At 39.0% G+C, this 57,671-nt stretch carries 52 protein-coding genes and 1 tRNA gene (2 of these 53 cut by a window edge); 29 read left to right on the top strand and 24 right to left on the bottom strand.

Annotation, left to right across the window (positions count from 1 at the left end; all coding sequences use genetic code 11):
- Window positions 1-370: the final stretch of an alanine racemase gene (gene alr / locus GQR38_RS05910; protein ID WP_165722078.1), read on the top strand. The gene continues 710 nt to the left of window position 1, outside the view; 370 of the gene's 1,080 nt are visible here — the last part of the coding sequence; the start codon falls outside the window, past its left edge; it ends in the stop codon at window positions 368-370.
- A 31-nt stretch (window positions 371-401) separates the two neighbouring features.
- Here alr and GQR38_RS05905 read toward each other — a convergent pair whose 3' ends face one another.
- Window positions 402-641, bottom strand: coding sequence for a DUF2960 domain-containing protein (locus GQR38_RS05905; RefSeq protein ID WP_024600730.1), 240 nt, complete (start codon window positions 639-641; stop codon window positions 402-404).
- Window positions 642-748: 107 nt separating this feature from the next.
- On the opposite strand from GQR38_RS05905, the gene GQR38_RS05900 reads away from it, so the two are divergent.
- From GQR38_RS05900 to GQR38_RS05890, 3 genes are all read left to right on the top strand, one after another.
- Window positions 749-1,000 carry a hypothetical protein gene (locus tag GQR38_RS05900; protein WP_007587304.1) on the top strand — a complete coding sequence of 84 codons (252 nt, stop codon included), beginning with the start codon at window positions 749-751 and terminating at the stop codon, window positions 998-1,000.
- Between the two features lie 201 nt (window positions 1,001-1,201).
- The gene (gene pnuC, locus GQR38_RS05895) at window positions 1,202-1,819 is read left to right on the top strand and encodes a nicotinamide riboside transporter PnuC (RefSeq protein ID WP_007587303.1); all 618 of its coding nucleotides are present in this window, start codon (window positions 1,202-1,204) and stop codon (window positions 1,817-1,819) included.
- 3 nt (window positions 1,820-1,822) lie between these two features.
- Window positions 1,823-2,635 carry a phosphotransferase gene (locus GQR38_RS05890; RefSeq protein WP_165722077.1) on the top strand — a complete coding sequence of 271 codons (813 nt, stop codon included), beginning with the start codon at window positions 1,823-1,825 and terminating at the stop codon, window positions 2,633-2,635.
- Here GQR38_RS05890 and GQR38_RS05885 read toward each other — a convergent pair.
- On the bottom strand, window positions 2,632-2,814 hold the full coding sequence (locus GQR38_RS05885; protein WP_007587299.1) for a hypothetical protein: 183 nt from the start codon (window positions 2,812-2,814) through the stop codon (window positions 2,632-2,634). The genes GQR38_RS05890 and GQR38_RS05885 overlap by 4 nt on opposite strands.
- Window positions 2,815-3,060: 246 nt before the next feature.
- Here GQR38_RS05885 and GQR38_RS05880 point away from each other — a divergent pair.
- The 3 genes from GQR38_RS05880 to GQR38_RS05870 all read left to right on the top strand — a co-directional run bounded on the left by GQR38_RS05880 (window position 3,061) and on the right by GQR38_RS05870 (window position 4,589).
- A tRNA-Arg gene (locus GQR38_RS05880) sits at window positions 3,061-3,135 on the top strand.
- Window positions 3,136-3,349: 214 nt separating this feature from the next.
- Window positions 3,350-3,883: a hypothetical protein gene (locus GQR38_RS05875; protein ID WP_165722076.1), complete on the top strand. Its 534-nt coding sequence runs from the start codon at window positions 3,350-3,352 to the stop codon at window positions 3,881-3,883.
- 1 nt (window position 3,884) lies between these two features.
- Window positions 3,885-4,589, top strand: a complete 705-nt coding sequence (locus tag GQR38_RS05870) for an NRDE family protein (protein ID WP_024607937.1) — start codon at window positions 3,885-3,887, stop codon at window positions 4,587-4,589.
- 108 nt (window positions 4,590-4,697) lie between these two features.
- Here GQR38_RS05870 and GQR38_RS05865 read toward each other — a convergent pair whose 3' ends face one another.
- Window positions 4,698-6,461: a GNAT family N-acyltransferase gene (locus GQR38_RS05865; RefSeq protein ID WP_165722075.1), complete on the bottom strand. Its 1,764-nt coding sequence runs from the start codon at window positions 6,459-6,461 to the stop codon at window positions 4,698-4,700.
- A 353-nt stretch (window positions 6,462-6,814) separates the two neighbouring features.
- Here GQR38_RS05865 and GQR38_RS05860 point away from each other — a divergent pair, with 353 nt between their 5' ends.
- Entirely contained in the window at window positions 6,815-8,029 is a 1,215-nt protein-coding gene (locus GQR38_RS05860; RefSeq protein ID WP_165722074.1) for an HD domain-containing phosphohydrolase, read from the top strand.
- On the opposite strand, the gene GQR38_RS20480 is transcribed toward GQR38_RS05860, so the two are convergent.
- The gene (locus GQR38_RS20480; RefSeq protein WP_024592106.1) at window positions 7,989-8,312 is read right to left on the bottom strand and encodes a hypothetical protein; all 324 of its coding nucleotides are present in this window, start codon (window positions 8,310-8,312) and stop codon (window positions 7,989-7,991) included. The two genes, GQR38_RS05860 and GQR38_RS20480, sit on opposite strands and share 41 nt — an antisense overlap.
- Before the next feature lie 283 nt (window positions 8,313-8,595).
- Here GQR38_RS20480 and GQR38_RS05850 point away from each other — a divergent pair, with 283 nt between their 5' ends.
- Window positions 8,596-9,858: an outer membrane protein transport protein gene (locus GQR38_RS05850; protein WP_121954265.1), complete on the top strand. Its 1,263-nt coding sequence runs from the start codon at window positions 8,596-8,598 to the stop codon at window positions 9,856-9,858.
- Window positions 9,859-9,971: 113 nt separating this feature from the next.
- Here the strand turns inward: GQR38_RS05850 and GQR38_RS05845 are convergent, their stop codons facing one another.
- The 3 genes from GQR38_RS05845 to pepA form a co-directional block, all read right to left on the bottom strand.
- Entirely contained in the window at window positions 9,972-12,827 is a 2,856-nt protein-coding gene (locus GQR38_RS05845) for a valine--tRNA ligase (RefSeq protein ID WP_165722073.1), read from the bottom strand.
- 53 nt (window positions 12,828-12,880) lie between these two features.
- On the bottom strand, window positions 12,881-13,327 hold the full coding sequence (locus GQR38_RS05840; protein WP_007587285.1) for a DNA polymerase III subunit chi: 447 nt from the start codon (window positions 13,325-13,327) through the stop codon (window positions 12,881-12,883).
- Window positions 13,328-13,477: 150 nt separating this feature from the next.
- The gene (pepA, locus tag GQR38_RS05835) at window positions 13,478-14,989 is read right to left on the bottom strand and encodes a leucyl aminopeptidase (RefSeq protein ID WP_007587283.1); all 1,512 of its coding nucleotides are present in this window, start codon (window positions 14,987-14,989) and stop codon (window positions 13,478-13,480) included.
- Between the two features lie 309 nt (window positions 14,990-15,298).
- On the opposite strand from pepA, the gene lptF reads away from it, so the two are divergent.
- Together lptF and lptG are read left to right on the top strand one after the other, a co-directional pair.
- Window positions 15,299-16,411 (top strand): LPS export ABC transporter permease LptF, encoded by a 1,113-nt coding sequence (lptF, locus tag GQR38_RS05830; protein ID WP_007587281.1) that lies wholly within the window; start codon window positions 15,299-15,301, stop codon window positions 16,409-16,411.
- A complete protein-coding gene (lptG, locus tag GQR38_RS05825) occupies window positions 16,408-17,475 on the top strand; it encodes an LPS export ABC transporter permease LptG (RefSeq protein WP_007587278.1) in 1,068 nt (355 codons plus the stop codon). Before lptF ends, lptG begins: the two co-directional genes overlap by 4 nt.
- A gap of 100 nt (window positions 17,476-17,575) precedes the next feature.
- Here lptG and GQR38_RS05820 read toward each other — a convergent pair whose 3' ends face one another.
- The 4 genes from GQR38_RS05820 to GQR38_RS05805 all read right to left on the bottom strand — a co-directional run bounded on the left by GQR38_RS05820 (window position 17,576) and on the right by GQR38_RS05805 (window position 21,185).
- Complete coding sequence (locus tag GQR38_RS05820; protein WP_007587274.1) at window positions 17,576-18,076, bottom strand: RDD family protein; 501 nt, start codon at window positions 18,074-18,076, stop codon at window positions 17,576-17,578.
- Window positions 18,077-18,247: 171 nt separating this feature from the next.
- Complete coding sequence (locus GQR38_RS05815; RefSeq protein WP_165722072.1) at window positions 18,248-19,012, bottom strand: DUF6515 family protein; 765 nt, start codon at window positions 19,010-19,012, stop codon at window positions 18,248-18,250.
- 379 nt (window positions 19,013-19,391) lie between these two features.
- Window positions 19,392-19,649 carry a hypothetical protein gene (locus GQR38_RS05810; protein ID WP_165722071.1) on the bottom strand — a complete coding sequence of 86 codons (258 nt, stop codon included), beginning with the start codon at window positions 19,647-19,649 and terminating at the stop codon, window positions 19,392-19,394.
- A gap of 396 nt (window positions 19,650-20,045) precedes the next feature.
- Window positions 20,046-21,185 carry an alkene reductase gene (locus tag GQR38_RS05805; protein ID WP_165722070.1) on the bottom strand — a complete coding sequence of 380 codons (1,140 nt, stop codon included), beginning with the start codon at window positions 21,183-21,185 and terminating at the stop codon, window positions 20,046-20,048.
- 80 nt (window positions 21,186-21,265) lie between these two features.
- Here GQR38_RS05805 and GQR38_RS05800 point away from each other — a divergent pair, with 80 nt between their 5' ends.
- Together GQR38_RS05800 and GQR38_RS05795 are read left to right on the top strand one after the other, a co-directional pair.
- A complete protein-coding gene (locus GQR38_RS05800; RefSeq protein WP_206006074.1) occupies window positions 21,266-22,183 on the top strand; it encodes a LysR family transcriptional regulator in 918 nt (305 codons plus the stop codon).
- Window positions 22,184-22,327: 144 nt separating this feature from the next.
- Window positions 22,328-24,160 (top strand): tetratricopeptide repeat-containing diguanylate cyclase, encoded by a 1,833-nt coding sequence (locus tag GQR38_RS05795; RefSeq protein ID WP_165722069.1) that lies wholly within the window; start codon window positions 22,328-22,330, stop codon window positions 24,158-24,160.
- A 541-nt stretch (window positions 24,161-24,701) separates the two neighbouring features.
- Here the strand turns inward: GQR38_RS05795 and GQR38_RS05790 are convergent.
- The 3 genes from GQR38_RS05790 to GQR38_RS05780 all read right to left on the bottom strand — a co-directional run bounded on the left by GQR38_RS05790 (window position 24,702) and on the right by GQR38_RS05780 (window position 28,086).
- On the bottom strand, window positions 24,702-24,935 hold the full coding sequence (locus tag GQR38_RS05790; RefSeq protein ID WP_121955078.1) for a hypothetical protein: 234 nt from the start codon (window positions 24,933-24,935) through the stop codon (window positions 24,702-24,704).
- A 181-nt stretch (window positions 24,936-25,116) separates the two neighbouring features.
- Window positions 25,117-25,974, bottom strand: coding sequence for an MBL fold metallo-hydrolase (locus tag GQR38_RS05785; protein ID WP_165722068.1), 858 nt, complete (start codon window positions 25,972-25,974; stop codon window positions 25,117-25,119).
- 228 nt (window positions 25,975-26,202) lie between these two features.
- Window positions 26,203-28,086: a propionyl-CoA synthetase gene (locus GQR38_RS05780; RefSeq protein ID WP_165722067.1), complete on the bottom strand. Its 1,884-nt coding sequence runs from the start codon at window positions 28,084-28,086 to the stop codon at window positions 26,203-26,205.
- 186 nt (window positions 28,087-28,272) lie between these two features.
- Between GQR38_RS05780 and GQR38_RS05775 the strand changes: the two genes are divergently transcribed.
- Window positions 28,273-28,674, top strand: coding sequence for an NUDIX hydrolase (locus tag GQR38_RS05775; protein WP_024589726.1), 402 nt, complete (start codon window positions 28,273-28,275; stop codon window positions 28,672-28,674).
- Here GQR38_RS05775 and GQR38_RS05770 read toward each other — a convergent pair whose 3' ends face one another.
- The 3 genes from GQR38_RS05770 to GQR38_RS05760 form a co-directional block, all read right to left on the bottom strand.
- Window positions 28,675-29,772 carry a polysaccharide lyase family 7 protein gene (locus tag GQR38_RS05770; RefSeq protein ID WP_121955074.1) on the bottom strand — a complete coding sequence of 366 codons (1,098 nt, stop codon included), beginning with the start codon at window positions 29,770-29,772 and terminating at the stop codon, window positions 28,675-28,677.
- A 358-nt stretch (window positions 29,773-30,130) separates the two neighbouring features.
- Window positions 30,131-30,904, bottom strand: a complete 774-nt coding sequence (locus GQR38_RS05765) for a transporter substrate-binding domain-containing protein (protein ID WP_024589728.1) — start codon at window positions 30,902-30,904, stop codon at window positions 30,131-30,133.
- Window positions 30,905-30,996: 92 nt separating this feature from the next.
- Window positions 30,997-32,010 (bottom strand): AraC family transcriptional regulator, encoded by a 1,014-nt coding sequence (locus GQR38_RS05760; protein ID WP_165722066.1) that lies wholly within the window; start codon window positions 32,008-32,010, stop codon window positions 30,997-30,999.
- A gap of 97 nt (window positions 32,011-32,107) precedes the next feature.
- On the opposite strand from GQR38_RS05760, the gene GQR38_RS05755 reads away from it, so the two are divergent.
- Window positions 32,108-32,554, top strand: a complete 447-nt coding sequence (locus tag GQR38_RS05755; RefSeq protein ID WP_165722065.1) for an SRPBCC family protein — start codon at window positions 32,108-32,110, stop codon at window positions 32,552-32,554.
- Window positions 32,551-33,378, top strand: a complete 828-nt coding sequence (locus GQR38_RS05750; RefSeq protein WP_165722064.1) for a sterol desaturase family protein — start codon at window positions 32,551-32,553, stop codon at window positions 33,376-33,378. Before GQR38_RS05755 ends, GQR38_RS05750 begins: the two co-directional genes overlap by 4 nt.
- A 5-nt stretch (window positions 33,379-33,383) precedes the next feature.
- On the opposite strand, the gene GQR38_RS05745 is transcribed toward GQR38_RS05750, so the two are convergent.
- From GQR38_RS05745 to GQR38_RS05730, 4 genes are all read right to left on the bottom strand, one after another.
- A complete protein-coding gene (locus GQR38_RS05745; protein WP_165722063.1) occupies window positions 33,384-35,222 on the bottom strand; it encodes a DUF4105 domain-containing protein in 1,839 nt (612 codons plus the stop codon).
- A gap of 79 nt (window positions 35,223-35,301) precedes the next feature.
- Window positions 35,302-35,784 (bottom strand): DUF3015 domain-containing protein, encoded by a 483-nt coding sequence (locus tag GQR38_RS05740; RefSeq protein WP_024589733.1) that lies wholly within the window; start codon window positions 35,782-35,784, stop codon window positions 35,302-35,304.
- 169 nt (window positions 35,785-35,953) lie between these two features.
- Complete coding sequence (locus GQR38_RS05735; protein WP_165722062.1) at window positions 35,954-36,343, bottom strand: hypothetical protein; 390 nt, start codon at window positions 36,341-36,343, stop codon at window positions 35,954-35,956.
- Window positions 36,340-36,645: a hypothetical protein gene (locus GQR38_RS05730; RefSeq protein WP_007587218.1), complete on the bottom strand. Its 306-nt coding sequence runs from the start codon at window positions 36,643-36,645 to the stop codon at window positions 36,340-36,342. Before GQR38_RS05730 ends, GQR38_RS05735 begins: the two co-directional genes overlap by 4 nt.
- Window positions 36,646-36,918: 273 nt before the next feature.
- On the opposite strand from GQR38_RS05730, the gene GQR38_RS05725 reads away from it, so the two are divergent.
- Both GQR38_RS05725 and GQR38_RS05720 read left to right on the top strand, forming a co-directional pair.
- The gene (locus GQR38_RS05725) at window positions 36,919-37,338 is read left to right on the top strand and encodes a VOC family protein (RefSeq protein WP_010554617.1); all 420 of its coding nucleotides are present in this window, start codon (window positions 36,919-36,921) and stop codon (window positions 37,336-37,338) included.
- 193 nt (window positions 37,339-37,531) lie between these two features.
- Entirely contained in the window at window positions 37,532-38,350 is an 819-nt protein-coding gene (locus GQR38_RS05720) for a hypothetical protein (RefSeq protein ID WP_165722061.1), read from the top strand.
- 22 nt (window positions 38,351-38,372) lie between these two features.
- Here the strand turns inward: GQR38_RS05720 and GQR38_RS05715 are convergent, their stop codons facing one another.
- Entirely contained in the window at window positions 38,373-39,257 is an 885-nt protein-coding gene (locus GQR38_RS05715) for an AraC family transcriptional regulator (RefSeq protein ID WP_024594102.1), read from the bottom strand.
- Between the two features lie 184 nt (window positions 39,258-39,441).
- Here GQR38_RS05715 and GQR38_RS05710 point away from each other — a divergent pair, with 184 nt between their 5' ends.
- Both GQR38_RS05710 and GQR38_RS05705 read left to right on the top strand, forming a co-directional pair.
- Window positions 39,442-40,587 carry an iron-containing alcohol dehydrogenase gene (locus tag GQR38_RS05710; RefSeq protein WP_007587207.1) on the top strand — a complete coding sequence of 382 codons (1,146 nt, stop codon included), beginning with the start codon at window positions 39,442-39,444 and terminating at the stop codon, window positions 40,585-40,587.
- A gap of 217 nt (window positions 40,588-40,804) precedes the next feature.
- Window positions 40,805-41,251, top strand: coding sequence for a DoxX family protein (locus GQR38_RS05705; RefSeq protein WP_101216754.1), 447 nt, complete (start codon window positions 40,805-40,807; stop codon window positions 41,249-41,251).
- Window positions 41,252-41,313: 62 nt separating this feature from the next.
- Here the strand turns inward: GQR38_RS05705 and GQR38_RS05700 are convergent, their stop codons facing one another.
- The gene (locus tag GQR38_RS05700) at window positions 41,314-44,400 is read right to left on the bottom strand and encodes a beta-galactosidase (RefSeq protein ID WP_165722060.1); all 3,087 of its coding nucleotides are present in this window, start codon (window positions 44,398-44,400) and stop codon (window positions 41,314-41,316) included.
- Between the two features lie 112 nt (window positions 44,401-44,512).
- Between GQR38_RS05700 and GQR38_RS05695 the strand changes: the two genes are divergently transcribed.
- The 5 genes from GQR38_RS05695 (at window position 44,513) to GQR38_RS05675 (ending at window position 51,528) form a co-directional block, all read left to right on the top strand.
- Window positions 44,513-45,331: an AraC family transcriptional regulator gene (locus GQR38_RS05695; RefSeq protein ID WP_165722059.1), complete on the top strand. Its 819-nt coding sequence runs from the start codon at window positions 44,513-44,515 to the stop codon at window positions 45,329-45,331.
- A gap of 80 nt (window positions 45,332-45,411) precedes the next feature.
- Window positions 45,412-45,732: a hypothetical protein gene (locus tag GQR38_RS05690; RefSeq protein ID WP_008135125.1), complete on the top strand. Its 321-nt coding sequence runs from the start codon at window positions 45,412-45,414 to the stop codon at window positions 45,730-45,732.
- A 149-nt stretch (window positions 45,733-45,881) separates the two neighbouring features.
- The gene (locus tag GQR38_RS05685; RefSeq protein WP_165722058.1) at window positions 45,882-47,135 is read left to right on the top strand and encodes a TolC family protein; all 1,254 of its coding nucleotides are present in this window, start codon (window positions 45,882-45,884) and stop codon (window positions 47,133-47,135) included.
- A complete protein-coding gene (locus tag GQR38_RS05680; protein ID WP_165722057.1) occupies window positions 47,132-48,379 on the top strand; it encodes an efflux RND transporter periplasmic adaptor subunit in 1,248 nt (415 codons plus the stop codon). Before GQR38_RS05685 ends, GQR38_RS05680 begins: the two co-directional genes overlap by 4 nt.
- Before the next feature lie 8 nt (window positions 48,380-48,387).
- The gene (locus tag GQR38_RS05675) at window positions 48,388-51,528 is read left to right on the top strand and encodes a CusA/CzcA family heavy metal efflux RND transporter (protein ID WP_165722056.1); all 3,141 of its coding nucleotides are present in this window, start codon (window positions 48,388-48,390) and stop codon (window positions 51,526-51,528) included.
- A 91-nt stretch (window positions 51,529-51,619) separates the two neighbouring features.
- Here GQR38_RS05675 and GQR38_RS05670 read toward each other — a convergent pair whose 3' ends face one another.
- A complete protein-coding gene (locus GQR38_RS05670; protein WP_007587190.1) occupies window positions 51,620-52,855 on the bottom strand; it encodes a TMEM143 family protein in 1,236 nt (411 codons plus the stop codon).
- Between the two features lie 195 nt (window positions 52,856-53,050).
- On the opposite strand from GQR38_RS05670, the gene GQR38_RS05665 reads away from it, so the two are divergent.
- From GQR38_RS05665 to GQR38_RS05650, 4 genes are all read left to right on the top strand, one after another.
- Window positions 53,051-53,635: a VTT domain-containing protein gene (locus GQR38_RS05665; RefSeq protein ID WP_010554604.1), complete on the top strand. Its 585-nt coding sequence runs from the start codon at window positions 53,051-53,053 to the stop codon at window positions 53,633-53,635.
- Between the two features lie 97 nt (window positions 53,636-53,732).
- A complete protein-coding gene (locus GQR38_RS05660) occupies window positions 53,733-54,638 on the top strand; it encodes a GGDEF domain-containing protein (protein ID WP_206006072.1) in 906 nt (301 codons plus the stop codon).
- Window positions 54,639-54,802: 164 nt separating this feature from the next.
- The gene (locus GQR38_RS05655; protein ID WP_165722055.1) at window positions 54,803-56,164 is read left to right on the top strand and encodes a hypothetical protein; all 1,362 of its coding nucleotides are present in this window, start codon (window positions 54,803-54,805) and stop codon (window positions 56,162-56,164) included.
- A 126-nt stretch (window positions 56,165-56,290) separates the two neighbouring features.
- Window positions 56,291-57,671 carry the 5' portion of a DUF2339 domain-containing protein gene (locus tag GQR38_RS05650; protein ID WP_165722054.1) on the top strand. Its footprint extends 1,265 nt past the window's final position, so the window shows 1,381 of its 2,646 coding nt (coding positions 1-1,381); it begins with the start codon at window positions 56,291-56,293; its stop codon lies off the right edge, out of view.

Here is a 57,671-nt window from a genome sequence, read left to right as displayed (position 1 = left end):
TACGCGCGTAATTGCGGTGCGTAATGTACCAGCGAATGAGGCGGTAGGGTATGGTGGTCGTTGGAAAAGCGATAAACCAACCAAATTAGCTGTTGTGGCTATGGGTTATGGCGATGGTTATCCTCGGCACGCTAAAGAGGGCACACCAGTAATAATTGGTAAGCAGCGTTATGGTATTGTAGGTAGCGTAGCTATGGACATGATCAGCGTTGATATAGGCGCTAATGAGCATAATATTAAAGTAGGCGACAGAGTCACTATGTGGGGCCCTGAGCTACCAGTTGAAGAAATAGCACTGTGCGCTGATACTATCCCTTACGAGCTATTATGCAATATTACACCACGCGTAAGTTATGAGTATCAGCCATAGTTAGTTTTTAGCGTATACCAATTGGGTATAATTACTCTTTTATAAAGTAAATGTCGCTAAAGCCCATACGGGCAAATTCTTGGTCGCGAAAGTTACGAACAGAAGCAGACCCTTTTGAGGTCATTTCTATTTGCTGTACCATGCTTAAGTAATTAGTTAGATCAATACCTTCGGCGGCAGCAATTGCTTGATACATGTCGTGGTATTTATCTTTAGCGAAATTAATCTCGCGCGGTTCGTTTTTATATTTGTAGGTTATTCTACGTGCCATATTAAGCTCATTTCAATTGAGTGTTGCAGCGATTTTACACTGTATTTAATAACGGCTCTAGCATTGAATGACTTGTTGTAATCGGTAATTAAAATAAAGAGTCAAAAATGAAATTATCAGTAGAGATCAGTAAATACCCACTTCACCAAGATTATATCCCGTTTATTCAGGGCTTTATTGACAGATTAAACGAATACGATGATTTAAAAGTGATTACTAACACGTTATCAACGCAAATTTTTGGTGATTACGATTTAGTAATGCAGGTGTTAAATACCGAAATTAAACGTTCATATGAAGAATTTGGTAAAGCTATTTTTGTATGTAAGTTTCTCTCTGGCGATTTATCGCCTGAATAACCTATAATACCAACCTGCATAAATCTTTGATCAATTTAACGAATTAAATTGCACTATAACGTCGTTAAAAATTTTTTATTTAGAACAACTAGATACAAAAATTTTTGCCTAGTTCTAGCGTAATTTTCTTAACGTTAAATAGACCCCGTATATAAGCAGATTGGTATAACAATCGGCACAACTAAACGGTAACTGCATAATATGGACTTTTTAACACAAACCTTAAGTGGTTTTACAGCAATGTCGCATTGGGAATATATTGCGGTAGGGTTGTCGATGGCTTATTTATTATTAGCAATAAAAGAAAGCTTATGGTGTTGGCCAGCGGCATTTTTTAGCACGCTCATTTATACAATAATGTACTGGAATGGCGCATTACTTATGGAGTCGTTACTTAATTTTTATTATATGTATATGGCTGTATTTGGCTGGGTTGTATGGCGTAAAGGCAAAGCTGCAAATTTAAATATTACATCGTGGTCGATAAACCGTCATGCTGTTTTAATTAGTTTAACAACCGTAGCTGCAATAGTTATTGGTTACGTTATGCAAAACTATACTCATGCCGATTTTGCTTATCTTGATAGTTTTACAACGTGTTTTGCCGTAGTAACTACTTACTTAGTGGCTAAAAAAGTCCTCGAAAACTGGCTGTACTGGATTGTAATAGATGCCGCTTCTATGTATTTATATTATGAAAAAGGCTATTACCCAACGCTAGCACTCTTTATATTTTATACGATTATGGCAGCGTGGGGCTTTAAAACTTGGTACGAAGAGTACGAACAAAGCCAAGCTAAGCCTCTAGCACAGCTTTAATCAATGATTGCACATACTCAGTTAGTAAAAATGTGTAGTGCGTTTATAGAGCCTACAAGCATTGTTTCAAGCGAGCGATTACTTAATGGCTTTAGTAATGATAATTTTTTAATACGTACCGAGCAACAAGGGTATTTGTTAAAGTGTTATAAAAGCCATTGGCCAAGTGACGGCCTTGAAGCGCAGCGCTTTTTAAGTAACTTTAATATATGTCCTGCGCCTATTTGGCTTGATAAAGAAAACGGTCGTGCGGTGTTTAATTATATTGAAGGCAAGAGCGCGCAATCGGATATAACGCTTAGCTTTATTAATAAACTTGCTCAAGTGCACAATTACAAAGTGTCTACCGCGCCAATGGATATAGCTAAAGAGCTTCATTTTTATCAAAGCACCGATGTATATACGCAATATAAACCTCAAATAGAGAAGGCACTCAAAGCCGTTGCAGCTATGTCATTTAATGCAGGCTTTTGTCATAACGACTTAGTAAAAGACAACATTATTGTAAATGCTTCAGGCATGTATTTAATTGACTTTGAATATGCACAAACTAATGATGTGTATTTTGATTTGGCAGCCCTTGCAGTGAGCTTTAATTTTAATGAGAGCAGTGAAAGTGCATTGTTAAATAACTATAAAAATAGCATCGATAAAACAAAAACGTTTGATCTTTCAATAGATAAGCTGAATTACTATAAGCTGTTTTTTTTAGTGTTATGTATTGGCTGGTACGAAGAGCGCGGCATAACTAATAAATCTGTAATGTTACGCGCGCAGCTAACTAAACTCGTTAATAATACTTTTTATAGATGTTAAAGGCCACCAAAGCGCTCGGCTAGCTCTTTGTATTTAGTTACTTCGGCTGTATCAAATTGTGGTTCGCCATTTTCATCTTCTGATTTAGCAATTAATAAACTCTCTCTAGAAAGACGTTTTACACGCTCTACTTTTACACCTAAAAACTCAGCAACTTGCTCAGTAGACATTAAACTCATCATTATTTCCTCGTATTAAATTAATCCGCACAGCGACAATCATAGTTTCAATGTTGCTAAACCGTTACTGTTTCTTATTCAATAAGAATAAATAGCGTGTTTTTAAGCCATTGTGAAGTGTTTTATTTAAAAGAGTTTAATTAATAAGCATATAAGCTGATGTTACTGGTATTTATTTAAAGATCTCTTTATCATTGCTGATGCTAAAGCACTGATATCGCGAGTTGGTGTGGAGGCAACAAATGTGCTCTCGTGGTGAAATGGATATCACGTGGCCCTCCGGAGGCTGAGTTGTAGGTTCGATCCCTACCGAGAGCGCCATTTGCTTTTACATCTACTAATATTCCCCTCTATATTATCTAGCTTTTCATTAATTACTTTTGTATTTAAAAATGTATTACTGCATAAATTTTGAAATTTTATTGTAAGAACAGCTTTCTAGTTATTTATACAATGCAAAATTGCATTATTCAAAATGTTATCTAACGTTATGTATGCATATACGACGAAATTATAAATGAGGAAAACCGATTCAATGTTAAATAGTCAGTTAGAAATACTCGCTCAAGGACATGCTTATCTTGAAAGTGTAACTAAAGAGGATTATTCGCAAATCGTTGCTCCTAATTTCATTAGTTCAGCTGGGTCACATATGCGCCACATTATCGATCATTACCAATCTTTAATGACGGGCTTTGGTATAAATAATATTGATTATGATAGTCGCCTACGCGGCAGTAATATTGAAAGTAACCCCTGCGAAGCGATAAAAAAAATTGCCGAGATAGCATCGTGGATTGAACAGCTAAGTACAGATGATTTTAATAAACCGCTGTTACTTTCAAGCGAAGTATCAATTAAAAGTAAAAATGTACAAACTGTAACAACCTCATTAGCACGAGAGCTTATATTTGTAGGAAGCCATGCAGTACATCACTATGCGATGATTTCACAAATTACCTTTGCACAAAAAGCATCATTCGACCAGAGCTTTGGGTTAGCACCAAGTACAGCCACTTTTTTGAGAGAAAAAAGCCAACAAAGCCAATTAAAATCACTGCAAAGTTAATATGTGCACTTTAAGTTACTTCTTAACTGATGATGGCTACGAGTTGTTTTTTAATCGTGATGAGCAAAAAACGCGAGAAATGGCAATCGCCCCGAGTAAGCACACAGGTAACGCAATTTACCCTATCGATCCGCAAGGGGGAGGTACTTGGCTTGGTGTATCGCATTGGGGGCAAACATTAGCTTTATTAAACGATTATCAAAGTGTATTTGATATAACTGCCGTAAAGCACAGTAGAGGTCTTTTAATCCCACATTTACTGAGCAACAAAACCCCTGCATTGTCTCAATTACAAAATATGGATTTATCGGGTTATGCGCCTTTTAAATTGTGTATTTTTCCGGATAAATTATCCCTAAATAATAGTCACATCGTTTTTGTTCGGTGGGACACAAAACAATTAATCGATTGCCAAGTTGAATCGCTTGCAACGTCATCTGGCGTTGAGCTAGAAACAGTTACACAAAAGCGTAAACAGCAATTTAAGCAACTTATTGACTTAAGATATCCTGCAAGTGAGCAGTTTTTAGCATTTCATTACAGCAAAGCCGAGCAAGGCCAATATGGTGTAAATATGCAAAGAGAAGATGCAATGACAGTCAGTATTAGCCATATTAAAGTTGGTAACACTATACGCTTTAATTATTTTGATAAGCAGTCTCAGCTCATTAGCAGCATTAGTTGTTTAAAAGTGGCTGCAGCTTAACTAAATATTTTTATAGCTGTTACATAACTAAAAAAGTCGACGCAATTAATTGCGTCGACTTTTTTGTTGCTCTATTTTCATCTGCTGTATTAATACAGCAGATGAAAATTATGAGTGATTTATATAATCATCTTTTTTATCACCAAGGTAGAGCTTAAGTAGCTTTTCAGGCGCACTTGGTAGGTGCACACTTAAAAGTAATCCTGGGGTGTGATTAAAGTTACTGTCAATTCCCATACAATGAAATTGAGCGCCTAGCTTATGATATTGCTTTAATAAAATCGGTATGTCTTTTTTATCTTCTTCTATTCCCATAACCAATGTTGATACATGATCTATGTTTAACGTGTGATCACTAATAAAGTCTTCAAACTCTGGATGAATTTTATTATTAAAAGGCGTATTGGCGCTAACACCTTGTTTATTATTAACCATAGCATGGTCAATAATTGCGACAGAACGAGGGTCGTAAAGCTTACTTAATGAAACCGTGCCATATAAAGTCCTATAACGTGGGTTTTGCGCCATAAACGCACCGATCCCTTTAAATAGCAGTAATAAGCCATGGTAACTGCCTTGATGTTTTTGAACTATAAACGAGCGACCCATTTCCAAGCACGGCTGTTGTTGATTAATAAAAGAGGGTTCAAAATTAAACATTTGCGATAAATAAAGGGCGCTCACGTCGCTATTTTTTTGTAATAAATCAGTTTGTCCAATTCGATAAGCTCCAATGATCTCTTCATTTTTATGATCAAAAATAAATAAATGCATGTAGCTTGCGTCAAACTTATCGGTGTCACATGGCTCGCCGCTTCCTTCGTTTAATGTACGAAAGGTTATTTCTCTAAGGCGTGTTATTTCAGCAACACAATTAGGTATTTGATCTTGATAACCGTAATAAACGGAGTAACTTTTAAAGTCTAATAAGTGCTGCTCGCTTGGTAAGCTAGCAAGTTCACTCGTCATTTTTGTTTTATCGATATCCTGCATAATCGCTTTTAGTTGCATTGATTGGGCATCGTCTTGCCAAGGTGTTACAAAGCGTTCATCGTTTAAATAGCAAAGCAGGCGCGCAATATCGTTAATGTCGTCAGTTTTCTCAAATTTATTTAATAACTTGGGTGTAAGTAAATTACCAGCACCTAAATTAATGGACCTTTTTTGAATTTTAAGTAATTCACGTATTAGCATTAATAATCTAAATCGGTAGTAAATACGTCCCAAATTGTAAAACATAGGGCTATTTTGACCACTAATAAACACAGGTAATAAAGGGGCTTGTGTTTTTAAGGCTAGTTGAGCCGCTAAGCGATTCCATTGACCGTCGGTTACACGTTGTTTTTTTGATTGAAAAAACGAAACCCTGCCAGCAGGAAAAACCACAAGTAAACCATCGTTATTTACATGTTTAAAACACTGTTTAATTGCACTGGTATTAATGGCTGCTTTTGGTTTTAGCGGATTGGCAAAAATAAAATAATCTTTAATTTCTGTAAATATTTTTAAACCCACGTTAGCCATTACTTTAGTATCGCTACGATAATGGGTGAGTAATTTGGCAATTATTACGCCCTCAATCATGCCATAAGGATGGTTACATACTACTATGCAAGGGCCTTGCTTAGGTATTTTGTTAATAACACTTTGTGCGCCAAGTACATTAATACCCAATACATTTAAAAGCTTTTCACTAAACTCCTGCTTATCTAAACCCGATAAATTATTAGAGAGGTATATATCACGCAGTTTATTTATACCTAATAAGCTATCGAGCAGTGGAGCGGCTACTTTTAATATATGACCCAAAGGCGAGGCTGTGTTTATTGCAGCCACACTTAGGTTTGATACGGGGTGGTTTAGTTTTGTCATATATTAGTACTCTTAAGAATTTAAAGCAGTTGTTATTAAGTGCTGTGTATATTGAGACCGAGGCAAAACAATATTATGTTCAAGAAAGGTTAATAAAGTTCGCTTTTTTATAATGATTAGATAAATTTTATAGCTAAATCACCTGCTTTTTAGTGATAAGCAATTTAGTGTAGTTGAGATGAAAGTGTTTAATTATTAAAAAGTAAAATAATCAGAATTACAATGCAGCTCAAATAGGGCTGTAAATAATAACTTTTAGTCATATATAACTACTTACAACTCAAAAACTAGACTTTTAGGCTTAATTAATGCTATTTAAGGTACATATTCCTTAATAGAAAAATCCCGCCTTTATGCTAATTACTTTGCCCGTGTCTGAGCTTACTCCTGGTATGTATGTTGATAGCGTTACTAAGCAACATGAAGGGATCAATAGCATAAAAATTAAGACCAGTGGCTTAGTACGCGATAGATCTATTATTAAGCGTTTAGTCTCTGAGGGGGTGCTTGAGCTGCTTATAGATTTTGCTAAAGGTGATGCCCCAGTTCCTGCCAAATATAAGCCTCAAAGCAAACCTAAAACATCTAATAGCCAGCAAAAAGCCGAAAAAACACCTATAGCAATCTCAATTGAACAAGAATTTGCTAAAGCGAGTGTCAATTACGATCAGCATGGCCGAAAGCTACAGTCGTTATACGGTGACTTAACATCTGGCCTGAGTGTTAATATAAAAGTGCTTGATGAAATAGCCAGCGAAATAGTCAGCTCAGTTTTTCGTAACGCCAACGCCATGACTATTCTTACTCGTATAAAAGATAAACACAGCTATAACTGGCGGCATATGATCAACTGCGCCATTTTTACCGCTGTATTTGCTAAATACTTAGGGTACAAAATGACTGTTGTGCAAGAGCTTGCCATGGGCGCGTTACTTCATGATTTAGGCCAAGCTAAATTACCGCAGGGTATATTTTCAAAGCCAACTAAGGTTACTAATAATGAGCTCTTAGCGATTAAAAAGCATGTAGCGCAAGGTTTGGGTTTAGTTAAAGGCGAGAAGGGTATAACACCCCTTATGCTTGATATGATAGTAAATCATCATGAGCGCTTAGATGGCTCTGGTTATCCGCGAGGCCTACAGGCAGAGAAGTTAAGTCGTCCAGCGCGTATAATGGCAATTGTAGATGTGTACGATGCAATGACTGCCGATAGAATGCATCAAGATGGTGATGAACCAATCAACGCATTACGCTACTTATTAGCCAATAAGCAATTGTTTGATGGTGAGTTAGTACAGCGGTTTATAAAGTGTTTAGGGGTTCATCCGGTAGGAACTATTGTAAAATTAACGAATGAACGTTTAGCCTTAGTGCTTGAAGGGAACGTATTAAATCCTATTAAACCTAAAATTAAGCTATTTTATAATGCTAAGCACAATCATCATGTTACACCAAAAGACATTGATTTAAGTGAGCACACCCAAGAGCTTAAAATACTATCAAGTGTTAAGCCCTTAGATTATCAGATTAATTTGTCTCGCCTGCTAAAAGAGCATTTGTTGAACTAGTTTTACTGCATTGCCTTTTTTTAGTTTGTTTTGCAGAAATAAACGCACCCAAAAAGCAATTTCCCATCAGTGTTAACCATAACAAAGTGCCTAGCTCTACGTGCAATGCAAAACAACACAGCGCTAAAGAAATCAACGCATTTAACATTGCCCCTAGCCAATAATGGTTTACGGGGTTATCACATTGTCCTGCTTGAGTACAGGCGCAGTAGTTTGCTTTGTAAAAGCAAAACACACTCGCCCCACAAAATATTAGCCCTGTAATAATAAATAAAATGATCACAGTTTTACTTCCATTGCGATTTTATAATGAGTGTAAGTTGCTACTAATTTCAAGTCAATCTAAATGATAATTAATTACATTTAGAGTGTTTGCTCTAATAGCACACTTCTCATCCGATGAGTTTTAAATAGTTGTTAAAATGTCGTTAAAAAACATGTTTTTTACTGTCTTTTGACGTATTCATAGAGTTTTTTACAAAAAATTAAGGTAGTGTAATCACGTTTTAAATCCTAATAACAACACACATAGTACCCAGACAGTCAGTTTGGTTAAGGACTCAACAATGAAATTTTCTAAAACTCTTATTGCAGCTTCGCTTGCATTTGTTTCAGCTGATAGCTTTGCAGCTGCGTTTCAATTATCAGAGCAAAATGCATCGGGTTTAGGCCGTGCATACGCTGGTGAAGCTTCTATCGCAGACGACGCGTCTGTAGTTGCACGTAACCCTGCACTAATGACTTTATTTAAAGAAAAGCAACTAAGTGTTGCTGCTATTGGTGTAATTCCAGATGTAAGTATTGAAGGCGAAAGTACTAATAACGGTATTGACCCAAGTGCATTAGATGACGACAGCATTGCACCAAGTGCTGTAGTACCTGCTATTTACTTTACTATGCCTTACAACGATAAAGTATCGATTGGTTTTGGTGCATTTTCTAACTTTGGTTTATCTACAGAGTTTAACGACGAATACGTTGCTGGCCAAATTGCTGGCGAAACAGAAATCTTTACTGTTAACCTTAATGCAAGCGTTGCTTATAAAGTAACTGAGCAATTCAGCTTTGGTATTGGTTTAAACGCTATTTATGCTGATGCAACTGTTATTCGTAAAGTGGGTGCTAATGCAAGCGGTATTGATTTTGGTGCTGATGCTGTAAACCTTCAAGGTGATGATACTGGTTTTGGTTTAAACGTTGGTTTAATGTACCAGCTAGATGATAACAGCCGTTTTGGTTTTAACTATCGCAGCGAAACAGACATCACATTTGATGGTGACTTCTCAAACGAGTTACCAGTAGGCGGTACTGGTGGTGCTAAGCTTCCAGGTGCAGTTGATCTAACACTACCAGCTATTGCTGAGTTTTCTGGCTCACATCAGCTAGATGACAAGTTAGGCTTACATTACAGTGTATTATGGACAGGTTGGAGCAGCTTTGAATCACTAGAAGCACAAGTAACGTTACCAACAGGTGATAAGTTTGTTGCGTTTGAAAAGCAAGAGCAGTTTGATGACTCTTTCAGATACTCTGTAGGTGCTGATTACCAATACAACGAAGATTTACTACTTCGTGCCGGTGTTGCATTTGATGAGTCTCCAGTATCGCAAACACACCTTTCTATCTCTATTCCAGATACAGATCGCTTTTGGTTCTCGTTTGGCGGTAACTACACAATTGATCAAAACTCTAACGTTGATCTTGGTGTAAGTATCATCCGTGGTAAAACACAAACGTTCACAGAAGCTGATGACTCGGGCAGCCAGTGGGGCTTCGAATCTAAAGGCCACGCGGTATTACTTGGCGCTCAGTACAACTACAAGTTTTAATGTAGAAGTGTCTTGTGGTTAATCACAGGGCACAAAAAAGCCGCTCACTTTAATTAAAGTGAGCGGCTTTTTTAATGCCTATTAAATAGTGTTAATAGGCATAATAACTAAAATTATAAGCTTTCTATTTTAGTTTTTTGCTCAAGTAGCTTAGTTTTAGCATCGCTAAACTCAGCCAGTTTTGCATTTTCTTTAGCAAGTACCGCTTCAGGTGCGTTGTTTACAAACTTTTCGTTAGCAAGTTTGTTTTGCACTTGTGCTAGGCCTTTTTCTGCTTTTTCGAGTTGCTTATTAATACGCGAAAGCTCGGCTTCCACATCAATTAAGCCCGCCATTGGGATCATGATCTCAAGGTTGCCAACATAAGACGTGGCACATGCTGGTGCATCGTCTTTGTTTTCAAGCATTGTAAACTCTTCAATTTTTGCAAGTGATGCTAAAAATGATTTGTTTTCTTCAATGCGTCGCACGTCGTCGCTCGATGCATTAGCAAGTAATACGCTAAGTGGTTTACTTGGACTAATATCCATTTCACCACGAATATTACGAATAGCTAAAATGAATTGTTTAACCCACTCTAAGTCGTCCATTGCTTTAGCATCAACGCTTGCTTCATTATATACAGGGAACGGCTGAACCATAATGCTGGTGTTTGCTGTTTCAAGGCCTGCAAGTGGTGCAACACGCTGCCAAATAGTTTCAGTGATGTATGGCATCATTGGGTGCATTAAACGCAGTAAGCTTTCAAGTACGGTAATAAGTGTATTACGTGTACCACGTTGCTGCGCTTCATTACCTTTAAATAATACCGGCTTAGTTAGCTCTAAGTACCAATCACAAAACTGGTTCCAAGTGAATTCGTAAAGTGTGTTAGCAGCTAAGTCAAAACGGTAGTTATCTAAATGCTCTGTGTAGGTTTTAACGGTTGCTTCATATTGACCTAAAATCCAGCGGTCAGCTAATGAAAGCTCCGTTTGAGCACCGTTTGCAAAACCACAGTCTTGCTCTTCTGTATTCATTAATACGTAACGGCTCGCGTTCCATAATTTGTTACAGAAGTTACGGTAACCTTCAAGGCGGTTCATGTCCCAGTTAATATCACGACCGGTAGATGCCATTGCAGCAAGGGTAAAGCGAAGGGCGTCGGTGCCGTGTGCTTCAATACCGCCTGCAAATACTTTACGCGTATCTTTTTCGATTTTAGCGGCAAGTTTTGGCTGCATCATGTTACCAGTACGTTTTTGTACTAGGTCTTCAAGTTCAATGCCGTCAATCATGTCTAGTGGGTCAAGTACGTTACCTTTTGACTTAGACATTTTATCGCCATTGTCGTCACGTATTAAGCCAGTTACATACACAGTTTTAAACGGGACTTGTGGTTTGCCATTTTCGTCTTTTACAAAGTGCAGCGTCATCATAATCATGCGCGCAACCCAGAAGAAAATAATATCAAAACCAGTTACCAACACGTCAGACGGGTGGAAGGTTTTTAAATCATCGGTATTTTCTGGCCAACCTTGTGTAGAGAAAGTCCAAAGCGCTGATGAGAACCACGTATCAAGTACGTCTTCGTCTTGGCTTAGCGTTACACTATCTGCAATGTTGTTTTCACGGCGTACTTCAGCTTCGTCGCGACCAACAAATACGTTACCTTCATTGTCGTACCAAGCTGGGATACGGTGACCCCACCAAAGCTGGCGTGAAATACACCAATCTTGTACGTCGTTCATCCACGAGAAGTACATGTTTTCGTATTGCTTAGGTACAAATTGAATATCGCCGTTTTTAACAGCGTCTTTTGCAGGCTCAGCAAGTGGTGCAACACGTACATACCATTGGTCGGTAAGTAGTGGCTCAATTACAACACCAGAGCGATCGCCGTAAGGAACCGTTAAACCATGGTCTTCAATTTTTTCAAGTAGGCCTAGTTCTTCAAATTCTGCCACAATCGCTTTACGCGCAGCAAAGCGATCAAGTCCATGTAGGCGCTCAGGAATTGGCGCATCAAACTCAATTTCTTTACCGTCAAAGGTGTATGTTTCACCTTGGGTTAAAATAGCGGCGTCTTTATCGAAAATGTTGATCATCGGCATTTGATGACGTTTACCCACTTCGTTATCGTTAAAGTCGTGCGCTGGGGTTATTTTTACACAGCCCGTGCCTTTATCTTTATCGGCATGTTCGTCAGCAACAATTTTAATACGACGATTAACGATGGGTAATAAAATATCTTTACCGATTAAATCTATGTAGCGTTCGTCATCTGGATTTACTGCAACACCTGAGTCGCCAAGCATAGTTTCTGGACGCGTTGTTGCTACTACAATGTAGTCTTTTCCGTCTTGTGTTGTAACGCCATCAGCTAGTGGGTAACGTAAGTTCCACATGTGGCCTTTTTTGTCTTTGTTTTCAACTTCAAGATCAGAAATAGCCGTGTGTAATTTTGGATCCCAGTTTACTAGGCGTTTGCCTCGGTAAATTAGGTTTTCTTTGTGAAGGCGTACAAACACTTCTTTAACGGCTTCAGATAGGCCATCGTCCATGGTAAAGCGTTCACGATCCCAATCAACCGATGCGCCAAGGCGACGAAGTTGCTTGGTAATAGTGCCGCCCGATTCTTTTTTCCATTCCCAGATTTTATTAATAAAATCTTCGCGGCCTAAATCGTGGCGTGTTTTGCCTTCTTCGGCATGCAGTTTACGCTCAACTAACATTTGCGTTGCAATACCTGCGTGGTCAGTACCTACTTGCCATAATGTGTTGTTACCTTGCATACGTTTAAAACGCGTTAGGGTATCCATTATTGTATCTTGGAAGGCGTGGCCCATGTGTAAGCTACCAGTGACATTTGGCGGCGGGATCATAATTGAATATGGTACGCCTTTGCCAGATGGCTTAAAGTAGCCTTTTTGTTCCCAGTCTTGATATAGAGACTGTTCAATATCTTGCGGATTGTAGGTTTTATCCATTACACAGAACCTTAAATAAGTACTTAAATTAGTTGGTTAGTTTGCCTGATTGGCTAGCTATTAATATCTTGCGTGGTGAGATTGGCACCGAGTTGGCGTAGCTTTTTAAAACGCTCGCGGGCTGCTTGTTTAGCCGCTGCTTCTACGGGTACAAAATCAAAAACTTGGTTAAACCGACGAATGTAATCCGGTAACTGAGTAGCCAAGTTAATTAAAACTTTACGATTGCCAACAGGTGGCGTAATACCAATTTCTACAGGTGCGCCGCCTTTAGGGCCTTCACCTTGTAAATTATGTGGCACAAAACTATCTGGATCGAATGCCCAAATTATTTCATCAATGGCACAGGCTGCTTCGTTATCGTTAACACAAATAAACACACGCTGCCCATTTCGATACTGATCGGCCGCAATTTGAGCAGCCAAAGCAAAATGATCGTCAGCCTTCGCTTTAGACTCATCTTGTTGCTTTAGAACGAAAAATTTAGCGTTCATGTTCATTGTATCGGGGTTTCCCATGACATTGAATGCATACCAAATTGATATACATAAATTAAGAGGCAGATTTTGCCATATAACGGGGTTTGCTTCAATTAATACACAAATAAATAAGGCGCCAAACGGCGCCTTATAAGTAGCTAAACAGTGTGTTTAATCTTGAGCAGCTTCACTTACGCCAGCTCTATTTAATAAATACTGAGTAAGCATTGGTACAGGACGACCCGTTGCGCCTTTTTTAGCGCCACTGCGCCACGCTGTACCGGCAACATCTAAATGCGCCCAATGATACTTTTTAGTAAATTTAGACAAGAAACATGCCGCAGTAATAGTACCCGCAGAGCGTCCACCTAAGTTTGTAAAGTCAGCAAATGGGCTCTCTAGTTGATCCTGATAGTCATCCCATAACGGTAACTGCCATGCACGGTCGCCACTTTGCTCAGACGCTTTTAATAAATCGTGTGCAAGTGGGTTATGGTTTGATAGTAAACCAGTCGCATGCGCGCCAAGGGCTACAATACAAGCGCCAGTAAGTGTTGCTACGTCAATAACCGTATCCGGGTTAAAACGTTCAACGTACGTTAGTGCGTCGCACAATACTAAACGACCTTCAGCGTCGGTGTTTAACACTTCAACTGTTTGCCCCGACATTGTTGTTAAAATATCACCCGGGCGATACGCGTTTGAGCCAGGCATGTTTTCACAGCCAGCTAAAACACCAATAACGTTAATTGGCAATTGCATTTGTGCAAGTGCACGCATTGCGCCAATAACACCTGCAGCGCCGCCCATGTCGTATTTCATTTCGTCCATGCCTTCGCCTGGTTTTAATGAAATACCGCCTGAGTCAAACGTTAAGCCTTTACCAACAAGTACAATAGGGGCTTGGTCGTCAGCGGCGCCTTTGTAGTTAATAATCGACATAATTGATTCGTTATCACTACCTCGGCCAACAGCTAGGTAAGAATTCATGCCTAGTTCTGCCATTTGCTTTTCGCCAATAATATCAACAGTGATGTTGTCAAAATTAGTTGCCAACTCTTGTGCTTGCTCGCCTAAGTACACTGGGTTACAAATATTTGGTGGCATATTAGCCACGTCTTTACACAGCTTACTACCTGCAGCAATGGCTAAACCATGCTCAATGGCACTTTCGCCAATCGTTAGTTCGCGTCGTGTTGGTACGTTAAACACCATTTTACGAAGTGGACGACGAGGGTCTACTTTTTTACTTTTTAATTGGTTAAACGTATATAAGCAATCTTGCGTTGTTTCTACTGCTTGACGAACTTTCCAGTAAGTGTCGCGACCTTTAACGTGTTGTTCTGTTAAAAAGCAGACTGCTTCCATAGAGCCTGTTTCGTTTAAGGTATTAATAGTTTTAGAAATAATTTGTTTATATTGCTTATCATCAAGCTCGCGCTCTTTACCACAACCAACAAGCAATATGCGCTCGCTTAATACATTGGGTACATGATGCAATAATAAAACTTGGCCTGGCTTACCTTCTAAGTCGCCACGGCGAAGTAAATTAGAGATATAGCCATCACTAATTTTATCGAGTTGTTCACCAATGGGGGATAACCTACGTGGCTCGTAAACGCCAACCACAATACATGCGCTGCGCTGTTTTTCTGGGCTACCACTTTTTACGTTAAATTCCATTGTCACTCCTGATTTTGAGTCATTTAAGTTAGTAAGTTGGGGCTAAAAAAGTATTTTCTAGTCTTATCTACGTAACTTATGTGCGGATAATTTTAATTTTAGCTGATTTTGTTAGACTCTTACTGTGTAATTGAACTTTATATGCTTAAGGGCTACTAATGCAACATTATATCGTGCACTTAGGTAGGATAATTAAATTTGATGGCTTATAATAATAGCCTATTTGCCGGTATTAATTGGGTAAAATAGCTATTTAACTATTCAATTCTCACTATCGTAGTGAAATTCCATGTTTAACAGGGGCGAGCATTGCTAATTTTCCGTTATTTGACCGCTGAGGTTTTAAAATCGCAGGTCGCCGTATTTTTAACTTTAATGACAATTTTTTTGTCACAAAAGTTAGTTGGTATTTTAGGTGATGCCTCTGAGGGCAGTATTCCTGCTAAATTAGTGCTATCGATGATTGCACTAAAGCTTCCACAACTGGCCTCGCTAATACTTCCGCTGAGTATATTTTTAGGCATTATTTTGGCTTACAGCCGTATTTACGCCGATAGCGAAATGACCGTACTTAAAGCCTGTGGCGTAAGTGAATGGTATGTTGTGCGCGTAACGCTTATATCAAGCGTTGGGCTTGCCATATTAGCCGCTGCATTGACTATGTATATAGCGCCGTGGGCAAGCGAGCAAGAGTATCAATTGAAAGAACAAGCCAAAGCCGATGCGGGGTTATCTGCACTCAGAGCTGGGCGGTTCCAAGAAACCGGTAACGAAAAAGCCGTGGTGTTTATTCATAATATTGAAAAAGGCGGCAAAGAGCTCAATAAGGTATTTGTTGCACAGTTACCTGATAGCGAAAAAGGCAATCTAGCGCGCTTAGTATATGCACAGCAAGGTGTTGTGGTTGAAGCCGTAAATGGTGAGCAACAGCTAGTACTAACAGACGGTAAACGTTATGAAACAGACGGCACAACGCCTGCACTTAATTTAACAGAATTTGATGGTTACAGCGTACAAATACGAGAACAAGAAATAGAGCATCAACGCCGTAAATTAGAGGCTGTGCCAACTAACCAATTATTGGCTATAAATACTCCTGAATCTATTGCTCAATGGCAATGGCGACTCGCTATTCCGTTATCAATCCCACTACTTACCTTACTGGCAGTACCACTAAGTGTGGTTAATCCTCGCCAAGGTAAATTTGCGAAACTAGTGCCTGCTATTAGCTTGTACTTAGGCTACTTTATTTTACTAAATGCCGCTAAATTTGCAGTTGAAGATGGCAAAATCCCGCCTTCAATCGGCTTGTGGTGGATTCATCTAAGTGCCTTGTTTATAGGTGGGTTATTAATTATAAAAGGGCGACCACTGGGCGCTTGGCTTAAAGCCGTAGTGACTAAGCGGGAGTTAGGCTCATGATGAAAACGCTTGATTGGTATTTAGGCCGCAGTATTTTACAAACTACTGGCTTTGCATTGTTGGTACTTGTTGGTATTAGCACCTTAATTAAATTTATCGACCAGTTGAAGTCGGTAGGGCGCGGCAGTTACGATTTAATGACTGCAATGCTTTACACGCTTTACACAATACCTGGCGATTTAGTGGTGTTTTTTCCGATGGCTGCGCTAATTGGTGGCTTAACGGGTTTAGGGGCACTTGCCTCAAACAGTGAGCTGGTAGTGATGCAAGCCGCGGGTATGTCGCGCTTACAAATAATTGGCTCTGTGATGAAAACAGCCATATTTATGGCTGTATGCATGATGGCTCTTGGCGAATGGGGTGCACCTGAAGCGCAATTACACGCTAAAGAAATGCGAAACCAAGCAATACATGGCGGCGATGTGTTTAATACACAAAAAGGTGTATGGGCTAAAGACGGCAATAATTTTATTAATATTGAAGATGTTGATGAAAACGGCAGGCTCAACGGGGTACACATGTACCACTTTGATAAATCGTTAGAGCTTACCCAAATTACTAAAGCAAGAGATGCACTGAGCCGAAAAGAAGGCTGGCTACTTCGTGACGTAAATAAGGTTATTATTACTAGCGAAAAAACCACAACAGAGCAATTACCAGAAGAGTTTTATCCTTCGCAACTCACAGCTGAAAAGTTAGGGGTTGTTTCGGTAAAACCGGAGTCACTTTCATTTACTGGGCTTTGGTCGTATTTAAGTTACTTAGAGCAAAACGAACAAGACACAAGTACCTACGAGCTTGCTCTATGGCGTAAGTTGATGCAGCCAGTATCTGTTGCGGTAATGCTGCTGGTGGCGCTCTCGTTTATATTTGGCCCGCTGCGTACAGTTACTATGGGCGCACGTATTATTATGGGTGTTGTAACGGGGATTGTGTTTCACTTAACTAATGAAATATTTGGCCCTGTAGTTATGGTTTACCAAATACCAGCCATTATAGGTGCGGTATTGCCCAGTATTATATTTATAGGCTTTGCGACATATTTGATGAATAAACGGGTATAGAGTACCTATTCAAAGCATTAAAAAGGGTGACCACTGGTCACCCTTTTTGCTTTTTAACTACTGTTTAACTACCGCTTAACTCACGATTTGAAAGCTGGTATTAATCAAGCTCACTATAAATACGTCTGTTTTCTTCTTTAGTAAGCGCAATAACTTCTGTTTTAGAGATGTAATCTTGCAGTGCTTTTTTGTTTTTAAAATCTACTAACACCACCAAATTACCTAAACCGAGTAAAGCGCTAACGCTGCGGATAATTGATTGCGGCCAGCTAATTAAATTACCCTCGAGAGTTTGTACTTTTAAACGCCATGCACGCATGCCAATGGTTTGCCCGCTTTTAGTCCAAAAGTAGCCAAAAAATACTAAGGTAACAATAATTAAAAGAGCGGTACGAATACCCGAAAGAAGATTTGAATTTTGAATAAAGGCAGATACATCCTCTGCGCCATTTAAACTAATTACATCGAGAGAAATAAGCCCTTGTACTGCAAATAAATACAGCACTACAGTTAACATCGCAAACGCAATAATGGCTAACGTATCGTAAACTAACGACGCAAAACGGCGCCAAAAACCAGCACGTGGAAACTCACCCGACATAAATACACTCTCACTATTAATATGCGAGCTAGTTTAGCAAAAAAGCTTACAAATACTAAGACATGTTAATGTTTAGAGAGGGAATTGATTTTATTGCTTTAAGTTATTACCTACAGGGGAAATGAAAAAGACCCTGCTATTGGTAGCAAGGCCTTTTAATTTATAGCGGATTTAACCTAGCTTGATAGCAAGGTATTTTATGTCGTCACCACTTATTTGCGGTAAAAAATAAATATCGCCGTATTTAAAATACTGCTGCGAGTTAATTATTACGGCCTGTGCTGCCTGAGGCAATGAATCGTAAGTTTGGCCCAAGCTATAATCATTCACATTCCCCACTTTTATTGCCTGATTAAGACGGGTTGGTGGCTCATCAACCACTGTATAACCGTCATTATTTGCGACGTAATACACGTTTTGATATGTGTAGTAGGTGGTATTGTGATGCTTAAAATGCCTGTAATTTCTTGGTAGCGTATTTATACGCAGGCCTCTAGGTGGCGTAACTACATGGTAGCCTCTTTTAGCTTTACGGTAGTAAAGGCCGTCGTTAAACGTAAACGAAATACCATTAAATCTAATCGATGCGCTATTGCGTGGTAAATGGTTTATAAATCGATTTTGTCTGTAAGCGACTGAATTATTATGGCTTGTTAAGTAGTTATATTTGCGCTGGTTGTAGCGGTATTGTTCACGCTTTTCCTGCTTGTACTTAGCAAGTTTACGTTTTTCTTGCTTACGGTCTTCTCGTTTTTCTTTTTTATGCTCAATACGCTGCTTTTTTTCATGGCGGCGTTCATCGCGTTTATATTCAACACGTTTGTCGTGGTCACGTTTAAAGCTTTTATCATTCTCTCGCTCGTTTTGTGCTCCAAGCGCAGAGCCTGATACTGCGCCAATGGCGAGCAGTGCAGGTAGTAAAAAAGTAAGTTTCATAGTATTGCCTCGTTTATGTTTTTACATAACTGGGTTCAATACTAGCGGTTCAAACTGAATGTTAACTGACATACAACAGCAAACGGAGCTATGCTTACAGCTTTTTACATTTTACTGACGGTTCTTGACATAATATCTAGTTTTTGACGATTTTTAAGGGTAATTCTGTTCTTTTTAAGGGGGGTTATTACGAGAGATATTTTAATAATACTGCTATTAAATTATATATTTGGACTTTTTTGTTGTGCTTAGAAAACGTTATTTCCGTGCATTTTTAGATGGGAAAATACCAATAATAGAGTTTAAATGGTGTAAAAAGCTAAGTTTGCGGCACGTTGTTTATTGCCGCAAACATGACTTTATATTTTAAAGTACGCATCTATCTTTTAATAAATTTAAGGTTTGGGTGATACGTTATGGTATTAACTTTAACAAATGCTGTGTTATTAACGTTTATTTTAACAACTTTAATTGGAACATACTTGATTACCTTAGTTTGGTTAATTTTTTTCAGTTCTCGTTTTAGCTGAACCTTTTTATATTCTTGCTTTGTATATCTATCATGTGGTGCTGCAAATGCAGAACTAGATAAAGTGCTCATAACTAATAGTGCAGGTAGTATAAATGTAAGTTTCATAATATTGCCTCGTTTGTGGTTAACATGGCTAGTATTGACGTTTGAAACTGAATGCCAACTGCATGCAGGGCAATTGTAGGGAGGCTTTACACCCTTTTACTTATCTTTACTATTCTTGACGCTAATACCAATCCGCAGTAATACTTAATCAATTTGAGAGATTCAATCTAACGCTCACTCTATTAAAAAATGACTGATATATGGCTGCATAAATGCAGAAGGTAGGGCAATGAAAGAGCAATTGTCGAGAACAACTAATAACAAATTCAGCAGTGTTATCAACACCGTTTTCTTACCTCAAAACAGGTAGCTTAATTAAGCTACCTGGTATAAAACCGTATCGGTTCTATACCAATACCAATCCTTATCCCATATATCGTTTAGAGTTTAGGTTGGCTACTTTTGATAAAAAGGATAATCGCTATAGCCTACTTCAGTACCGCCATACATAGTGGCTGCATCGGCTTCGTTAAAGGTCCAATTATTCGCTATACGCTCTGGTAAATCAGGGTTAGCTATAAATGGGCGACCAAATGCAAATAAGTCACCGTAACCTTCACCTAAAATACGTACCGCTTTTTCTACTGTGTATTTACCAGCATAAATGATGCGACCTGAAAATTCAGCTCGCACTGCTTTATAAAATTCTTGTGGTAAATCAGGAGCCTTTTCCCAATCAGCTTCCGCTATTGATAAGTAAGCAATGCCAGCTTGCTCAAGCACTTTAACGGCTTGTACATAAGTATGATGAGGGTTTGATTCTACAAGTCCTAGATACACTCGTGTTTCATCTGTGCTTTCAAATAAAGGAGCAAAGCGAACACCTAAACGATCAGAGCCTACAACGTCACTTACCGCTTCAACTATCTCTTTTAAAAAGCGCAGGCGATTACTAAGCGTTCCACCGTATTGATCGTCACGGTTATTAGTATGTTCAGAAATAAACTGATTAACTAAATACCCGTTAGCACAATGAAGCTCTACGCCATCAAAGCCTGCTTCTAGAGCATTACGTGCAGCTTGCGCATACATGTTTACCAGCTCGCCAACCTCAGTAGTACTTAGTGCACGGGGGGCACTTGGGTCAGCTAACGCGCCCTCAGTAGGTGCGGTTTCAATAAATACTTTTACATTGTCAGCAATAATATCTGAAGGACCAACCGGTTTACCTGAATTTGGTTGTAGCGTGGTGTGTGATACGCGCCCTACATGCCAAAGCTGAGCAAAAATAACGCCGCCTTTAGCGTGTACTGCATGTGTTACTTTTTTCCAGCCTTCAATTTGTGCTTGCGAGTGAATACCTGGGGTCCAAGCGTAGCCTTGACCACGAGGCTCTATTTGCGTGCCTTCGGTAACCATAAAACCAGCCGATGCTCGCTGCGCATAATACTCAGCCATTAATTCATTAGGAATATTGCCAGGCTGAGTGCTGCGAGAGCGAGTAAGAGGTGGCATCACAATACGGTTTTTAAGTGTAAAAGGGCCAAGCTCAATTGATGAGAATAAAGGGGCGGTATTAACTAATTCTGATTTCATTTTAAATTCTCTTATAAAGCAAACAAAGACTTAAATAGTGGTTAAGCAACATTGGCAGCATAGAGATTTAAAGATACAATTTGAAACAACACTTTTTTGTGCAGCATACAATTATGAATGGTATTACTCGGCTCGATATAAAACAGTTAAGAGTACTCAGTAGCTTATTAGAACTGCAAAATCTTTCGCAAGTAGCCAAAAAAATGGGGTTAACGCAACAAGCTATTAGTGAGCAACTACGAAAGCTACGAGACTTATTTGACGATCGCTTGTTTATTCGCCAAGGTAATAACATGGTTGCTACTCCTAAAGCGCAAGGACTCAAGGCGCCTGTTAATCATATTTTAAAGCAATTAGAATCGTTACTAGAGCCCGAGCTGTTTAGTCCGCAAACTTATAAAGGTGTGTTTACCATAAGCGCAACCGACTACGCCACGCAGGCCTTATTGCCGCAATTATTTAATATTACCCGCCGCGAAGCGCCAGGTTTAAAGCTGATTGTGCGCGACTTTGCGTCTGACAACGTTAATCAACTTATAACGGCAGGCGAGCTTGATTTGCTGATAAGCTTTCCAGAATTTATACCCGACAACCTTTCTTATATCACTTTGTTTGAAGAACAGCATTTGTGTATTACCGGTATAGGTAACACTACTTACACTGAACCTTTGAGTTTGGCGCAATTTGCAAAGCATTCACAGCTAGTGGTGTCGCCATCGCGCGCTAATTTGCGCGGATCGCACGATCAGTGGTTTGAAAGCCAAGGGCTAAAACGTAATATTGTAATGTCGGTACCGAGCTTTTCAGCAGTGCCCGACATTTTACATACAACCGATATGCTAGCGTTTTACCCATCAAGATTATTACCAAATAGCAAAGTTAAACAGCTAAAAATAGAAGCTCTGCCTCCTACATTTAAAGTAATAGCCGCATGGCATCCGCGTACCAATAACAGCCCAATCCATAAATGGTTGATAGAGCAGCTACAAAACCTATAACAGTAAACTTTAATGCAAGTATTAATGTAAGTATTAAAGCAAATACTGTTACCATAATTAACGATGGTTATTAAAGATTGTCGTCAGCTAATTGCAGTGTCCTTCAATTGTGTTTTAAGTGCGGTAAAGGAATTATAAAGCTAAATGTTTAAGTTATTTTTTGGTGTTTTTTGCTGTCTACTTTGTTTCGGCACTTTGGCTAACGCAGTAAAAGAAGATGTTGAAAAAATACTAAGTGGTCATTTAACGAGTAATCAAAGTCGTGGGCTTATGGATAAGTTAGAGCGCAACCTACCTTATCCTTCTGTGCTCGATACTGCTCGAGTTAAAACTGTAAAGTGTTGGTTTTATGACCCCCAAAATGACAAGAATCATATAGCATTAAATGATTTACTGTCAGATGCTAATCAAGCAATCAAAAAAGCTGACACCCCTAAATTAAAACTCGATTTACAAACATGCCAGGCATTTAATTTATACCAACAAGGAAAAGTAAGTGCGGCCACTTCAATGACCAAAAATGTTATTAGTGACACCTCTAAAAATCCAGAACTTTATTACCAACATGCGACAGCTAACTTAATTTTAGGAAGGATTTTTCGTTCGCAAGGCTCGTATCAGCAAGCTTTTTTAGCATTTCAGCAAGCTTATAATTCCTTTGAACAAGGCGGCTTTTCTTACGACAAAGCGCTCATACTTAAAGAGATAGGGCTTATTCATGCCGATCTTCACAATTTTTTGCTGGCTGAAGAACAATTACAAAGAGCGATTAATGAGCTGACAAATTACAATGAGCAAGAGTGGTACATAGCCACAGATATCCTAGCCCAAGCTTATGAAGCCCAAGGTAATTACCAAAAAGCGGTAATGCTGTACAACAGTATACTCCCAGCCGTTATTAAGTATGAAGACGATGAAGGGAGTGCTTACCTACTCTTTAAAATCGCACAAATAAATATTCAATTAAATGAGCTGCAAGAGGCTAAACAATACTTAAATCAAGCTAGGGATTTAACGCTAAATAGTGAGTGGATTAAATTTATTCAATCAATAACAACAGCTGAGTGGTTAATTAAAAAGGGCCGCCTAGATGAAGCAGAACTTCTTTATTTAGATTTTGAACAAAATAGTTCTCAAGTATGGTCAGTTGACTCTTTAACTCGTTTTTTAGAATTTAAGCGTGAATTAGCAGTGCAAAAAAGTAATTATCAGCAAGAAGCCTTAGCTCAAAGAGAGTTATTAAAAATCGCAGATAAAAAAGTGCAAGAAATTGCAGATAATACATTACTTTCTCAACGTTTAGCATTTGATTGGGAACAGCAAAAACGAGAAATAACAAGGCTAAAAGAATCGTCAGAGGTAAAAGAGCAGTTATTAAATTTAGCTAATGAAAAAGCATTTTGGCAAATCGCATCGTTGCTATTTTCTATTGGGTTAATATTGATTTTAGCTTACATAACTTATAAACAAACTCAGCATAAACAGCGATTCAAAACACTTGCATTAAAAGACGAATTAACAGACATCGCTAATCGTAGAGCAATATTTGCATTTAAATACAACGCGATTAAAAAAAGCGAGTTTTTAGGAAGCGCGTGTTCATTAATTGTTATTGATATAGACCACTTTAAACAAGTAAACGATACATACGGACATGATATTGGCGATGAAGTTATTATCTCTACTGTTAAATTTATAGAAAAAAACATTCGTCAAACAGATTGCGCAGGTAGGGTCGGCGGAGAAGAATTTTTAGTTGTTTTACCTAATACAGCACTTAGTTTTGCGCATGAAGTTGCCCAGCGTATACGCGAAAATATTGAGAATGTTACTCATACCTCACTCCATATAAAATCAACAGTAAGTATTGGTGTAGTAGAAGTTAAAGCGGGCGAAGCCCCAAAAGATGCATCTCGACGAGCTGATGAAAAATTATACGCAGCTAAAAATGCAGGCCGTAATAAAGTAATGGTTTAATAACTCAATAATTATTGAGTTATTAAACGGCTAGTAATTTTTATTTATTATTGAAAAATATAGCAAGCTAATTCACTTAATGTAATGGTACGAATTAGGCATAATTAAATGGTTTATTTTAAAAAGCACTCAACCGGTTTTTTACTTGCACACTTGCTGCATGTAGCAGCCAGCCAAGCTATCAAGATAATGGCATATTGCACAGCGAGATCTCTATAAGTAAATACAGCGCACAAGCTGATATGCAACACGCGACTCATAACACAAACAGGCCTGCCAATATTGGCTGCGGTTTAGGGCTGGAGTTAAGCAAAAAAATAATAAAATGGCACGATGAGTATATCAAGTAAGCGACATGCTAGGGCATCATGAAGTGCTGGTCGATTTTAGTTAACGAGCTTTTTTAATACTTAGATTTGAAATATAAAAACCGCGCTAAGGCACTTTTAAAAAAGCTTTAGCGCGGTTTTTTTACATTCAAAAATATTTAATTTAACGCTGAGAATATAAAAACTTAGTGATTTACTTAGCAAAGTATCTGTTAGCGAGCCCTGCAATGCCAATGATCATCATGTTTAGTGCAGGCTTGTTTTGTGGGCTTGGCTTTTACGATCACAATGCTTGGAGAGTTGTGCTCAGTTACTAAAACAGGCGTAACTACTTTAACTGCTTTTTTATGTGGTTTATGCGCACTGGGACTATGTTGATATACAGTGCAGCCACTCATGGTAAATGCTATTGCTGCTACGCTAATAATTTTTAAAGATAAGTTCATAGGTATTTATCCTCTTTGGCTTTGTATAAGCTTTAAGATAAATCTTTTTTTGTATAGTGCTGTCAATAAACGTAAGTGGAGTGTAAATGTTGCTAATGTTCACTAAGGCAATAGCGCATTTAAAGCTAATGCCTTTGTATTTGAATATTAGATTTGCACAAAAAAGTAAGGCCTAAAAAACCTATAAATCGCTGCGCCAACCCATACCAGACTCTTCCATTAAACGCTCGTACACGCCTTCTATGTTAAGTGGTAACCATGCACCAAACTGTTTAAAGTCACTAAATTGGTCTAACTTTACATTTTGTTTAATTTCGTCAAGCGTATTGCCTGCTAAAATGCCTGCTGTTACTTGGCTATATAAAAGCTCTATATAACTTAAGTAACGCGCTACATCAGCCTTGCTGCCAATATCGGCATGTCCACCTACAAAAGTATTAAAGTCGTATTTGAGTACCGCTTGGGTTGAGTTAATCATGCCCTGAATATCGTAACTCCAGAGTTTTTGCCACGGCATTCTGCCAATAACAATCCAATCAACTACAAATAACGTTTTTTGCTTTTCGAATAATATACTAACCGAACCACGACCATCGTTTGGACCATGGTAGTTAAGCTTTACTGTTGACTCACCAAGGGTAAGTAGTAGCTCGTCATCAAAAGTAAGGCTGGGTATTACCGTTTTCATTTGTGTATTTTTAATATCTTGCGCAGCGAGTTTATGCGCTACAAAAGTGGTGTGCGGGCTTTTAAATACCTCAGCGCCGTAAATATGATCGCTGTGATTATGGCTATAAATTACGTATTTTACCGGTACGTTAAAGCGAGTTTTAATTTGATTGTTTAACCAGGTGGCTGCTTTTTTATTAAGCGGGTCGGTAACAACTGCACCCTCAGGAGTGATTAAAAATACTGAGCGATGTCTGTCATCTATAAAGCGGTGGAGGCCATCGCCTAAGTCTTCAATTTCATAGGCTTGTGTGGCAAAGCCTATAAATAATAGGGCTGTAGTTAATAGTTTTTGTAGCAAGCGGGGCATACACCATTCCTTTTAAAATTGATTAAATTAATAACGCTATTAAAAGAAGAAAGCATAAAGCTGTAAAAAATTTCAGCTGTTGGTTAAATTAAAACTTAAAACTTAAAACTTAAAACTTAAAACTTAAAACTTAAACCTAAACCTAAGCCTAAACCTAAGTAAAAGGATCAAATATGAGGATGAAATAAAAAGCCATTATAAAAATGGCTTTAGATAGGTTGGTTGGGTTTATCTTTGTGTTAGTTGTTGGTTTATTTCTTCAAAGATACTGGCATCATCTATGGTTGAAGGTATTTGTAGCTCTTCGCCATCAACTAGTTGACGTAAATTTTTACGCAGTATTTTACCCGAGCGTGTTTTGGGCAACCTATCTACGCTAACTATATTTTTAAGGCACGCAATAGCGCCAATCTGATTACGAACACTTAAAACAAGCGCTTGTTCTACGTCGGTACTTGAGCCCATAAAATCATTTTTAAGCACGATCATTCCCATAGGAAGCTGCCCTTTGAGGGGATCGTTCACACCAAAAACAGCGCATTCAGCAACAGCAGGGTGCGCGGCTACTATCTCTTCCATTTCGCCGGTAGAAAGCCTATGCCCTGCTACATTTATAACGTCGTCGGTTCTGCCCATAATAAATAGGTAGCCGTCTTCATCAATATAACCGCCATCGCCAGATAAATAATAACCTTCGTATTCATTTAGGTAGCTTGCTTTAAAGCGCGGGGTATCTTGCCAAATTGTTGGTAGGCAACCCGGTGGAAGTGGTAGTTTAATTACCACGGCGCCTTGCTCGTTAGCTGCGCATTCATTGCCATCCATATCTAATATTCGCACGTCAAAACCTGGAGTAGGCACGGTAGAGCTGCCAGGTTTTGTTGCTAAGTACTCAAGCCCTACAGGGTTACAAGCAATAGCCCAGCCGGTTTCTGTTTGCCACCAATGATCGAGCACTGGCAGTTTGGTTTTTTCTTTAAGCCACTCGTAAGTGGGAGGATCTAACCGCTCGCCGGCTAAAAACAAACGTTTTAAGCTAGAGGTATCGTATTGATTAAAACCATCGGCATTGGGGTCTTCTTTTTTGATTGCTCTAAATGCGGTGGGGGCACTAAATAATGCATTTACTTTATATTCTTCAACCACGCGCCAAAATGCACTAGCGTCGGGTGTTTTAACCGGTTTACCTTCATATAATACGGTCGCGCAGCGATACATTAGCGGCGCGTAAACTATATAAGAGTGCCCAACTACCCAGCCAATGTCAGACGCTGCCCAAAATACGTCGCCGGGCTTCATACCATAAACGGTTTCCATGCTGTATTGCATTGCCACTGCGTGACCACCATTTTCGCGCACTACGCCTTTGGGTGTGCCTGTCGTGCCTGAGGTATATAAAATATAAAGCGGATCACTACCATTTACAGGCACCGGATCTGCGCTTGCAGCCGTTTGCATTGCCTGAGTCCAATCTATGTCTCGTTTAGGCTTAAGAGTGGCCCTGACTTGTGGACGCTGATAAATAACGCAGTGTTCTACTTTGTGCGTAGCTAAGTCTATTGCGTTATCAATAAGTGGTTTGTATTCAATAATGCTGTTTACTTCAACACCGCATGAGGCGCTAAGTATAAGTTTGGGCTTGGCATCATCAATGCGTACTGCTAATTCGTGTGCAGCAAACCCACCAAATACCACCGAATGAATAGCACCAAGGCGAGCGCACGCCAACATACCAATAACCGCCTGTGGGATCATTGGCATATAAATAACAACGCGGTCGCCTTTTGTAACACCTAACGATTGTATTACGCCTGCAAATTTAGCAACTTCTTGTTGTAGTTGTGAGTAGCTATAAGTTTGCTTTGTATTAGTGACTGGGGAGTCGTAAATAAGTGCTGTTTGCTCGCCAAATCCGGCAATAACGTGTTGGTCTAGTGCTAAAAAACTGGTGTTTAATTGCCCGTCACTAAACCAATGATAAAGCCCGTCGTCGTCTTGTGTGTATGCTTTTGAGGGGGTTTTATACCACGGAATATTTTTACTTTGTTCGAGCCAAAATTGGGCTGGGTTTTGCTTAAAGGCATTATATTGCTGTTGATATTCGCCTGACATGTAAGGCTCCTAAAACTAAATTTGTGTGTGAGAGACCTTACAAAATGTAGGCTTTTTTTAGCAAGCAAGCTATTCGACCTTGGTCGGTTAAAAGTTAATCAACACACTGGTTTTAAAAATACAAAATTGACAATACAAAGCGTGTGGTTCAGCATGGCGGGCAGTAAAAATAAGAGAAAATACGATATGAGTAACGTAGTAAGAGTTGGTGTGGCGGTTATCATAAAGCATCAAAACACAATTTTACTAGGTGAGCGCATTGGCGCGCATGGTGCTAATACATGGGCAACACCTGGTGGACATTTAGAGTTTGGTGAAAGTGTTGAGCAATGTGCAATACGAGAAGTGTTTGAAGAAACTGGTTTAAAGGTAAGTAAAATTACTAAGCTTGATTTTACCAATGATATTTTTACAGCAGAGAACAAGCACTATATTACGCTGTATGTAAAAGCTGACTTTGAAGGCGGAGAGCCTGAGCTTAAAGAGCCTAATAAATGTTTAAAGTGGCGCTGGTGCGATATTAATAATCTACCAACGCCACTGTTTACATCACTAAAAAATTACTTATCTGAGGCTGTACTAGCCTAGTTATTTTGTTGGCGGTGTCGCTGGGCTTAACTCTAGTTTACTAAAGCTTACTTGAGCGTAATCGCCATTTTGTTTATCTGTAGACCAATCGCCAGTACCTAAACAACCTGGGTACCAAATACCTTTCGCGCTTTTAGTACTACATTGGTTATAAGCGCCTGCTTTAAAGTAATGCCAATCTGCTGCGTAGCCATGTGGATGATCTTTTTCGTCCACTTTGCCATAAGCATCTACGTTATTACCTAAGTTAATAGAGTAGTTAACGTCTTCTTTGCCTTGTGCGCTAAATGTAAGGTGCATAACATTTTTATACACATTTACCGTGTAGCTAAATTCTTCACCTAGTGCAATACCGGCACCGCCTGGCTCGTTAGGGTTTTCCCATGTATTACCCCAAACAGGGTAAGTAATGTCTGTACGGTCAGGATTCGTTTTAGCTAAGTTACGTTCGTAGTTCCAAAAAACTGAGCCTGTTTTATGTCCTGGCCATTTTTTGTAATATATTTTAAGTGGCTCATTGCCCCAGCCATAACCAAGCTTGGTATCAATAAGTGCTTGATCTTTACCTGCGTGAATTTGCCCTACAACAACCGAGTAAGCTGCTTTTTTATCAGGATCAGTCGCACGTAGCGCAACGTGATCTACTTTTAACGTTGCTTCCATTTTTCCACCAACGGAGCCAAATCGGTCAGATAGCGGGTGAACAGCCAAAGCAAAGTTGTTTTTAGAGTGTTTAGTTTTAATTTTAGTATTTGATCCACGGATCATTTGTCTAAGTTCACTACGGGTATTAGTAGAGTTAGCACTTGTAAGCGCTTTATTAGGGGAGGTAAATACCATGTAGCCTTTACCATCAAGATAGAAAAAATCAGGGTGTGCGTAAGTCTGAATTTCTTCTACATCTATTTCATCAATTTTACCGTCGTTGTTTAAATCTACTGGTACATTTATTTTCCAGTGTGATAAATCAAACTTTGTTGCAGGTACCGGCGCATCGCTTTGCTGATTAGTGCTTTGGGTACTTGAACAAGCGGTAAAAAGTAAAGGGGTGATAACGGCTAAAGCCGTAAGTTTAAATGTGGATGTATTTTTTATCATTATTGTCTCTGTGTGATGAAGTAAAAATTGTGCGGTACAGGCATCGCTTAATCTCAATCTAGCATACCAATTTAACAATTAAAACTTACCAATTAGTAAAATTAAATATTTTTTAAATGATTTTTTGTTATACCAATTTGGTTTAGGTGTTTTTTAACGGCTTTTATGGAAGTGTTTTCGGTATGTATTTTTTATGTGCTTGGCTATTCATTTAGTGATGTTTAACGTAGATTTTGGCGCTAAGGTGTAGTCTATTTTGGGGGGGGGAGGAGATTTTTAATTTTGTAGTTTGCTTTGCCGCGTTTAGCAAATAACTAAATAACCACTGCCAATAACTAATGTCGGGCTTTAACTATGGTTAGTGCTGCAAGTTAGTCGTGTTTGGTAATAAAAGTTGCCACTTGTTTAAAATGGCATGGTATTCACCATTTTCTTTAATGTTACTTAATGCGTCAGAGAGTGCTTTAGCTGTTTTAGGATTAAGTTGATTACTTGCTGCAAAATTAAGTGAGGAGGGAAGATCGCTTAAATGAATTCGTTTTGTTATTAGGCTAGGATCGAGTCCTAGGCTTTTTAGCTCGTTATTAAGTGTAAGTGTATTAGTTACTACAAAGTCTATTCGGTTTTTATAAAGCATTTGCCAAAGTTGATTATAGTAACTGACCAGTATTAAATTGTTATTTTCGGTAAAGCCTTTTTGTTTTAAGTAGGCTTCGCTCAGGTAGCCACGAATGGTTGCTACTTTATACTCTTTAGCAAAATTTAAGTGAACAACTTCATCTACATGGCTTTTTAAGCTAATTAAATAAGCATCTGCAAAATACACTTCGCCTAACCATGTATATTTATTAATCCGCTCTGGGGTTTTTAACAAAGACAACATTATGGCGTTGGTATTTGTTTTATGCTCTTTAAAAACGCGGGCCATAGGCATTATTTCAAAATTAGCGGTTAAGTTTGTTTGCTTCACAACTGCTTTGGCAATGTCGACTAAAGCGCCGCTTACTTCACCTTGCTGATTTTTAAAGTGATAAGGAGGAAGGTCTTCAGCTATAAAAGTAACCGAATCGGCGTTACACAGGGGGCTATATAAAATAAATACAAAAGCACTTAATAAAACACGCAAAAACATAAAAAATCTTTTAAAGCAATAATACACCTAGTGTAGAGAGTATTAACTAAAACATATATATATTATGTTTATATAACGTAAATAATTTGCATTTACTTGGCTGTGCTTACTGTTTTGTATTTTATAAATTGTAATGGCGAGCATTTATGCCAGCGTAAAAAAGCTCGATTAAAAGAGCTTTGATCTTTAAATCCTAAAATATTAGATAAATCAGCAAGTGGCATGCTGGCTATTAATGTATCTGCACGTTTTTTACGTTCTTTTTCAAGTAGCTGAGCAAAGGTTAAGTTTTGTTGTTTTAAGCGTCGTTGTAGCGTTCGGGGTGTTAAATTAAGCGCATCAGCTATGCCTATTAGGTTGCAGTTCTGCAAGGTGGTTTTAGCTGTAAGTAACTGATTAACTTTATCGCCTATACACTGCTGGCTTTTAAAGTTAGAGAGTTGCAGCTCTGACAATTGCTTAAAAGTAGAATTAATAATGGCGTTATCGGTTTTAAAGGGCAGCGTTAAATAATGGCTCGGAAAGCTAATTTGATTATATTCAGCACTGCTTTTTACAGGGCATTTAAACCATGATTCAAGGGCGCGCCTTTGCGATGGCAACCAATTATAAGTGAAACTAATACTACTTGGCGAAAGCGTTAAATTTATTAACTGGCGAATTACACTTACCCACGCGGTCATGTTTCGTAAAACAACATGCTCATTACAACTTTGGTGAGCAATCCAACGAATAGTTGCTGTATCAGTATTTAGTTCAAACTTGGCTTTACCAATATCAGCCACCAAGCTGTCGTAGCTTAACAATGCTTTAATGGCACTGCTTAAGTTATCGCTTGATTCAATTAAGTAACCTAAAACGCCGTAGTCAGCAGTGCGAATTTGCTGACCTAGGGTAAAACCAAAAAGAGGATCGTTAAGTGTTTTCTTGCCATAAACTAATAAAGCATTGTAACTATTTAAACTAATACGCGGCGCTAATTGATGGGTACGCTGATTACTAAATTCGTCAAAGCTAATAGCGTGCAAAGCCGTTTTAGTATTAATGCCTTGCGCTTGTAAGTAATCAAGAATACTTGAAAAGTAATGATCAGCCAATGTGTGCATTTGTCATCTAAAGCTAAAAAATAGTCGTGTATTAGCAAGTTTGCCACGTTAAATTTTTATATGCTAGTTGAATGCCTAATAACCTCTTGCTGTAAAAATGATACTTATAACAATTAAACAAGCGCTTAATGCACAGCCAAAGCAAATAATAAGCACACTATTGGATCATCAACAGTTGCATCGATTTTTTAATGCCAAATTTACGCTGCTACAAGCACAAGACGAAGGGCAAATAGAAGGCGGAAAAGGATCTGTTAGGCAAGTAAAAATAGGTAAAATAACTTTTTCAGAGCAAATAATCAGTGCCGATCAAAATCAGATCAGTTACCAAATAGTAGGCGATAAACCAGTAGCTAATCATCGAGGCGATATATACCTCACTGCAAATAAAGACATCAATACTTTAGTTACCGAACTTAACTATTGCATAAGCTGCTCAGCTCCATGGTGGATGCCAAATGCATTACTTAAATATGTTATTACAAAAGATATAACCCAAGCGTTAAACAATTTAAATAATTATTTTTTGGCGGGTAAAGTATGAACTCAGAAATTATTTTGCTCGCTCTTAGCCCGTTATTTTTGATATTTGTTTGCTGTGAGTTTATTAAGTTTAAGCGCTATTACGACATAAAAGATAGCCTAGCAAATACAGTGTTAGCGCTATTACACCAAGGCGCAGATGCTATTGCGTTACTGCTGTTAATGCCTTTATTTAATTGGTTGTATGACTATAGATTGTTTGATATTGAAGTGAGTGTATTAAGTATTGCATTTGCATTTTTACTGCAAGATTTTTTATATTATTGGTTTCATAAAGCATCGCATCATATTCATTGGTTGTGGGCTGCACATGTGGTGCACCATAGCTCAACTAAAATGAATTTCACCACCGCATTTAGGCAAAGCTTAATGTACCCCGTAGCCGGTATGTGGGTGTTTTGGTTACCTATGATTTTAATTGGATTTGAACCGCTAACAGTATTTAGCGTGGTTGCATTAAATTTGGCGTATCAATTTTTTGTACATACTCAAATAGTAGGTAAGTTAGGCTGGTTTGAAAAAGTATTTAATACGCCTTCGCATCACCGAGTTCATCACGCAATAAATGCAGGTTACCTTGATAAAAACTTTGCAGGTGTACTTATTATTTGGGATAAGTTATTTGGCACCTTTGTAGAAGAAGATAAATCAAAGCCTTGTAAATACGGCATTATAGGGCAGCTTAATAGCAATAACCCAGTCGTTATTACGTTTCATCAGTGGGAGCACTTATTGAAAAGTGTTTATAAGGCATCGGGAATAAAAGCTAAATGTAGAGTGCTATTTGGCTACCCTACAAGTAGCATTAAATATAAAGAATATTGAAAAAGTTAAAAGTAAAACTGCATAGCTAAACTCATTGATGAATTATGGCTATGCCATTGAGCATGCTGTACTTTGCTGCGCAGCGATACATTGCGAGAAACAGCGTAATTCCATGTTATAGCTATTTCGCTGTGCTTACTTGCTGCGTTATCAGTTAGCCATAATATATTGCCAGTTAAAGCGAGTTTATGGTTATTGTTTATTTGCCAAATTACACCGGCTTCGCTGCCTATTCCAGTACTAAGTTGGTCGGTTATATCGCCTGTATTTAGCTCAAATTGACCAAGAATATAGCCGTGTAGATTATTAGGATCGCCATAAGATTTACCATAACCTCCTCTTGTAAAAAAGCGGCCTAAACGTTTATTGTCACTTGGTTGTCGGTCAAAGCCCATTTTAAAGTTCCACGACCAGCTATCAAATACGCGGTTATCGGGTGCAAGCGACATAGCATCTAATAAGTAAAAATGTTCAATATCTGCATTTCCTTCATCAGTAATAGCGGCTTCCAAATCAAAAAAACTAATTTGTGCACCCGCTATAAAACCTTCAGGCCTATCTAGTAAGTCATGGTACGCAAGCCTATAACCAAAATTTGTAAGGTTTGCTTGGTTATTATTTTGTACCCTACCTAGCGATACTTTAGAAGAACCATGACCTTGCTCAGGGGAAGCAATAGGGCGGCTTGGCTTAGTAAATGGCGAAGCTACATTATATTTGCTGCGCATTAGGAGTAGCTTAGTTAGTCGCGGGGCAATTTCTTCACGATTTAACGCTTTATCGTAAAATTCAAAATTTAACCATTCATACGCCATTTCTAATATAGCGACTAATTGCGACTGTGAGTAATTACGAGTATTGAGGGAGCCACCTTGCATTAACTCTCTTGCATCATCAAGTTGTTCGTCAGTCATTTGAGTAGAGTAATGGTATAGCTTAGTACCAAAAGCAGGGCGGTAATTAGGTGTTTGTAATAAGTTGTTATTTCTTAGTACTGCAACGGTATCTGATGGAATAGCTTGCATATTAAATGACGATGTTAAATCAAGGTCCTCTTGTGCAAGTTGTAATAATGCAAGTAATTGGTAAGAGCAGTTTTCATCAATAAAAAAGTAATCGAATGTAGCTAATTGTAGCTCCCACAAGTGCAATAAAATAAGCTCTACCTGTGGCTCTGATAAATTAAGTTTGTATTCCCAAATATCACGAGATTCTAAGTCATTATATTCGCGTACTTTTTTATAGTACGGCATAAGTGAAAACTTACCTGGGTAGCTGCCAATCAAGCCTTTTAGTGCATACATAGCTGCGTTATCTGAGCCATCTGGCTCTGCTGCAAAATTAACGGCGAATGCGAGCAACTCTTTATGGCGAGTCTGATCTTTTGCATCAATACGAAGTAAAGTGTGGCCAAACATTGATGATGGGCTATTCATAAATGCAGTTGGAAAAACTAACGTAACCCCTTTAGGGTTTATTATTTTTTGCCACGCCTGTAGTTCTGGGCAATTAAGTTCGGGCCAGTTATTTTTAATTTTTGTTTTTAGCCATTTATAACGTGCAGGAAACTGACAACGATATTGTGTTGTTTTTGGGTCAGTATTTTTACCACTAAATGCAGCTATAGTGGCTTTAAGTTCGTCATATGGGCTTGTTTTACCTGTAGGAGATAAAAAAAACTCAGCACTGTCTACTTCACTTTTCCAATCACCTAATGTGGCCAAGCGGTAGTGACCTAATTTAAGCCAGTAAGGGTGTGTTGCTAATGTATTTGTTTCAATACTTTGAGCGTTTGAGTAAGTACTAAAAAGAGCGAGCAGTAAACCAAATAATATTTTTTTCATAATCACTAAATTACAAAAGCCGCTAGAGAAATACTCCAGCGGCTTTATTTATACGTATAAAACCGGCTAATTTAGCTGATTAAGAAAGAGTATAAGAAGCAAGTTGTGCGTTACTTGCAAGAACAGTGTTTAGGTTTTCTAAAACTGTTTGTGAAGTTACGTTTTCAGAAGTAAATACTGAAGAAAACTGTGCTTGAGCAAGCTTATTGAACGCTGCTTTATCTTGATCTGCAACACCCCAAGCTTCAGCTAGAGTAGCTAAAGTTTCGCCTTCACCTTTTGACATATCACGAGCAAGTTGCTCCATGTTACCGTCAATGAATAAAGCGATTTTTTCTGAAGAAGTTACTGTACCAGTACCATCACAACCAAGAGTACCAAAAGTGATACCAAAAGTTTGGTTACCAGATGTACCATTTGTTGTAGCGCCTAAAATTTTAACGCCTTTACCTTGCTGACCAGCAAATAACATAGAACCAAGACCACAACCAATATCTTGGTCAGCCATTGCGTTTGAGAAAGGAAGTAAAGATAGAGCTGCTACTGCGATTAGTTTTTTCATTTTCATAAATCCATATATGATTGTCTTTATTTAGGGTAAATAAAGTTCGCGGAAGATTCTAACAGACTTGCAGAAAAAAGGAACAGGCTAAAACATGAATATTTTACACTCTAATTTTTAAATATATTAAAGTTAATGTCAGGATAAAAATCAGCCTAGTTTCCACTTTTTATTGAACTGGTGGCGGTTTTTTACTTCTTGGCGCACCTAATAAAATGCAAGTATGGCAAATACATACAGATAAAAATGCACTAATACCCAATGCACCTCCATAGCCGTCAAGTTTTGGTACAAGGAATTCAAATAAGATTGAAAACAAAATAGATGAGCTTGCTACAGTATAAATACCAAATCGATGTGGGGCGCTCATACCTATGAATGTGCCGCCAAAAAATACAATTGCGTATAAATCGGGGTTCAAATTTAAAGCGCTAAAAATTAAATAAGCAATAATAGAAAGTGAAGACGACGCTCTAACCCCGTCAAAGCGACTATGCTTAGCTAAATAAAATGTTAAAAAAGCCCCAAGCATTACAAGTAATGGATATTCAATACTCATAATACAATTCCTTTGGCTAATACAAAAAGTGCCACGCTTGCAAAAGCTACGCTGCCAAGCTTGCCACCAAAACCTGTAAACATATTCATAGTAAGCACATACAAACTTGAGCCAATAAGCGAAATAATAGCAATTTCCCAGTAACTGGTAATTAAATGAGTTGAACACATGCCTGCAAAGCTACCAGCATAAATTGCAGCATACGGATGGTTTTTATAATGTGCAGGAAAAGGAATAAACGAGCCAATAAGCCCCGTTAGCGCAGCAGAAATCACTAAAGGTAATGCAAAAGTAGTGTGCATAGCAAAGCAAGCTACAAAGCCTAAAAAGAAAGTGATGAATTTTAAAAATAAGAATTTAATCATAGCGGCGCATTTTAAACTAATCCTTTTGCGCTTTCTAATACTCTCTAACAAATAAATGTTATAAGTAATTACAAACTTTAAAAGCGTGTTTTTTAAACGGCTTTTAGGTATTAAATATGCTTAATAGTGCCGCTGTTAATGTTCTATAAATCACAAGTTATGTATAATGGCGATAATTTAATGTATTAAAGTGTTAACCAAGGGTTATTTATGTCTAACTGTTTACATCTGGCTATTCCGGCTGGCGATTTAAAAGTGGCTAAAGCGTTTTATTGTGACGTACTAGGCTGTAAAACGGGTAACAGTGAAGAAGGTCGCTGGGTAGATATAGATTTTTGGGGTAATGAACTTACCTTGCACCAAAGTGTTGAGCGCCTACCAACAGTTCGCCATGATGTAGATATGGGAGCTGTGGCAGTACCTCACTTTGGGATTCACTTATCTGAAGATGAATTTAACGGGTTAAAAACACGTATTGAAGATGCGGGTATTGAATACCTAGATAAACCATATCGCCGTTTTATTGGTGATGAGTTTGAGCAAGAAACGTTTTTTATTGAAGATCCAAATGGCAATGTGCTTGAAATGAAAACCATGGTAAACCCAGAGGTTTTATTTAAAAAAGTATAAATGCTGTTGTTTAAGTTAAGCTAAAAAACCACTTTAATAAGTGGTTTTTTTATAACTATTAATCAGTGTTTTGATAAATTAGTTAATATTTACAGGTGAAAAAAATTACACTACATGCATGATTTTTATTCACTCTACAATGTAGGTATAGACACGTAGACTTAATTTCAATTCTCATACTTTATTGTTATTTATGCTGCTTAAACTCATAATTGCACCTTTGCTTATTTTACTAATAACATTCGCCCAAAAACGCTTTGGTAGTTTTGTTAGCGGCATAATTCCTGGCTTGCCTATTACCTCTGGGCCTATTTCTTATTTTATAGCATTAGAACAAGGTAAATTATTTGCAGCTAACTCAGCGGTGGCCTCTCTTTATGGTATGAGCGGTATAGGCTTATTTTGTTTTAGTTACTTGGTTGTATCACGAAGATTTGGAATGCTTAAATCGCTTTTTACAGCGTTGAGTATTTGGTGCGTATTTAGCGTTATTACTTTATTTTTACCAGTGAATATTATTGTGGCGAGTGTGGTTTCACTTTGTATTTTACTCGGTTTAACTATTATCTCTACAAAGCTAAATATATCAGCTGATGCAAAACCATTAAATGCCCGCTGGGAGCTTCCGGTAAAAATGATATTAGTGACGAGCTTTATCGTGCTTGTTACGTTTATATCACAGCATATAGGGTCTGCGTGGAGCGGGTTAATATCTACCTTTCCGGTTATTTTGGCGGTAATGGGCAGTGTTGCCCATTTTAGTAACAAACAAGCCTCAACGTTTAAAATTCTTAATGGCGGTATTATTGGTTCATTAGGTGGATGTGTATTTTTTGCGGTGATTGCGTTTATGTTAAAACATAACTTTATGATTTGGCAGGTGTACGCAACAGCTGCCATTTTCTCAACGTTATTTACTATTATTTTTAGCCAATTTATTAATCGCCAATTTACCAAGCAAGCTATGCTAGACACCAAAAAAGCAGTGCTTAAGATTGACTCGCTCGGTTAACTTACATCTCTAAAGCCATTACCTAGTTATGTAGTTGAATTAACATTTCACTGGGGGTTTTATTAAAGTGGCGTTTAAATTCGCGGCTAAATTGCGATGGGCTGGTATAGCCAACCTTTAATGCAGCTTCGTTGGCTTTGCTTCCACTACTGGTTATAAGCTCTTTAGCTTTAGCTAAGCGTACTTTTTTTAAATACTGCAAAGGTGACTCAAATGTTACTTGCCTAAAAGCACGATGGAACGACGATACGCTCATGTTTACATCTTCAGCCAACCCCTCAACTGTAATTTGATTGGCATAACTACTGTGCATAGTTGAGAGCGTACGGGCGATACGCGCATAATGCCCATCATGCATAGCAAGCCCTATTAAAGTATGTCCTTGTGGACCACAAAGTACACGATATACCAATTCTTTTACTATATCTTCGCCAAAAACATCAGCCTCAATGGGGTTATTAAGCACGCTAAGTAAACGGTGGGTTACTTGCTCCATTGCGCCATCTATTTTAGCCGATTGAACGCCACTCATTTGCCCAGTGGTGAATGGCTTATGTGTACCAATTTGGTTTACTAATTTATGTAACATTACCGGGTTTATATCTATAACAATACCCATAACAGGCTGGTTGTTATCGGTAAAAGCTTCGCATTCAAGTGGCACTGGTACACCTAAAACAAGGTAGTCGCCTTCACCATATTTTATTTGATGATCAGGAAAATGAATTATCTTATGTCCTTGCCCAACAATAATAATACCTGAGTTATATATAAGTGGCTGGCGCGGCGAGCTTTTACTTGCACGATGAAAATACACACCTGGAATAATGGTTTCCATGTTGCCTTCAAAGTTAAGTAAATTATTGTGCTCTGCAAATTTTTGCATCATGTTGGCTATTGAGGACATTAAAACTTCTACTATCGTACGAATTTTGCGTAAAATATCAATCCTGACAGTTTTAGGCAAGCTTTTGCGAGTTATTGGGCTTTTTTTATGTTTATTTTGCCACTAATATGCACTCATTGAAGTTTAGCTTAGTTAGTAACTAAGCATTATATTTAGTATTTAACCGTCACCTAGGAGCAAAATAATGAAATTTAGCTACGTAAACCCAACACTTATCCAGTTCGGCCAAGAACAAATTGCCTCACTAACTGATTTGATCGCAAAGGATCAAAAAGTACTTGTAGTGTACGGCGGCGGTTCAATTAAAAAGAACGGCGTGTACGACCAAGTTGCAGCAGCACTTGAAGGCTTTGACTGGGTTGAGTTTTCGGGTGTTGGCGCTAACCCAACTATAGAAGTACTAGACCAAGCAGTAAAAATTTGTAAAGAACAAGGTATCGACTTTGTACTAGGTGTAGGCGGCGGTTCAGTAATCGACGGCGTTAAATACATTGCAGCATCTGCAGTTTATGATGGCGAAGGTTGGGATATTCCTACTGGTAAGCACACTATTACTAGCGCATTACCAATTGGTGCAATATTAACATTGCCTGCAACGGGTTCAGAGTCTAACCAAAACTCAGTTGTGAGCAAAGAAGCAACAAAGCAAAAACTACCGTTTGCATCACCAGAAGTACTTCCTAAATTTGCGATTATGGACCCTGATGTAATGAAAACATTACCACAGCGCCAACTTGTGAATGGATTAGTAGATGCATGGGTACATACCTGTGAGCAGTACCTAACATTCCCTGAAACAGCATTGGTTCAAGAAGGTTACGCAGAGGCACTTTTAAGAACGCTTAAAACACTGGGCGATAACTTTGAAAACCAAGACGACGCATGGCGTGCAAACCTTATGTGGGCAGCTAACCAAGCTCTTAATGGTTTAATTGGTTCTGGTGTATCGCAAGATTGGGCAACACACATGATTGGCCACGAGCTTACAGCTGCTTACGGCGTTGATCATGCTCGTTCACTTGCTATTGTTCAGCCTTCTTTACTACGCAACCAATTTGCAGTTAAAAAAGCAAAACTAGAGCAAATGGGTAAAAACGTATTTGGTCTTGAGCAATCTGACGATTTAGCTGAGAAAACAATTTTAGCAATCGAAGCGTTTTACCACAGCCTTGACGTAGCGACCCAGCTTACTGAACATGGCGATGATAAAGCCGCTGCTATTGACAATATTATTGGCAAACTTGAAGCACACGGCATGCTAGCACTTGGTGAAAACCAAGCTATTACGCTTAAAGAAAGCCGCGAAATTTTAGAGCAAGCAGTTGCTTAATTTTCAAAGCTAAGCGCTTACTTAAATATACTAAGTTTTAGCGTTAATAAAAAACCGTCAACCTTTAGGTTGGCGGTTTTTTTATGGTTTATTATAAATACTGCGTTGCTAATTAACCAATAAAGTCTGTATTAATGTTTTTTAATGATGATAGTAAACTGTGCTCAACGGTTAGAAAAAATCTAACGATTAAATAAATTAAAACAGGACTAAACTCATGAAATTACTAAACACATTACTTAGCTCAAAAGCAGGCGTAGCAGCATTAATTTTACGAGTACCAGTTGGCCTTATTTTAGCGGCGCATGGTGCACAAAAACTATTTGCTTGGTTTGGCGGTTACGGGCTTGAAGGTACAGGTCAATGGATGGCAAGTATTGGTTTAGAGCCTGGCTATTGGTTAGCAATGATGGCAGGTAGCGCTGAGTTTTTTGGTGGCATTGCATTAGCAATTGGTTTGTTAACTCGCCCAGCTGCTGTAGTTGCCGGCTTTACTATGATGATTGCTATTTTTAGCGTACATATTAGTAATGGCTTATTTATGGCAAACAATGGCTATGAATACGCATTAACGTTACTTGTAGTAACTGTAGTTTTAGCAATTCAAGGAGCGGGAAGCTTTTCGCTTGATAACGTATTAGCTAAAAAACTCGCTAAAAAATAGAGTTTTTTAATTAGAAAAATAGCGGCCAATTTGGCCGCTATTTTTGTAGGTTAACTACTAAATTATTTAGCTGAAAAAGTTAAAGAATAGCTGTACTGCTTTTGCTCAAGTAAATACTCTTTATGAGTACTTGGGCTCCACGAATCATCGCCACCTACACCCATATGCTGATGATCAATGTGTACATGTACGCAATCATCAGCAATTAGTTCGTTAGTGTGTTTTGCTTGCGTTAGCGTACTTTGCGAATACTCGCTGGCTGCAAACAAAAACGCGCCAGTTACAGTTAAGTTATTAATACTCAGCAATTGGCAATCGCTACGCAGGCCATTATCAGTTGGAAATATATACGGTGTATGTAGCTCATTTAAGCTCAAGCTGTAATAACCTAAACGTGCTGCGGCTTTGCGATCTGGGTAGTTTTCAAAAGGCCCTAAACCTAGCCAGTTTATTTTTGTATCGCTTTGCTTGTTAAGCGTTGTACTTAGCCCTATACGCGGCATTGGCGGCAGAGTGTCGTTTAAGTGCACGTCAATGTTTAAGCTAATATTGCCGGTATTATTTAGTGTATATAGCCACTGTGTTTGAGCCTGTAGCACGCCATTAAATTCGTAATTAAATACACAAGTAATACGTACATCAACGCTTGATTGCACTGCGTGAATTGAGCTGCATGTGCGCTGCCATTGCCCTATACCTGCACGCAACCAACGAGCCTCCCATGCATTGGGGTCTAGATTGTCTACTTCGCTTACACCAATGTCGTTATCAAGTGGGGCACGATAAAAGTTATCAACCAGTGGGCTACTAATAACCTGAGTATCGTTTTGTAACCACTGCTCTATAAGCCCTGATTGTTGATTAAAAATCAGTTTAAATTTATCGTTTTCAATACTTAGTTGAGAGTCGGTTTCGCTAACACTTATAGCGTTTTGCTCAGATGATGATACAAATAACTTACTGCTTAAATTGTTACTATTTATAAGCTTAAACTGCTCTGAATCCATAACGTGATTAGCGTTTGCAAAGTGTGAGTCGTTAACTAATGCTACATCTAAATTAAGGTAATATTGCGCACCTTGCTCAAACGCTGTTTCAGTTTTAATAGTTAACGTGTGTGTACTTTGCGGAGCAATATTAAGTACATGCTCGCCTTGCTCAACACAGATGCCATTTTGCATTAACTGCCAAATAAGCTTTTCGTTATCGGTATGTCTAAATACGTAATCGCTAAATACATCAATGGTGTATTGGTTTTGATTTTGCTCACGCAATGTAAATTGTAAATGTTGCTGGCTGTATTTAGCTTCAAACAGGCTAGGGTGCGGTGTTCGGTCTGGGAACAATAAGCCGTTTATACAAAACTGTCGGTCATTTAGTTCATCACCAAAGTCGCCACCGTAAGCCCAGTAATGCTCACCGTTTTCGTCTGTTTTAGATAAACCTTGATCTACCCAATCCCAAATAAAGCCGCCTTGCAAACGCGGGTATTCTCTAAATGCTTGCCAGTAATCGTCAAAGCTACCTAGGCTGTTACCCATTGCGTGAGCGTATTCACATAAAATAAGTGGGCGAGTTTCACCCGGTAGGCTTAGCCACTTTTTAATAGAGTATTTAGGTACCGCATCGTCTTTAATATCGGTATCTACACGGGCGTACATTGGACAAATAATGTCGGTAGCCGTTGTATTTGCGCCGCCGCCTTCGTATTGCACTGGGCGAGAGGGGTCAAAGCTTTTTGACCATCCGTACATCGCATCGTGGTTGGCACCGTGCCCGCATTCGTTACCCAGTGACCAAATAATAATAGAGGCGTGGTTTTTATCGCGCTCAACCATTTGCGTATAACGCGACATAAATGCACCAGCCCACTGCGGATCGCTAGCTAAACGCCCCATAGGAAACATGCCATGGGTTTCTATATTTGCTTCATCAACTACGTATAAACCTAGCTGGTCACATAGCTCATAAAAACGGGGATGATTAGGGTAGTGAGCAGTACGCACGGCGTTAAAGTTATTTTGCTTCATCAGCTTAATATCTTCAATCATATCGGCGGTAGTAACTGCATGACCGTTTTCTGGGTGGTGTTCGTGGCGGTTAACACCGCGAATAAGTAGCGGCTTGCCGTTTACACACAGTTGCCCGTTAAGCATTTCTACTTTTCTAAAGCCAATGTCGTAGGCTTCAACATCGACGGTATTGCCATGCTCATCAAGCAGACTTACAACGCAGCGGTATAAGTACGGGGTTTCGGCGGTCCATTTTTTAGGGCTTTGTATATCAATTGTTTGAAATACAACATCGCTCCAGCCACCTTTTTCATCAACACGTTTATTGTTAGTACTTTGAATTTGTGGCTCACATAGTGGTGTTTTATCATCAAAAATTTGCACTGCTACTTGGTAGTTATTCGGCGCATTAATCGCCGTTTTTATATGTAGTGCTGCATCGCGATAGCAAGCGTCTAAATCGGGGGTTATAAACACATCACGTATTTGGTTTTGTGGTTTTGTAAGTAAGTTAACATCGCGAAAAATACCGCTTAGCCACCACATGTCCTGATCTTCTAAATAACTGCCATCGCTCCAACGAATAACCATAACGGCAATACGGTTAGTGCCTGCAACTAACAGTTCGCTTAAATCAAACTCGCTCGGTAAACGGCTATCTTGTGAATAACCCACCCACTGTCCGTTACACCACAGGTGAAACGCCGAGTTAACGCCTTCAAAAATAATATGATTACGCTGAGTTAGCTGACTTTCGCTTATATTAAATTCAGTGCGGTAACAGCCTGTAGGGTTGTCGCTTGGTACAAAAGGCGGGTTAACTGCAAATGGGTACTTAACATTACAGTAAATAGGTTTATCAAAGCCGTGTAATTGCCAGTTAGAAGGCACTGTAATACTTTGCCAGTTGCTGTTTAGTGTTTCACTTAGCAATGGCTCATCAACCGCTTCGGGTTTATCAAATAATTTAAAGTCCCATTGCCCATTTAAACACTGTTTTTGTGGCTGTGTATTGGTGCGAGCATGTTCAACGCTTTTAAAACCATTGAGTGGGCTGTGCGCTTTTACTTGATTAACTTGTACTGAAATTGGGTTTTCCCAATCTCGGCGATTAATTATGTGCTGTAAAGAGGTCATGTTTATCCTATTGCATAAGCGGGCAATTATAATGCGCTAAATATAGCTAAAAATAATCGCAGGGGTTATGCTTAAAGCTCTCCTTTATTTGTCCAAAACTATCATTGTAATTATGCGCTATAATATTAAAGACATACTCGATATTGGTCCGCGTTGTATAGAGCGCTTTATTGATTCACAAACGCTCGCGCAAATGGCAAACCTTGAAATAGCACTTGCGGGTTGCTCAAACCTATCGGGTCGTTATTGCGTAGCACGCTCAGCACCGCTAGAACATACACTTTTTTATACGCTTGCAGGGCAGGGTAAATTAACAACACAAAATGAGCAGTATACACTTAATGCCAATACACTTATTGTGCTACCAACAAAGCAAAGCTTTGAAGTGAAAATTGATGCTGAACATTGGGATGTTATTTGGTTAAACCTTGCAAATACTAAACGTTGGCAGCATTTAAACTTAGCGCAAGCACTGGTACTAACCGAGCAAAAACTTGAACCGTTACACCTTGCTATGGAGCTTTTATACAGCGAGCCTAATGCTAATTTACGCGAAAGCGTAACGCCTATTTTAAGTCATTACTTAAATGCTACGCTGCAAAATAACTCACAGGGTGCGGCGCATAACCGTTTAATTAGTCTGTTTGAAGAGGTAGACAAGCGCTTGCAGTTTGATTGGACAATAGAGGTAATGTGCGAACATGTGCATTATTCATCGCCGCATTTACACCGTTTATGCCAAGCCCAATTTGGTAAAAGCCCAATACAACAACTTATTTATTTACGCATTGAGCGAGCTAAAAACTTACTGTTAAACACGGCTTGGCCAATTTCGCATGTGGCAAGTTATGTGGGGTACTCTAATATTTTTAATTTTTCCAAACGTTTTAAGAAGTCGGTAGGTGTGTCGCCAAGCGAATTTAGAAAATAACGTTAGCGGCTCTCTACATTTGAATAAATTTAAGGTATTGTGCGATTTCTTAAATTGCATTTTAGAGTTTTAGGTAGGTAATGCGCTCAAACCGTTTTTTAATAGTGATATTATTAGTGCTTGTACATAGCTTTATTAGCTGTGATGGTGCTGCGTATCATTTGCAAGAAGACGTTGATCACGTAACCAGTTCGTTATCGCAAGGCGACTCCACAGCCGATGATAACCAAAGCGATAAGACATCAACTACCGAGATTCATGCCCACCAACATTGCCATTGTGGCTACAACAGCACCTCTAGCCATTCAATAAGTCCAGAGCAAAGTAAAGCAACTTCGCCTGCGTGCTATAACGGGTTAAATTACCCGCCAGATGTACCGCCACCAAATTTTTATAGCTAGCTTTTAATTTTAAATACTTTGTAAAAACTGCCTGCGCTTGTGCGCTATTAGGCTAGTTATTTACATATTTAGGTTGCTTGATCGCGCTTGTTTTTAAAATAGGCGTAGTGATTAAGTTAACTCTGTTTGTTAAAAAACGGACACGCTATATGAATAAAAAACCAATTATGCTGGTGGCGCTAATGTGCGCGCTACCTGCTTTTAGTACTTGGGCGAATGTTAAAACATTAACCCTTAAGCAGGCACTGAGTAATACCGAACAACAAAATCTGGTATTAAAACGCTACCCGTATCATCAAAAAATATTGAGTGCGCTTAAATCACAAGCTGCACTTTCGCCTAATCCTGTATTGAATGTTGAAGCTGAAAACTTACTGGGTACAAACAAGGCGCGTGGCATTCAAGGCGCTGAAATAACACTTGGGCTTAGCCAACTAATAGAGCTGGGCGATAAGCGCCAAAGCCGTATTAATTACGCAACCGCCAATATTAAAGCTCAAGCAATACAGTATCAAAATACCCGTTTAGCCTTATTAGCAACCACTGCTGAGCGATACTACCAAGGGCTTAAATTTCAAACATTATTAAGTTTAAACAACGAGCGTAAACAGGTCGTTATCCAAGCGCTTAAAGCGATTGAACAAAGAGCCAATGCGGGTGCTGCGTCGCAAGCTGATGTAACGCGCATGCGTTATGCACTTAGCCAAGTAGAGCTTAATAAAGCCATGCTTAATAGTGAATTTGAGCGAGCAAGTTTATCGCTTAACGAGCTGTGGAGTGAGGAGCAACCCTACGATACTTTTGCTGGCAATATTAATGTAATTACTGCGCTTAAATCAGCGCAAGCACTTTTAGATGCGGTTAACCAAGCCCCTGAATTTGCATTATTACAACAGCAATATTTACAGCAAACAGCTAATTTAACACTGCAAAAAGCAAACGGACAAAGCGATATTAATGTAGGGGGAGGCGTGCGCTATAACCAACAAAGCGACTCCAGCTCATTAGTGTTTTCGTTTTCTATGCCACTGCAATTAAGTAATTCAAATAGCGGAAATATTGCAGCTGCAAATAGTCAGCTCATGCTTTTAAATGAGCAGCAAGGGCAATTGCGCATCCAGCTACGCCAGCAAGTACGTACTTTGTACGCTTATTATCAAGGTCGAGCTAATCAGGCGAAGCTATTATCTGATCAAATTATTCCTCAGGCACAAACATTGATCGAGCAAAGCTTAAAAAGTTATCAACGCGGACAAATATCGGTGTTGCAATTGCTTGATGCTCAACAAGCACTTTTTGATTCTAAACGCACACTTATTACCACTCACGCAGAGCTGTACCAAGTGCTACTTACTCTTGAGCGTTTAACAGGCCAATCTTTAATTGAGACTCATCAATCATGAATAAAAATATAATCGCATTATTAGTATCACTTTCGTTTGCCAGCAGCTTTGTAAGCACAGGTGTATTTGCCTCTGCTGAGCATGACGAGTCAGGTCATAAAGAAACAGAGCAACACGAGAAAAAACAAGGTCCACACGGCGGCTTTTTATTAACTGACCCTAAATTAACCCTTGAGCTTAAATTGCAAGAATTTGCAGGTAATGTTGAGCTACGTGTATACGGCTATAAGCAAAATAAATCGATTAATATAAACGACTTAAACATAACAATGAGTTTAAAGCGCTTAGTTGAAGCCCCGCAAAATATACAGTTTGCAGCTGAGGGCGACTACCTTGTTAGCACGCAATCAATTAACGAACCGCATTCGTTTGCACTTACCGTTACTGCTAATTATAAAGGCGAGAGCATTAGCTATGAATACGACCAACACGAAGGCCGTACCACGTTAACAGAGCGAGCTATTGAGCGCGCAGGCATTAAAACCGAGATAGCGCAAAGTGGTGAAGTGGATATTACCGATACGCTTTTTGGCGTTATTGCACCAACACAACATGGCACGGTAGAAGTAATGGCGCCGTATGCCGGATTGATCAGTGATATTTTTGTAAGCATTGGTCAAAACGTTAAAAAAGGCGAAGTACTTGCCAATGTAACCAACCGTGAAACACTGCAAAACTACCCTATTAAAAGCCCTATTAGCGGCGTTGTAACCGAGCAATACTTAAAGCGTGGCGAGCTTGCAAGCACCAGCGCACTGATGCAGGTAGTTAACCTTAATAAAGTATGGGTTGAGTTATCTGCTTTTCCTGAAAATATTGAAAAACTAGCCATTGGTCAAAGCGCTAAGGTGTACGACTTACATCACCATTTAAATACGCAAGGCAAAGTGTTTTTTATAGCCCCAATGATGACTGGCGGGCACATAGCGCGTGCCCGTATAGAGCTTAATAACCCAGACGGGCATTGGCGCCCAGGCATGCATATAAATAGCGATGTAAGTGTGGCTAAAATAAATGCCAGCGTGCGTGTTAAGCCACAAGCAATTCAAGAATTTAACGGTCAACCCAGTGTGTTTGTTCGTAAAAATAATGTATTTGAAGTGCGTCCCGTTACCTTAGGTGCAAAAAATAGCGAGTGGGTAGAAGTACTTACAGGCTTAAACGCAGGTAGCGAATACGTAACAGACAATAGTTATGTCATTAAAGCTGATATTTTAAAAAGCGGCGCAAGCCACGCTCACTAGGAGGCACCATGATTAATTGGATAGTTTCTTTTGCGGTTAAACGCCGCATGCTGGTGCTTGCGCTTACATTTTTATTTGCTGGATTTGGTGTATACAACATTCAAAATTTAGCAGTAGACGCAGTACCCGATATAACAAACGTACAAGTGCAAATTAATACCAAAGCGCAGGGCTTTACGCCATTAGAGGTAGAGCAACGCATTACCTATTTGGTAGAAACCGCCATGGCGGGCATACCTAAGCTTGACTACACCCGTTCGCTTTCGCGTTATGGGCTTTCACAAGTAACGGTTATTTTTAATGAAGGCACCGATATTTATTGGGCGCGTCAGCAAATTGGTGAGCGTATTCAAAGTATTCGCTCCGACTTACCTAATAACGTAGAGCCAAACTTGGGTCCTATTGCCAGTGGTTTAGGCGAAATATTTACTTACAGTGTGCACGCCGCGCCTAATGCGTTAAAAGAAGATGGCACCGCCTACAACGCCGAAGACTTACGTACTTTGCAAGATTGGGTTATTCGTCCGCAGCTTTTAAAAGTAAAAGGCGTAACCGAAATAAACAGCCAAGGTGGTTTTGAGCGCCAATACCAAGTAGCGCCAGTACCCGAAAAACTCATTGCCTATAAGCTTACTATTAGCGATGTAATTAGTGCACTTGAGGTTAATAACAGTAACCGAGGCGCAGGCTATATTGAGCGTTTTGATGGGCAATATTTAGTACGCTCGCCAGGGCAGTTAAAAACCATTGATGACATAGCCAATACCGTTATAGCTAAGCGCGACGATGCACCTGTACGCATTAAAGATGTGGCTAACGTGCTTTTAGGCAAAGAGCTTAGAACTGGCGCGGCCACTTATAACGGCGAAGAAACCGTGCTCGGCACCGCCATGATGCTAATTGGCGAAAACAGCCGCGTAGTGGCAAAAGCTATGGCTGATAAGTTAATTGATGTGCAAAAAAGCTTACCCGCTGGCGTTATTGTTGAGGCAGTTTACGACCGTACTACTCTTGTTGATAAAACCATAGCAACCGTGCAAACCAACTTATTTGAAGGTGCCATTTTAGTGATAGTAATTTTGCTATTACTGCTGGGTAATGTAACGGGCGCGCTTATTACGGCAATGGTTATTCCGTTGAGTATGTTGTTTGCCGTTACAGGTATGGTAGGTAATCGCGTATCGGGTAACCTAATGAGTTTAGGCGCAATCGACTTTGGTTTAATTGTTGATGGTGCTGTAATTGTAGTTGAAAACTGCCTGCGCCAACTCGGTGTAGCTCAGCATAAACATGGCAGGCTACTTACTTTAAACGAGCGTTTAAATGTAGTGACCGCAGCCACCAAAGAAGTATTTACACCGGCTGTATTTGGCATTGTTATTATTATGCTGGTTTACTTACCTTTATTTGCACTAAGCGGCGTTGAAGGCAAAATGTTTCAGCCAATGGCGTTTACTGTAGTTGCGGCGTTAATTGGCGCGCTTATATTTGGCGTTACATTTGTACCGGCTGCTATTGCAGTGTTTGTTCGCGGTAAGGTTGATGAAACCGAAAACGCAGTCATGCGCGGCGTTAAAAAAGTGTATAAGCCATTACTTGGTATATCGCTTAAATTACCGTGGTTGATGGTGGGTATAGCCACTGCATTAGTATTGGTGCTTGGTTTTAAAGTTAAAAACATGGGCGCAGAATTTTTACCAAAACTTGATGAGGGCGATATTGCTATGCACGCGCTGCGCATTACTGGCACCGGTATTGAGCAATCTGTGCAAATGCAAAAAGAGCTTGAGCAAGCCATATTAGATCAGCCTGAGGTTGCTAACGTATTTTCAAAAATTGGTACTGCCGATGTAGCAAGCGATCCTATGCCGCCTAATGTGGCCGACACCTTTTTAATACTCAAACCGCAAGATGAGTGGCCTAATCCAGCACTTACTAAAGCAGAATTGGTTCAGCAAATTCGTACCCGTGTTAACGATGTACCGGGTAATAATTACGAATTTACACAACCAATAGAAATGCGCTTTAACGAGTTAATTGCTGGCGTGCGCGCCGATGTGGCACTGCGTATTTATGGTGACGACTTAAGCGTACTTAAAGAGTTTGGCGAAAAAGCCACAGGGCTAATGCGTAATATTGCAGGCGCTACCGATGTACGTTTGGAGCAAATGGAAGGATTGCCAACACTTTCGGTAACACCAATGCGCGACCATATGGCGTTATTGGGTTTAAGTGTAAACGATATTCAACAAACACTTGCCGCCGCTGTTGGTGGTGTGCAAACCGGACTAATTTACGAAGGTGATAAACGTTTTTCGTTATTAGTGCGCCTTGATAAGCGTTGGTCTAGCGATGTATCAGCACTTGCTCGTTTGCCAGTTGCTTTACCTAAAGATAGTAACCCAGAACTTGCATTTGTACCGCTTGGCGAAGTAGCAACAATCAGCATTGAAAAAGGGCCTAATCAAATAAACCGCGAAAGTGGTAAGCGCAACGTCGTAGTAACTGCCAATGTAGAGGGGCGCGATTTAGCAAGCTTTGTAAGTGATGCGCAAGCGAGCATGAATGAATCACTTAATTTACCAAGTGGCTATTGGCTTGAATACGGCGGCACGTTTGAGCAGCTACAATCGGCAAGTAAGCGATTGTCGTTGGTTGTGCCGGTCACTTTACTGCTTATATTTGGCTTACTGTATAGCGCCTTTGGATCGCTTCGTGATTCATTGATTATATTTAGTGGTGTGCCACTGGCATTAACGGGTGGTGTGCTTGCGTTATTGCTGCGCGATATGCCGCTTTCAATATCAGCGGGTGTCGGCTTTATTGCCCTAAGCGGTGTCGCGGTATTAAACGGCGTGGTTATGCTGTCGTTTATTAAGCAATTACGAAGCGATGGTTTAAGCTTGTTTGATGCAATTCACAGCGGTGCATTACAGCGCCTGCGCCCAGTATTGATGACTGCGCTGGTGGCAAGTTTAGGCTTTATACCTATGGCGCTTAATTCGGGAACGGGTTCTGAAATGCAAAAACCTCTCGCGACAGTAGTGGTTGGCGGGATTATTTCATCAACTCTACTAACACTGTTAATTTTGCCCGCGCTTTATAAGTTAGTACATTCTAAATTTACTAAAAAGCAGAAGCTGAATTAGTTTAAATACTAGCTATTGATAATGTAATAAAAAAAGCAGCTGTACTTACAGCTGCTTTTTTATTTGGGTATTATTTAGCAAAAATACTACATTAATTATATTGAAACAGATTATCCCAACGCTCATCTAATATCGTTTTTGCGTGTTCTAAATTTATTGCGCTATACACATCACTAGTGCACGTTACCAAACGCATACGTACCAGCTTTTCAAGTGCGTCGCTAATTTCAAAATCAAGATCGCACTGGTATTTGCTTTTAAACCAATGCTCTATTTGTTCATCAAGCGTTTGGGCGGTTAAGCCGCTTTCTGATTTTAGTAAAAAGGTATACGCAAGCAGGGCTTCTTTTATGTCTTCTTCTTCGGCAGCGTCAATAAGCGTGTGAAAAACACCCGCGTTATTATCAAGGTTTTTAAAGTAGAGGTTATCGCTAAGCGCTTTCATAAATTTAATTTTACGGTTTTTAAACTTACTCCATTCTTTAAAAATAAAGCTGCCAAATACTCCCATGCCAATAGCAAAGGTAATAAAATGTTGTTGGGTCATTTCTACAGCTTCACTTCTAAAACCACCCCAAAAAGCAAACAAAGCAAGCAATAATACGATTGATGCGCCAAGTTTAGTTATAAGTACCACTGCACCGCCAACTAAAGCCGATGAGCCAATAATTGCTTTATCAATAGGGCGCATGCGTACTTCGCTATTAGGAAATAGCATTTCGAGATCGGCCTTTGGCACATTTTGAAACAGCTTTACTATGGTTGAGCTTGGCTCAAATCCCATTGGCGTTTTATTTTTAGTTTCAAAATAAGCGCTGTCTTTAAAGCGAATAAACACGGCAACACGGTCGTAATTAGTAAAGTGCAGCGGCTTTTTACGCAAGCCCCAAAAGCTGGTAATGGTTTCAGTGAGTTGCGACTCGCCACGGCGATAAAAAACCACTTCTTCAAAGTCGTCAAATTCAACTTCAAGGCGCACCTTAAATAGTGACTCTTCGTTTAATGCATCTTGTAAGTCTTCATTGGTGATCACTTCAAAATTAGCGGCATTAAGCACCTTAGCAAAATCTTTAGCAAACTCATGTTGGCACTGCGCTTTTTGATCCGCCGATACTGGCGCTAACGATCGCGTGTCACTGTTGGGATCAAAAGGGGCGTAGTTGTTTTTAAGTGACTCAAGTGTTGAGTGGTAATCGTAATGAATAAGGCTTGCTAGTAAATCGCAAAATTGTTTAAACGATGTTTTTTGTGTACTGCTTTTAAGCTCTTCGCTACACATATCAACAATATCTTGCTTTCTAAAGGGAATAAAACGCGCACTTTGCATAAATTAATAACTACTGTGATAGGGAATCTAACTGCATGGGCACATAATAAAATATTCTTATGGATATTACTAATTTGTTAATGCAGTAGGACCTAGTAAATTTAGTACACTGTTTTCAGCGTGTATTAACCTAAATGTGTAATTATTGGCTTATTGAATACTCTTGTTCTTACTGATAAGTGAAAAGGATTTACTATGGCCATTCAAAAAAAACTAAAAGAAAAAACGCGTAATTTTATTGACTCTAAGCATATGCTTAGCGGTATTACAGTGGCGTCGTTTTTAGAGTCAACCATAGTTCCTATTCCACTTGAAGCAGTGCTTGTGCCTCTTATGCAGGCTCGTCGAGAAAAGCTATGGCTTATAGCATTAATGGCGACCTTGGGCTGCATAGTAGGCGCTTTGTTTGGTTATGCGTTGGGTTATTATTTATTTGATGCGGTTGGCGATTGGATTATTAATACGTTTTCGAGCCCTGAGCAATTTGAAAACGTTAAACAGCAAATGCAAGATCAAGGTTTTTGGTTTGTAATAACACTAGGCATAGTGCCTATTCCGTTTCAAATAGCGATGCTTGCAGCTGGCGCGACTAAGTACTCTATTTGGCTGTTTTTGTTGGCCTCGGGTATTGCGCGTTCTATTCGTTACTTTGGTCTGGCTATTATTGTTTATTATGCAGGTAATGAAGCTGAGCGAATCATTAGTAAACACAAAACTAAGGCAATGGTTTTAATAACGTTACTTGTGTTAGGAGTTTGGGGATTAAGCTTGGTGATTTAAGCTCATTATTAAAGGTTATTAACCACCTTATTCTAATAAGCCTTTTTGGTAATGTGCTATAGTTTTTTAATATAGTATCGAAAAGCTTAGGGTTAATATGATTGAAACTGTAAAACTCACTATCAGGCTTTCTAATTTTTTTAAAATGAGCTGGAAAAATAAAACTGTAAGCCTATTTTTATTAGCTTATATTGTTATTTTTTCAGCCTACTCCCTAACTAACTTTCCTCCCTTACAAGTTCAAAATAATGTTTACGGTTTTACAACTGATTTTATTAATTTAATTGTTCTTATTTTTTTATTTTGGATGGTTCAGTGCTCCAAACTTTCAAAGCTTGCATATACATTTTCGACTCTCGGATTAATGCTCTGGTCCATGGGTAATACAGCTGATTTAATCGATGAGATAGTGATACAGCCTTACTGGGTAAGTATTTATTTTGAAGATTTATGCAGAACCAGCGGTATGCTTTTAACTTCCTATGGTTTATTTAAAACGATGCGCTTTGTACAAAGTATTAATAATCGATTAGCGCGTGAGCTAATTATTGACGATTTAACCAAGGTACATAACAGACGTTATTTTTATCAGCACGCTAAAGATGCTCAGCACTCACCTTACGTTATTTTAATTATCGATATAGACCACTTTAAAGCAATTAATGATGAATTTGGTCATGATGTTGGTGATGTAGTGCTTAAAGAACTAGCAACTAAATACGACAATGCTTTTACGCACCAAAACAAGTTTGCTCGTCTCGGTGGTGAAGAGTTTGGTGGCTACTTGCCTACAAATAATATGACGCAAGCGTGTGATTTTTCGCAGCAATTAATTGATCTTGCGCACACCATAAATGTTCAAAATTCTCGCCACTTAACAGTAAGTATAGGTGTTGCAATGCAAACGCCTAATGAGCCTTTAGATAAAGTAATGAAGCGCGCTGATCAAGCTTTATATTTAGCTAAGAAGAGTGGCCGAGATCGTTTTGAAATTGCCCCGTAAGCGTTTTTAATTATATAAAAACACGTCCTTATTGTTTGCACATTTACTACACTTTTTAACGTTTTCGTAAGGAAATGTCAGTGAGGGTAATGCTTTGTAAATCATGAAATTAAAATAGAATGTTTGGGTCATAATGGGGATATTAATAATAAGGAATAACCTTAATGACCAACTCCCTTTTAAAAGCTGCATTACCCTTAAGTCTAATTACTATTTTGTCGGGCTGCGGCTCTGATGATAGCTCAAGCTCTACAGGTTACATCCAATTGTATAACGGCTCTTACAATAGCCCATACACACGTTTGTTTGTTGAAGAAACAGAGCGTTCAGGCGCTGATTTTGCCGATGTAACTACTCGCCATAACTACAGCACAGGCACTTATGATGTAAGTTTTGAGTACCTAGATGCTAACGACAGCTATATAACAATTAGCGACCAAGAAATTTCTATTAAAGGTGACAAAACACAGTTAGTAGTAATGAGCGGCAATTTTGATGAGCCTACATTTACAGAGCTTAGCGTACCTATTACAAGCGATACGGGTGAGTTTAACTTAGGGTTTTATAATATTGCAGGGGAGGATACTAACTACGATATTTACTTAGCAACTGATGATGGCGTATTTGAAAGCGCGACACTTTTTTCATCGGCTCAATATTTAAGTGAGTTAGATCTGCAAAGCGTTGATGAAGGTTATTACACTGTTTACATAACCGAAGCGGGCAGCAGTGATGTTGTGTACGAGTCGTCATCTGTTTATTTATACGATGAAGCAAGTTATGTAGCAATGATCCGCCCAAGTTACGCTACAGAAGAAGGCGGTATTACGCTTGATGTAGTAACCGATAATAACTACGTTACTGAGCTTAAACATCAATCTGCCCTGGGGCAATTACGTTTTATAAATACGGTTGATGACTACTCGCCAGTAAGTTTTTCTGCTACACGCGGTACAACTGTAAACACAACAAATACAGTTGCTAGTGACTCTTATACAGATTATGTTGAACTTTCGCCTAATAGTTACAGCGTAGCGATGTACGACGAAGAAGGTACAAAACTAGCTGATAACTTTTTAATGACGCTAGAGCGTGAGCAAAGTGCGGTGGGTATTTTTTATAACGACGCAGATAACGGTTTACGTATGATGAGCGTTGAAGAAAACCTAACACCAAGTAGTTACAGCCATACGGTATCGGTTGTAAACCTAATTGAAAGCTACGCAGGGCAATCGGTTTCAGATGTTGATGTGTACTTTACACTTAACGGCGAAACAGTAGACGACACCAGTAACGTAGTCGATGGCCTAGATAAGTATGACCAAGAAGAACAGGTTGTAGATAACGAAATTTACACGGTTTATGTTGTCTATGAAGATAATGGTCAGCAAATTGTGCTTATTCAACAAAGCGATATGGACTTTACACAAGAGGGTAACTACATATTGATTTTAGAGCATGATGAAACAACAAGCTCAGGTTATAAAATGACCCTAGAGCGCACTATTACCGATAGTGTTGAATAAATCTAAACATATTAAGTAGCATAAAGCCTAAGCACTTTAAGTACTTAGGCTTTTTTATTGAACAAAATTTACCTACTCATTAATAATTAGGTACACTCTGGGCATAATAATTAATAAGAGTGTGCCATGGATGATTTAGTTGGGTTAGCCGTCATAGTAATACTGGTTGTAGTTGCCGGTGCTATTTGCGGCTTAATAGCGCTAGTGCAGTTAAATGGATTAAAACAAGAAGTTGCTGTTTTAAGAGCCAAAATAACACATCTACAAACACATAAATCGATATCGCAAAGAGAACCTCAAAGTGAAGCATCTACGGCTCAGGCAGCGCTTTCAAGATCAGAGCCAATTGATCATAAAGCACAGCCAAACTTAACGTCCCAAAACGCGTCGCCACCTGTAATAAATCAGCTATCAGCGCCTCCTAAAAAAGCCAAACCAGCTGAAGCATCAGCCATAGAATTACTATTTAATAAATTACGCGCAGGGTTTGAAGAGAACTGGATGACCTGGATAGGCGCAATAGCGCTTGCGTTTGGGGGCATATTTTTAGCTAAATATAGCCTCGAAGCGGGGTTACTATCGCCTGTAATGAGGCTGAGTTTAGGCGGCTTATTTGGGCTTGGCCTAATTGCAGCCTCAGCTTATTTACACCATAAACGCATTGTATTTGAAGGCTTTAATAATTACATACCCGCAGCGCTTGCAAGCGGCGGGTTTATTACCTGTTTTGCTTTAACGCTTTTAGCTTACAGTAGCTACGATATGCTTAGCTCTACCGTGGCATTTTTTGCACTGGCAGTTATTGCGATTAGTGCAAGTGCAATGGCGCTTAGGTTAGGCCCATTATTAGCGGTATTAGGTATTATTGGCGCTTATAGTGTACCAATATGGGTTAGCACTGGCAGTGGTAACTTGTTTGCATTATTTATGTATGTTGGCTTTGTAAGTTTGTCAGCCGCGTTAGTTGCACATAAAGTACAGCGAGCTTGGTTGTGGTATTTATTATGGGCAGGGCATATTGGTTGGTATTTAGTTGGTTTTACATTACTTAAAATTAATACCGTTTGGTTAATGGGGGCATTTGCTTTACTTAGTATTATTGGGTTAATTGCTATACCACGCTTAGGCCTAAAACTGAATGTTATTGAACATCGCCCGCACAGTTTAAAACGCTTAATTAAAGTGCTTCCAGATCATGCATTATTACTCGCCTTTATGGCGCCCTTAATATTTACCATGCTAATAAGTCACTTTGATATGCAGTGGCAAACAATCGGCGTGTTAAGTATTGTATTGGTGTTGTTTTTAGTCCTTAAAAATAGCCGTTGGGATATTTGGCAGGGTGTAGCGTTAGTTATTTCAACGCTATTAGTGATAGGCGCTCAGCGCACGCATCTTTCGCCAAACCTATTTGATGACGCACTCTTTATATTCAAAAATGAGTATGGTTTGGGTTTATTTCTCGGATTGTTACTTACCGCTTTTGGGCTTTATTACGGTAAAAAAC

It is taken from the genome of Pseudoalteromonas sp. c7(2019) (assembly GCF_011378625.1).
In the GTDB taxonomy this organism is placed as follows: domain Bacteria; phylum Pseudomonadota; class Gammaproteobacteria; order Enterobacterales; family Alteromonadaceae; genus Pseudoalteromonas; species Pseudoalteromonas arctica.
This window is presented reverse-complemented; position numbering and strand designations above follow the sequence as displayed.

What these genes read in the sequence shown, in the direction of transcription:
- GQR38_RS05905 (WP_024600730.1), bottom strand. Translation starts at nt 641, where the DNA reads ATGGCACGTAGAATAACCTACAAATATAAAAACGAACCGCGCGAGATT.
- GQR38_RS05900 (WP_007587304.1), top strand. Translation starts at nt 749, where the DNA reads ATGAAATTATCAGTAGAGATCAGTAAATACCCACTTCACCAAGATTAT.
- pnuC (WP_007587303.1), top strand. Translation starts at nt 1,202, where the DNA reads ATGGACTTTTTAACACAAACCTTAAGTGGTTTTACAGCAATGTCGCAT.
- GQR38_RS05890 (WP_165722077.1), top strand. Translation starts at nt 1,823, where the DNA reads ATGATTGCACATACTCAGTTAGTAAAAATGTGTAGTGCGTTTATAGAG.
- GQR38_RS05885 (WP_007587299.1), bottom strand. Translation starts at nt 2,814, where the DNA reads ATGAGTTTAATGTCTACTGAGCAAGTTGCTGAGTTTTTAGGTGTAAAA.
- GQR38_RS05875 (WP_165722076.1), top strand. Translation starts at nt 3,350, where the DNA reads ATGTTAAATAGTCAGTTAGAAATACTCGCTCAAGGACATGCTTATCTT.
- GQR38_RS05870 (WP_024607937.1), top strand. Translation starts at nt 3,885, where the DNA reads ATGTGCACTTTAAGTTACTTCTTAACTGATGATGGCTACGAGTTGTTT.
- GQR38_RS05865 (WP_165722075.1), bottom strand. Translation starts at nt 6,461, where the DNA reads ATGACAAAACTAAACCACCCCGTATCAAACCTAAGTGTGGCTGCAATA.
- GQR38_RS05860 (WP_165722074.1), top strand. Translation starts at nt 6,815, where the DNA reads ATGCTAATTACTTTGCCCGTGTCTGAGCTTACTCCTGGTATGTATGTT.
- GQR38_RS05850 (WP_121954265.1), top strand. Translation starts at nt 8,596, where the DNA reads ATGAAATTTTCTAAAACTCTTATTGCAGCTTCGCTTGCATTTGTTTCA.
- GQR38_RS05845 (WP_165722073.1), bottom strand. Translation starts at nt 12,827, where the DNA reads ATGGATAAAACCTACAATCCGCAAGATATTGAACAGTCTCTATATCAA.
- GQR38_RS05840 (WP_007587285.1), bottom strand. Translation starts at nt 13,327, where the DNA reads ATGAACATGAACGCTAAATTTTTCGTTCTAAAGCAACAAGATGAGTCT.
- pepA (WP_007587283.1), bottom strand. Translation starts at nt 14,989, where the DNA reads ATGGAATTTAACGTAAAAAGTGGTAGCCCAGAAAAACAGCGCAGCGCA.
- lptG (WP_007587278.1), top strand. Translation starts at nt 16,408, where the DNA reads ATGATGAAAACGCTTGATTGGTATTTAGGCCGCAGTATTTTACAAACT.
- GQR38_RS05820 (WP_007587274.1), bottom strand. Translation starts at nt 18,076, where the DNA reads ATGTCGGGTGAGTTTCCACGTGCTGGTTTTTGGCGCCGTTTTGCGTCG.
- GQR38_RS05815 (WP_165722072.1), bottom strand. Translation starts at nt 19,012, where the DNA reads ATGAAACTTACTTTTTTACTACCTGCACTGCTCGCCATTGGCGCAGTA.
- GQR38_RS05810 (WP_165722071.1), bottom strand. Translation starts at nt 19,649, where the DNA reads ATGAAACTTACATTTATACTACCTGCACTATTAGTTATGAGCACTTTA.
- GQR38_RS05805 (WP_165722070.1), bottom strand. Translation starts at nt 21,185, where the DNA reads ATGAAATCAGAATTAGTTAATACCGCCCCTTTATTCTCATCAATTGAG.
- GQR38_RS05795 (WP_165722069.1), top strand. Translation starts at nt 22,328, where the DNA reads ATGTTTAAGTTATTTTTTGGTGTTTTTTGCTGTCTACTTTGTTTCGGC.
- GQR38_RS05790 (WP_121955078.1), bottom strand. Translation starts at nt 24,935, where the DNA reads ATGAACTTATCTTTAAAAATTATTAGCGTAGCAGCAATAGCATTTACC.
- GQR38_RS05785 (WP_165722068.1), bottom strand. Translation starts at nt 25,974, where the DNA reads ATGCCCCGCTTGCTACAAAAACTATTAACTACAGCCCTATTATTTATA.
- GQR38_RS05780 (WP_165722067.1), bottom strand. Translation starts at nt 28,086, where the DNA reads ATGTCAGGCGAATATCAACAGCAATATAATGCCTTTAAGCAAAACCCA.
- GQR38_RS05775 (WP_024589726.1), top strand. Translation starts at nt 28,273, where the DNA reads ATGAGTAACGTAGTAAGAGTTGGTGTGGCGGTTATCATAAAGCATCAA.
- GQR38_RS05770 (WP_121955074.1), bottom strand. Translation starts at nt 29,772, where the DNA reads ATGATAAAAAATACATCCACATTTAAACTTACGGCTTTAGCCGTTATC.
- GQR38_RS05765 (WP_024589728.1), bottom strand. Translation starts at nt 30,904, where the DNA reads ATGTTTTTGCGTGTTTTATTAAGTGCTTTTGTATTTATTTTATATAGC.
- GQR38_RS05760 (WP_165722066.1), bottom strand. Translation starts at nt 32,010, where the DNA reads ATGCACACATTGGCTGATCATTACTTTTCAAGTATTCTTGATTACTTA.
- GQR38_RS05755 (WP_165722065.1), top strand. Translation starts at nt 32,108, where the DNA reads ATGATACTTATAACAATTAAACAAGCGCTTAATGCACAGCCAAAGCAA.
- GQR38_RS05750 (WP_165722064.1), top strand. Translation starts at nt 32,551, where the DNA reads ATGAACTCAGAAATTATTTTGCTCGCTCTTAGCCCGTTATTTTTGATA.
- GQR38_RS05745 (WP_165722063.1), bottom strand. Translation starts at nt 35,222, where the DNA reads ATGAAAAAAATATTATTTGGTTTACTGCTCGCTCTTTTTAGTACTTAC.
- GQR38_RS05740 (WP_024589733.1), bottom strand. Translation starts at nt 35,784, where the DNA reads ATGAAAAAACTAATCGCAGTAGCAGCTCTATCTTTACTTCCTTTCTCA.
- GQR38_RS05735 (WP_165722062.1), bottom strand. Translation starts at nt 36,343, where the DNA reads ATGAGTATTGAATATCCATTACTTGTAATGCTTGGGGCTTTTTTAACA.
- GQR38_RS05730 (WP_007587218.1), bottom strand. Translation starts at nt 36,645, where the DNA reads ATGCACACTACTTTTGCATTACCTTTAGTGATTTCTGCTGCGCTAACG.
- GQR38_RS05725 (WP_010554617.1), top strand. Translation starts at nt 36,919, where the DNA reads ATGTCTAACTGTTTACATCTGGCTATTCCGGCTGGCGATTTAAAAGTG.
- GQR38_RS05720 (WP_165722061.1), top strand. Translation starts at nt 37,532, where the DNA reads ATGCTGCTTAAACTCATAATTGCACCTTTGCTTATTTTACTAATAACA.
- GQR38_RS05715 (WP_024594102.1), bottom strand. Translation starts at nt 39,257, where the DNA reads ATGTCCTCAATAGCCAACATGATGCAAAAATTTGCAGAGCACAATAAT.
- GQR38_RS05710 (WP_007587207.1), top strand. Translation starts at nt 39,442, where the DNA reads ATGAAATTTAGCTACGTAAACCCAACACTTATCCAGTTCGGCCAAGAA.
- GQR38_RS05705 (WP_101216754.1), top strand. Translation starts at nt 40,805, where the DNA reads ATGAAATTACTAAACACATTACTTAGCTCAAAAGCAGGCGTAGCAGCA.
- GQR38_RS05700 (WP_165722060.1), bottom strand. Translation starts at nt 44,400, where the DNA reads ATGACCTCTTTACAGCACATAATTAATCGCCGAGATTGGGAAAACCCA.
- GQR38_RS05695 (WP_165722059.1), top strand. Translation starts at nt 44,513, where the DNA reads ATGCGCTATAATATTAAAGACATACTCGATATTGGTCCGCGTTGTATA.
- GQR38_RS05690 (WP_008135125.1), top strand. Translation starts at nt 45,412, where the DNA reads ATGCGCTCAAACCGTTTTTTAATAGTGATATTATTAGTGCTTGTACAT.
- GQR38_RS05685 (WP_165722058.1), top strand. Translation starts at nt 45,882, where the DNA reads ATGAATAAAAAACCAATTATGCTGGTGGCGCTAATGTGCGCGCTACCT.
- GQR38_RS05680 (WP_165722057.1), top strand. Translation starts at nt 47,132, where the DNA reads ATGAATAAAAATATAATCGCATTATTAGTATCACTTTCGTTTGCCAGC.
- GQR38_RS05675 (WP_165722056.1), top strand. Translation starts at nt 48,388, where the DNA reads ATGATTAATTGGATAGTTTCTTTTGCGGTTAAACGCCGCATGCTGGTG.
- GQR38_RS05670 (WP_007587190.1), bottom strand. Translation starts at nt 52,855, where the DNA reads ATGCAAAGTGCGCGTTTTATTCCCTTTAGAAAGCAAGATATTGTTGAT.
- GQR38_RS05665 (WP_010554604.1), top strand. Translation starts at nt 53,051, where the DNA reads ATGGCCATTCAAAAAAAACTAAAAGAAAAAACGCGTAATTTTATTGAC.
- GQR38_RS05660 (WP_206006072.1), top strand. Translation starts at nt 53,733, where the DNA reads ATGATTGAAACTGTAAAACTCACTATCAGGCTTTCTAATTTTTTTAAA.
- GQR38_RS05655 (WP_165722055.1), top strand. Translation starts at nt 54,803, where the DNA reads ATGACCAACTCCCTTTTAAAAGCTGCATTACCCTTAAGTCTAATTACT.